Annotated in this window: 50 protein-coding genes (2 of these 50 running past the window's edge); 35 read left to right on the top strand and 15 right to left on the bottom strand. The window is 72.9% G+C overall.

What is annotated here, in order from left to right; all coding sequences use genetic code 11:
• Positions 1-1,113: the 5' portion of a pyridoxal-phosphate dependent enzyme gene (locus AB0P06_RS16125; RefSeq protein WP_363607896.1), read on the bottom strand. Its footprint begins 63 nt before the window's first position; the window shows 1,113 of its 1,176 coding nt (coding positions 1-1,113); it begins with the start codon at positions 1,111-1,113; its stop codon lies off the left edge, out of view.
• Positions 1,114-1,530: 417 nt separating this feature from the next.
• Here AB0P06_RS16125 and AB0P06_RS16120 point away from each other — a divergent pair, with 417 nt between their 5' ends.
• The 3 genes from AB0P06_RS16120 (at position 1,531) to AB0P06_RS16110 (ending at position 5,832) form a co-directional block, all read left to right on the top strand.
• Positions 1,531-2,883: a hypothetical protein gene (locus AB0P06_RS16120; protein ID WP_363607895.1), complete on the top strand. Its 1,353-nt coding sequence runs from the start codon at positions 1,531-1,533 to the stop codon at positions 2,881-2,883.
• A gap of 117 nt (positions 2,884-3,000) precedes the next feature.
• Positions 3,001-3,924, top strand: coding sequence for a DUF4231 domain-containing protein (locus AB0P06_RS16115; RefSeq protein WP_363607894.1), 924 nt, complete (start codon positions 3,001-3,003; stop codon positions 3,922-3,924).
• 195 nt (positions 3,925-4,119) lie between these two features.
• Positions 4,120-5,832: a hydrogenase maturation protein gene (locus AB0P06_RS16110; RefSeq protein WP_363607893.1), complete on the top strand. Its 1,713-nt coding sequence runs from the start codon at positions 4,120-4,122 to the stop codon at positions 5,830-5,832.
• Between the two features lie 115 nt (positions 5,833-5,947).
• Here the strand turns inward: AB0P06_RS16110 and AB0P06_RS16105 are convergent, their stop codons facing one another.
• Positions 5,948-6,343, bottom strand: a complete 396-nt coding sequence (locus tag AB0P06_RS16105) for a VOC family protein (protein ID WP_363607892.1) — start codon at positions 6,341-6,343, stop codon at positions 5,948-5,950.
• Positions 6,344-6,495: 152 nt separating this feature from the next.
• On the opposite strand from AB0P06_RS16105, the gene AB0P06_RS16100 reads away from it, so the two are divergent.
• Positions 6,496-6,930: a MarR family transcriptional regulator gene (locus tag AB0P06_RS16100; RefSeq protein ID WP_363607891.1), complete on the top strand. Its 435-nt coding sequence runs from the start codon at positions 6,496-6,498 to the stop codon at positions 6,928-6,930.
• A 122-nt stretch (positions 6,931-7,052) separates the two neighbouring features.
• Complete coding sequence (locus tag AB0P06_RS16095) at positions 7,053-8,555, top strand: MFS transporter (RefSeq protein ID WP_363607890.1); 1,503 nt, start codon at positions 7,053-7,055, stop codon at positions 8,553-8,555.
• Between the two features lie 51 nt (positions 8,556-8,606).
• Here the strand turns inward: AB0P06_RS16095 and AB0P06_RS16090 are convergent, their stop codons facing one another.
• Positions 8,607-9,143 (bottom strand): GNAT family N-acetyltransferase, encoded by a 537-nt coding sequence (locus tag AB0P06_RS16090; protein WP_363607889.1) that lies wholly within the window; start codon positions 9,141-9,143, stop codon positions 8,607-8,609.
• Positions 9,144-9,188: 45 nt separating this feature from the next.
• On the opposite strand from AB0P06_RS16090, the gene thpR reads away from it, so the two are divergent.
• Positions 9,189-9,776: an RNA 2',3'-cyclic phosphodiesterase gene (gene thpR, locus AB0P06_RS16085; RefSeq protein ID WP_363607888.1), complete on the top strand. Its 588-nt coding sequence runs from the start codon at positions 9,189-9,191 to the stop codon at positions 9,774-9,776.
• Between the two features lie 258 nt (positions 9,777-10,034).
• On the opposite strand, the gene serC is transcribed toward thpR, so the two are convergent.
• Together serC and AB0P06_RS16075 are read right to left on the bottom strand one after the other, a co-directional pair.
• Positions 10,035-11,153 carry a phosphoserine transaminase gene (serC, locus tag AB0P06_RS16080; protein WP_363607887.1) on the bottom strand — a complete coding sequence of 373 codons (1,119 nt, stop codon included), beginning with the start codon at positions 11,151-11,153 and terminating at the stop codon, positions 10,035-10,037.
• Positions 11,154-11,286: 133 nt separating this feature from the next.
• Entirely contained in the window at positions 11,287-12,387 is a 1,101-nt protein-coding gene (locus AB0P06_RS16075) for a citrate synthase 2 (RefSeq protein WP_363607886.1), read from the bottom strand.
• 417 nt (positions 12,388-12,804) lie between these two features.
• Here AB0P06_RS16075 and pdxH point away from each other — a divergent pair, with 417 nt between their 5' ends.
• The 12 genes from pdxH (at position 12,805) to AB0P06_RS16015 (ending at position 28,375) form a co-directional block, all read left to right on the top strand.
• On the top strand, positions 12,805-13,437 hold the full coding sequence (gene pdxH, locus AB0P06_RS16070) for a pyridoxamine 5'-phosphate oxidase (RefSeq protein ID WP_363607912.1): 633 nt from the start codon (positions 12,805-12,807) through the stop codon (positions 13,435-13,437).
• 199 nt (positions 13,438-13,636) lie between these two features.
• Positions 13,637-13,834: an FxSxx-COOH cyclophane-containing RiPP peptide gene (gene fxsA, locus AB0P06_RS16065; protein WP_363607885.1), complete on the top strand. Its 198-nt coding sequence runs from the start codon at positions 13,637-13,639 to the stop codon at positions 13,832-13,834.
• A 168-nt stretch (positions 13,835-14,002) separates the two neighbouring features.
• Positions 14,003-15,346: a TIR-like protein FxsC gene (locus AB0P06_RS16060; RefSeq protein ID WP_363607884.1), complete on the top strand. Its 1,344-nt coding sequence runs from the start codon at positions 14,003-14,005 to the stop codon at positions 15,344-15,346.
• Positions 15,336-19,349 carry an FxSxx-COOH system tetratricopeptide repeat protein gene (gene fxsT, locus AB0P06_RS16055; RefSeq protein ID WP_363607883.1) on the top strand — a complete coding sequence of 1,338 codons (4,014 nt, stop codon included), beginning with the start codon at positions 15,336-15,338 and terminating at the stop codon, positions 19,347-19,349. The genes AB0P06_RS16060 and fxsT (AB0P06_RS16055) overlap by 11 nt, the downstream gene beginning before the upstream one ends.
• A 144-nt stretch (positions 19,350-19,493) precedes the next feature.
• On the top strand, positions 19,494-20,684 hold the full coding sequence (locus AB0P06_RS16050) for an FxsB family cyclophane-forming radical SAM/SPASM peptide maturase (RefSeq protein WP_363607882.1): 1,191 nt from the start codon (positions 19,494-19,496) through the stop codon (positions 20,682-20,684).
• A gap of 12 nt (positions 20,685-20,696) precedes the next feature.
• Positions 20,697-21,827: an HEXXH motif-containing putative peptide modification protein gene (locus tag AB0P06_RS16045; RefSeq protein WP_363607881.1), complete on the top strand. Its 1,131-nt coding sequence runs from the start codon at positions 20,697-20,699 to the stop codon at positions 21,825-21,827.
• 303 nt (positions 21,828-22,130) lie between these two features.
• Positions 22,131-22,316 carry a hypothetical protein gene (locus AB0P06_RS16040; RefSeq protein ID WP_363607880.1) on the top strand — a complete coding sequence of 62 codons (186 nt, stop codon included), beginning with the start codon at positions 22,131-22,133 and terminating at the stop codon, positions 22,314-22,316.
• Positions 22,317-22,378: 62 nt separating this feature from the next.
• Positions 22,379-24,793: an FxsB family cyclophane-forming radical SAM/SPASM peptide maturase gene (locus AB0P06_RS16035; RefSeq protein ID WP_363607879.1), complete on the top strand. Its 2,415-nt coding sequence runs from the start codon at positions 22,379-22,381 to the stop codon at positions 24,791-24,793.
• 170 nt (positions 24,794-24,963) lie between these two features.
• On the top strand, positions 24,964-25,692 hold the full coding sequence (locus AB0P06_RS16030; protein WP_363607878.1) for an AAC(3) family N-acetyltransferase: 729 nt from the start codon (positions 24,964-24,966) through the stop codon (positions 25,690-25,692).
• A gap of 179 nt (positions 25,693-25,871) precedes the next feature.
• Entirely contained in the window at positions 25,872-26,171 is a 300-nt protein-coding gene (locus AB0P06_RS16025; RefSeq protein ID WP_363607877.1) for a hypothetical protein, read from the top strand.
• On the top strand, positions 26,168-27,811 hold the full coding sequence (locus tag AB0P06_RS16020) for an alpha/beta hydrolase (protein ID WP_363607876.1): 1,644 nt from the start codon (positions 26,168-26,170) through the stop codon (positions 27,809-27,811). The genes AB0P06_RS16025 and AB0P06_RS16020 overlap by 4 nt, the downstream gene beginning before the upstream one ends.
• A gap of 27 nt (positions 27,812-27,838) precedes the next feature.
• Positions 27,839-28,375, top strand: a complete 537-nt coding sequence (locus tag AB0P06_RS16015) for a hypothetical protein (protein ID WP_363607875.1) — start codon at positions 27,839-27,841, stop codon at positions 28,373-28,375.
• 178 nt (positions 28,376-28,553) lie between these two features.
• Here the strand turns inward: AB0P06_RS16015 and AB0P06_RS16010 are convergent, their stop codons facing one another.
• Positions 28,554-28,850, bottom strand: coding sequence for an NUDIX hydrolase (locus AB0P06_RS16010; protein WP_363607911.1), 297 nt, complete (start codon positions 28,848-28,850; stop codon positions 28,554-28,556).
• Between the two features lie 225 nt (positions 28,851-29,075).
• Here AB0P06_RS16010 and AB0P06_RS16005 point away from each other — a divergent pair, with 225 nt between their 5' ends.
• The 4 genes from AB0P06_RS16005 (at position 29,076) to AB0P06_RS15990 (ending at position 30,961) form a co-directional block, all read left to right on the top strand.
• Positions 29,076-29,438 (top strand): VOC family protein, encoded by a 363-nt coding sequence (locus tag AB0P06_RS16005; protein WP_363607874.1) that lies wholly within the window; start codon positions 29,076-29,078, stop codon positions 29,436-29,438.
• Positions 29,435-29,866, top strand: a complete 432-nt coding sequence (locus AB0P06_RS16000; RefSeq protein WP_363607910.1) for a GNAT family N-acetyltransferase — start codon at positions 29,435-29,437, stop codon at positions 29,864-29,866. Before AB0P06_RS16005 ends, AB0P06_RS16000 begins: the two co-directional genes overlap by 4 nt.
• Before the next feature lie 262 nt (positions 29,867-30,128).
• The gene (locus AB0P06_RS15995) at positions 30,129-30,518 is read left to right on the top strand and encodes a hypothetical protein (protein ID WP_363607873.1); all 390 of its coding nucleotides are present in this window, start codon (positions 30,129-30,131) and stop codon (positions 30,516-30,518) included.
• On the top strand, positions 30,515-30,961 hold the full coding sequence (locus tag AB0P06_RS15990) for an NUDIX domain-containing protein (protein ID WP_363607872.1): 447 nt from the start codon (positions 30,515-30,517) through the stop codon (positions 30,959-30,961). The genes AB0P06_RS15995 and AB0P06_RS15990 overlap by 4 nt, the downstream gene beginning before the upstream one ends.
• Positions 30,962-31,144: 183 nt before the next feature.
• Here the strand turns inward: AB0P06_RS15990 and AB0P06_RS15985 are convergent, their stop codons facing one another.
• Positions 31,145-31,339: a DUF397 domain-containing protein gene (locus AB0P06_RS15985; RefSeq protein ID WP_363607871.1), complete on the bottom strand. Its 195-nt coding sequence runs from the start codon at positions 31,337-31,339 to the stop codon at positions 31,145-31,147.
• Between the two features lie 418 nt (positions 31,340-31,757).
• Between AB0P06_RS15985 and AB0P06_RS15980 the strand changes: the two genes are divergently transcribed.
• The 3 genes from AB0P06_RS15980 (at position 31,758) to AB0P06_RS15970 (ending at position 38,177) form a co-directional block, all read left to right on the top strand.
• Positions 31,758-33,128, top strand: coding sequence for a TIR-like protein FxsC (locus tag AB0P06_RS15980; protein WP_363607870.1), 1,371 nt, complete (start codon positions 31,758-31,760; stop codon positions 33,126-33,128).
• Between the two features lie 134 nt (positions 33,129-33,262).
• Positions 33,263-37,117: an FxSxx-COOH system tetratricopeptide repeat protein gene (gene fxsT / locus AB0P06_RS15975; protein WP_363607909.1), complete on the top strand. Its 3,855-nt coding sequence runs from the start codon at positions 33,263-33,265 to the stop codon at positions 37,115-37,117.
• Positions 37,118-37,190: 73 nt separating this feature from the next.
• On the top strand, positions 37,191-38,177 hold the full coding sequence (locus AB0P06_RS15970) for a D-glycerate dehydrogenase (protein WP_363607869.1): 987 nt from the start codon (positions 37,191-37,193) through the stop codon (positions 38,175-38,177).
• A gap of 15 nt (positions 38,178-38,192) precedes the next feature.
• On the opposite strand, the gene AB0P06_RS15965 is transcribed toward AB0P06_RS15970, so the two are convergent.
• From AB0P06_RS15965 to AB0P06_RS15955, 3 genes are all read right to left on the bottom strand, one after another.
• A complete protein-coding gene (locus AB0P06_RS15965; RefSeq protein ID WP_363607908.1) occupies positions 38,193-39,047 on the bottom strand; it encodes an alpha/beta fold hydrolase in 855 nt (284 codons plus the stop codon).
• Positions 39,048-39,070: 23 nt separating this feature from the next.
• Entirely contained in the window at positions 39,071-39,970 is a 900-nt protein-coding gene (locus tag AB0P06_RS15960) for a DUF4231 domain-containing protein (protein ID WP_363607868.1), read from the bottom strand.
• A gap of 275 nt (positions 39,971-40,245) precedes the next feature.
• A complete protein-coding gene (locus AB0P06_RS15955) occupies positions 40,246-41,010 on the bottom strand; it encodes an SIS domain-containing protein (RefSeq protein WP_363607867.1) in 765 nt (254 codons plus the stop codon).
• 233 nt (positions 41,011-41,243) lie between these two features.
• Here AB0P06_RS15955 and AB0P06_RS15950 point away from each other — a divergent pair, with 233 nt between their 5' ends.
• A complete protein-coding gene (locus AB0P06_RS15950) occupies positions 41,244-41,936 on the top strand; it encodes a metal-dependent transcriptional regulator (protein WP_363607866.1) in 693 nt (230 codons plus the stop codon).
• A gap of 518 nt (positions 41,937-42,454) precedes the next feature.
• Here the strand turns inward: AB0P06_RS15950 and AB0P06_RS15945 are convergent.
• Entirely contained in the window at positions 42,455-43,162 is a 708-nt protein-coding gene (locus AB0P06_RS15945) for a bifunctional DNA primase/polymerase (protein ID WP_363607865.1), read from the bottom strand.
• 306 nt (positions 43,163-43,468) lie between these two features.
• Here AB0P06_RS15945 and AB0P06_RS15940 point away from each other — a divergent pair, with 306 nt between their 5' ends.
• Both AB0P06_RS15940 and AB0P06_RS15935 read left to right on the top strand, forming a co-directional pair.
• Positions 43,469-44,845, top strand: a complete 1,377-nt coding sequence (locus AB0P06_RS15940) for a transcriptional regulator (RefSeq protein WP_363607864.1) — start codon at positions 43,469-43,471, stop codon at positions 44,843-44,845.
• Positions 44,846-45,018: 173 nt separating this feature from the next.
• Entirely contained in the window at positions 45,019-46,221 is a 1,203-nt protein-coding gene (locus AB0P06_RS15935) for a hypothetical protein (RefSeq protein ID WP_363607863.1), read from the top strand.
• A gap of 116 nt (positions 46,222-46,337) precedes the next feature.
• On the opposite strand, the gene AB0P06_RS15930 is transcribed toward AB0P06_RS15935, so the two are convergent.
• Positions 46,338-47,636 carry an ABC transporter substrate-binding protein gene (locus AB0P06_RS15930; protein ID WP_363607862.1) on the bottom strand — a complete coding sequence of 433 codons (1,299 nt, stop codon included), beginning with the start codon at positions 47,634-47,636 and terminating at the stop codon, positions 46,338-46,340.
• Between the two features lie 195 nt (positions 47,637-47,831).
• Between AB0P06_RS15930 and AB0P06_RS15925 the strand changes: the two genes are divergently transcribed.
• Positions 47,832-48,347 (top strand): hypothetical protein, encoded by a 516-nt coding sequence (locus tag AB0P06_RS15925; RefSeq protein WP_363607861.1) that lies wholly within the window; start codon positions 47,832-47,834, stop codon positions 48,345-48,347.
• A 99-nt stretch (positions 48,348-48,446) separates the two neighbouring features.
• Positions 48,447-49,313 carry a formyltetrahydrofolate deformylase gene (gene purU / locus AB0P06_RS15920; protein WP_363607860.1) on the top strand — a complete coding sequence of 289 codons (867 nt, stop codon included), beginning with the start codon at positions 48,447-48,449 and terminating at the stop codon, positions 49,311-49,313.
• A 36-nt stretch (positions 49,314-49,349) separates the two neighbouring features.
• Here purU and AB0P06_RS15915 read toward each other — a convergent pair whose 3' ends face one another.
• Positions 49,350-50,774, bottom strand: a complete 1,425-nt coding sequence (locus tag AB0P06_RS15915) for a sigma factor (protein WP_363607859.1) — start codon at positions 50,772-50,774, stop codon at positions 49,350-49,352.
• 537 nt (positions 50,775-51,311) lie between these two features.
• On the opposite strand from AB0P06_RS15915, the gene AB0P06_RS15910 reads away from it, so the two are divergent.
• Positions 51,312-51,809 carry an ATP-binding protein gene (locus tag AB0P06_RS15910; RefSeq protein ID WP_363607858.1) on the top strand — a complete coding sequence of 166 codons (498 nt, stop codon included), beginning with the start codon at positions 51,312-51,314 and terminating at the stop codon, positions 51,807-51,809.
• A gap of 436 nt (positions 51,810-52,245) precedes the next feature.
• On the opposite strand, the gene AB0P06_RS15905 is transcribed toward AB0P06_RS15910, so the two are convergent.
• A complete protein-coding gene (locus AB0P06_RS15905; RefSeq protein ID WP_363607857.1) occupies positions 52,246-53,223 on the bottom strand; it encodes a helix-turn-helix domain-containing protein in 978 nt (325 codons plus the stop codon).
• A 235-nt stretch (positions 53,224-53,458) separates the two neighbouring features.
• On the opposite strand from AB0P06_RS15905, the gene AB0P06_RS15900 reads away from it, so the two are divergent.
• The 4 genes from AB0P06_RS15900 (at position 53,459) to AB0P06_RS15885 (ending at position 56,907) form a co-directional block, all read left to right on the top strand.
• A complete protein-coding gene (locus AB0P06_RS15900; protein ID WP_363607907.1) occupies positions 53,459-54,772 on the top strand; it encodes an MFS transporter in 1,314 nt (437 codons plus the stop codon).
• Between the two features lie 22 nt (positions 54,773-54,794).
• Complete coding sequence (locus AB0P06_RS15895) at positions 54,795-55,322, top strand: GNAT family N-acetyltransferase (RefSeq protein WP_363607856.1); 528 nt, start codon at positions 54,795-54,797, stop codon at positions 55,320-55,322.
• A 125-nt stretch (positions 55,323-55,447) separates the two neighbouring features.
• Positions 55,448-55,792, top strand: a complete 345-nt coding sequence (locus tag AB0P06_RS15890; RefSeq protein WP_363607855.1) for a DUF4229 domain-containing protein — start codon at positions 55,448-55,450, stop codon at positions 55,790-55,792.
• Positions 55,793-55,806: 14 nt separating this feature from the next.
• Positions 55,807-56,907, top strand: a complete 1,101-nt coding sequence (locus AB0P06_RS15885; protein WP_363607854.1) for a LacI family DNA-binding transcriptional regulator — start codon at positions 55,807-55,809, stop codon at positions 56,905-56,907.
• Positions 56,908-56,927: 20 nt separating this feature from the next.
• On the opposite strand, the gene AB0P06_RS15880 is transcribed toward AB0P06_RS15885, so the two are convergent.
• On the bottom strand, positions 56,928-57,362 hold the 3' portion of the coding sequence (locus tag AB0P06_RS15880) for an MFS transporter (RefSeq protein ID WP_363607853.1). Its footprint extends 780 nt past the window's final position; the window shows 435 of its 1,215 coding nt (coding positions 781-1,215); the start codon falls outside the window, past its right edge; its stop codon occupies positions 56,928-56,930.

Genomic DNA, 57,362 nt, shown 5'->3' with positions numbered 1-57,362 from the left:
GTCGCCGGTCTTGAAGAACTCCTCGATGGTGGGGACCCAGGGCTTGTAGTCGATCCCCTTCTCCTTCAGCCAGGCGTCGTCGTAGTACTCCTTCTGGTAGCGGTCGGCGGAGTCGCACATCAGGGTGGCGACCTTTCCGCTCCGGCCGCTCTCCTGCATCGTGAGCAGGATCCGGATCGCCCCGAACAGGCCGGTGCCGGTCGACGGCCCGGCCTTGATGCCCCACCCGGCGTCGGCGGCCACCCGCATGGTCGCCACGGACGCCGCGTCGTGCACCTGGATCATCCGGTTGACCATGGGGAACAGGAACGACGGCTCGACCTCCGGCCGGCCGATCCCTTCGATCCTCGAACCCTGGTCCTTCACCGTGCGGTCGTTGTCGCGCCAGCCGCGGAAGTACGCCGAGTGGTCCGGGTCCGTGACGCAGACCCGCAGCCTGGTCTGGGCGTACCTGGCGTAGCGGCCCACCGAGGTCGCCGTGCCGCCGGTGCCCGCGCCCATGACGAACCAGTCCAGTTCCGGCACCGCGCCGAGCAGTTCCGGCGCGAGGCCGTGCTCGCCGCGCCAGTCGTAGGCCCGCTCGGCATAGGTGAACTGGTCCAGGAAGTAGCCCTTCTTCGTCACCGCCAACGCCTGGGCCTGGGCGACGATGTCGCCCTTCACCGGGACCGGGGTGCCGCCGTACTGCTTGATCAGCTCCAGCTTCTCCTTCGAGGTGCTCTCCGGCACCACCGCGTAGAACTCGATGCCGAGCTGCTGGCAGTACCACGCCTCGGAGACGGCGGTCGAGCCGCTGGACGCCTCGATCGCGGGCGTCTTGGCGGTCAGCTGCCCGCTGGCGAGGGCGTTGGTGAGCAGCGCCTCGGCGAGGCGGTGCTTGTGGCTGCCGGAGGGCTGCTCGGACTCCTTCTTGATGTGCAGCTCCAGTCCCGCGAGCTTCGGTGGCAGCGGGATCCGCTGCACCGGCGTCTTCAGGGGCTGAAGCTTCTCCCGGATCAGCTGGATGCGGGTGTCGACCCACTGGCGGTCGTCCGGGTAGACGTCCGAGATGTCGTCGTCATCGTTCTGGTCCCCCGGGGTCCCGCCCGTTGTCACGCGCTGTGCCACGCTCATCTGCGTCCTCCACCGGTCCGGCATCCACCGCCCACGGGAGAGGGCGGAATGACGCCATCCCTAGCAGTCCGGGCGTCCGTCGGGTGGGACGCGCGGGGCGGAGCCGTGCGAACATCACCTGTGCGGTGGAACGCCGGCCCGGTTCGGCGGCAACCGCGTTGACGGCCAAGGCGGTTGTCCGCCAGGCGGACCTGCCCCCGGGCAGGCGCCCTGGTGGGCCGACGCGATCGGTGGCTACATTCGGCCGTGGCAGTGCCGAAGCGGATGCTTCTTGCCTGGGGAGGCCTGATGGTGCGTGGGTGGATCCGGCGGGCGCGGCGGACGGTTGCCGTCCTCGCAGTGTTGTGCGGGGTGCCGGCGGGCTCGCCGGGGGTAGGCGAGGCGGCCGAACAGGGCGTCTTGCCCGGCCAGTTGGCGGTGAGTGCAGCCCGCACCAGCCCCGGGTCGGTCGACGCGGGAGGCGTCTACAACTACGTTCCCTCGGTGATGCAGGACGGGCTGTACCGGATGTGGTGGTGCGGGTCGGACGCGGCCCACCCGGGCGACCACATCTTCTACGCCGAGTCGTCCTCGCTGGACGGCCCGTTCCACGCCCGCGGCAGCAACGCCCCCTACCAGGTGGTCTTCTCGCCCACCGGCGGGGCGACCTTCGACGGGCAGCACACCTGCGATCCGTCGGTGCTGAGGGTCAACGGCATCTACTACCTGTACTACGGCGGCCTGCGCGGGCCGGGGGCGTCCACCGGGATCGGGGTCGCCACCAGCGCCGACGGCATCAACTGGACCAGGGCCAACGGGGGTGCGCCGATCGTCACCCCGGCCTACCGGCAGGACACCGGAAACGGCTATGGCGCCGGCCAGCCGGCCGTCTCGTACCTGGACGGGCGCTTCTACCTCATGTACACCGACACCACCGGGGCGGCCTCCTCGCCGAAGAACGGCCAGGGCTTCCCCGAAGGCGCGGGCCAGTACCTCCTGCGGTCCGCCGATCCGGGCTTCCAGTCCGGGGTGGAGGAGCTGACCGCCGGCGGATTCCAGCCCCGGACGGCGGCCAACCACACGGCGTACAACGGCATCGGCAACTACTACAGCGTCGACCTGCAGTACAGCGACGCCCTGGACTCGTGGATCGTGGCGCACTCCGACGGCCCCGACTCCAGGCTGACCTTCCTCTCGCCCGACTTCTCGTCCCGGACCTTCGCCGATGTCGCCATGCCGCGGTCCGTGGTCGAAGGGCCGGGGCTGGTCTCGCGGCCGGACCGGCACGCGGTCGCTCCGGCCGGCGGCCGATGCGGCGTCGTCCCGGTCGACATCGTCAACGCGACCGCCAACCCCGTCGCTCCGACCGGCCTCGCGCATGCGGGCGTGGACGTGTCGGCGGGTCGGTCCTGCGCATCGATGGCTCCCGGCCAGGTCGCCCGGGTGTTCGAAGGCTATGGCATCCAGGTGCCCGGTCTGCCGCTGGCGTTCATCGACGGAGGCCTGCGGCTGCAGTCCGCCGGTCTCCCGCCGATCCAGGACGTGACCAGGAACTTCGTCGTCACCACCCCCGAGGTCTTCTACAGCATCCCCTACGGGGCCTCGCTGTTCGTCGGGCAGACGGTGGTGGGTGCGCCGGGCCGGCCGGCGGCCTTCCTGCTGGACAACTCCACCAAGTGGCCGATCAGCGCCCTGAAGATCATCACCGACAACGGCTCGACGATCACCATGGTCGGTACGGCGCAGTACGACGCCTACCCGAGTGGGCCCGCCCTCTACCTGGTGCAGTAGTGGTCGCCGGGCGGGTGGGCAACTGCCGGTCGACGGGGAGTGCCAAAAAGGTCCCTGTGTAGGGAAGTTGACGGCGGGCATACTGCCTGGACGGGAGACGTGGAGGGGGCGCGGCCGATGGTGCAACAGGATCCGCCCGGGGGAGACGAGGCGAAGCTGCTGCCTGAGCTGTTCTGGACGGCCGACAAGGCGTCCCTGGACGGCCAGCGCGAGACGCTGCGCTGGTACCGGGGGCTGATCGCGATGCTGGTGGTCGCGGCGGTGGTGGGCTCGCTGCCGGGGCCCGAGCACCGGGGGGACAGCGACATCACGCCGCTCTTCTCGGTGGTGGCGTTCCTCGTCGCGGGCTACTTCTGGTCCCGGCTGCGGCGCGGCAACCCGCAGGGGCGCTGGTACGAGGCCAGGGCGGCGGCCGAGTCGGTGAAGACGCTGGCCTGGAAGTACTCGATGCGGGCGCGGCCGTTCGACGGCGAGGCGGAGTCGGCGGAGGTGGACCGCGGCTATCTGCTCCAACTGGAGGACGTGCTAAGGGCCTTCGAGGACCCGGAGATCGTGCCGCCGGGCACCGTTCCGGAGATCACCGCGGAGATGCGCCGGGTCCGGTCCGACAGCCTGATCGCACGCCGAACGCTCTATCTGCGCACCCGGGTCGAGGGCCAGCGCACCTGGTACCGCTCGCGGGCCGAGGCGTGCGAGTCACAGGCGGTGTCCTGGGGGCTGGGCATCGCCACGCTGATCATCGTCGGTGCGGCGGCGGCGATCGCGCAGGCGGTCGGTGCGCTGCCGGTGCACATCTTCGGCGCCAGCTCGGCCGCGGCCGCTGCGGTGATCGCCTGGACCCAGCTGAAGCAACTGCGTCCGCTGGCCGCCGCGTACCAACTGGCCGCGCGTGAGCTGGAGAACGTCGGCAACCAGCTCTCCGATCTCGACCTGAAGGCTCCGGAAGCCGAGGCGCGCTGGGGCCGGCTGGCCGCGGAGGCGGAGGACGCGGTCTCACGCGAGCACACCACCTGGCGGGCCCGCCGCGCCTTTCCGCGCTGAGACGGGGCGCGCGGGGCGCTTTGCGGGAACAGGGGGTCGTGAGGAGTTCAAGCAGGGTTCGCGGGCTGCCGAAAACAAGGTATGCGCGGTTCGCGAAAACCGGGCCGGACAGCGCCGACCGTAGTCGTCGGGTGTTTCCGGATCCTGGTCGCATCGCCTCCGCGCACTGACATCCGTCACTGCCTGGAGGCACCCTTGCGCATTCTCCTGATCGCCGACGCGTTCAACAGCCTGACCCAGCGGATCCACACCGAGCTCCGCGAGCGGGGCCATAAGGTCGGCGTCCAACTCGCCCTCGGTGACGATCAGATGAGGGCCTCCGTCACCTGGACCGACCCCGAGCTGATCGTCTGCCCGATGCTCACCAGGGCGATCCCGGAGGACATCTGGTCCACCCGGACCGTCCTGATCGTGCACCCCGGTCCCAAGGGCGACCGCGGTCCGTCCTCGCTCGACTGGGCGATCATCGGGGGCGCGGAGCGCTGGGGCGTGACCGTCCTCCAGGCGGTGGGGGAGATGGACGCCGGGGACATCTGGGCGTCCGTCAACTTCCAGGTGCCGGAGTGCGGAAAGAGTGAGCTGTACCGGTGCGAGGTTGCCGACGCGGCCGTGGAGGCCGTGCTGCTGGCGGTGCGGCGGTTCGAGGGCGGCCTCTTCACCCCCGAGCCGCTGGACTACGACCGGCCGGACATCCGCGGCCGGCAGCGGCCCTTCCTCACGCAGGAGATCCGCCGGATCGACTGGGCCGTCGACGACACCGACACCGTGCTGCGCAAGCTGCGTGCGGGCGACTCGCAGCCGGGCGTGCTGGACGAGCTCTACGGGCGCGAGTACTTCCTGCACGGCGGCCACCCCGAGGACCAGCTGCGCGGCAGCAGGCCCGGCGCGGTGATCGCCGTCCGGGACGGCGCGATCTGCCGCGCCACCGTGGACGGCGCGGTCTGGATCCCGCAGCTGCGTCCGCGCCGCACCCCGGGCGGGCCGGCGACCTTCACGCGGCCGGCCGCGGCCGTGCTGGCCGAGAAGCTGTACGGGGTCCGGGAGGTGCCGGTCAGCCCGGTCGACGCGGGCCGCCGGGAGACCTGGTCGGAGATCCGGTACCACGAGCAGGACGAGGTCGGGTTCCTCGAATTCTCCTTCCCCGGCGGGGCGATGAGCACCGACCAGTGCCGTCGGCTGCTCGCCGCCTACCAGGCGGCGGTGGACCGGCCGACCGCGGCGCTGGTGCTCGGTGCGGCCCGGGACTTCTTCTCCAACGGCATCCACCTCAATGTGATCGAGGGGGGCTCGTACCCGGCGCTGGAGTCCTGGGAGAACATCATCGCGATGGACGACCTGGTCGAGGCCGTGCTCACCACCACCGACAAGCTGACCGTCTCGGCGCTGTCCGGGAACGCGGCCGCGGGCGGGGCGATGCTGGCCATCGCCGCCGACGAGGTCTGGTGCCGCGAGTCGGTGGTGCTCAACCCGCACTACCGGCTGCTCGGCCTGCACGGCTCCGAGTACTGGACGTACACGCTGCCACGCCGGGTCGGCGCCGAACAGGCGGAGCGGCTGACCTCGGCCGCCCTGCCGGTCGGCGCGGTGCGGGCGAGAAGGCTGGGACTGGTGGACCGGACCTTCGGCGGTGACGCGGCGGAGTTCCGCCGCTGGGTGACCCGGGAGGCGTCCCGGCTGGCCGGTGCGCCGGAACTGGCCGGCCGGCTGCTGGAGAAGAAGCGCCGCCGGACCGAGGACGAGGACGTCAAGCCGCTGGCCCAGTACCGGGCGGAGGAGCTCCGGCGGATGCACCGCAATTTCTTCCGGGACGGGGAGCCGTACCACGAGCTGCGACGCGGCTTCGTGCACAAGGTCACCCCGCTCCGGACGCCGGAGCGCCTGGTGGGGCTGTTGGGACGCGCGGACTGACCGGGCGGCGAGGGCGCCGCACCGTGGGCCGACGGTGCGGCGCCCTCACCGTCGGCGCGACACATGGCGCGGCACACGGCGCGCCACGCGGGGATGGGGCGCCCGCGTCGTGGCGTCACTCCAATGGCGCTAGGCCGAACGGGTGGCCGGCCGGATCGATCAGCACCTTCAGCGTGCGGCCGTGCTGGTACCGCGGCTCGGTCGCGCCGAGGGCGAGCGCGCGGACGGTGGCCTGCTCCAGGTCGTCGACGTAGAAGTCCAGATGGAAGTGCTTGCCGCCGTCCGGCTCGGTCCACTGCTCCGGCCGGTACCCCCGCACCCGGCCGAACCCCAGCGGACTGCCGCCCTCGGGGTTGTCCAGGATGGCGAAGTTCTCGTCCACGTGCCGGGTCTCCCACCCGAGCAGCTCGCCGTAGAACGCGGCCAGCGCGACCGGGTCGGCGCAGTCGATGGTGACCATGGCGAGGCGGGCGAAGCCGGTGTCGTTCTGCTCGGCGGCGGCGTCGGACATTTCTGGTCGGCCCTTCTGCTGAGGGGTGGTGCAGATCGGATCACGACCAGCATCGCGCTCACGGTGCCGCTCGGCGCGGTCAGGAGGTGGGGATGGTGCCGCGCGGGGGAACGTATTTTCCTTAGCGAGAGTAATGACGTAGGCTAAAGAACATGCCCGAGATGTCCGAGCAGGACCTCGCAGCGATCAGTCAGCTGCGATCGTCCACCATGCGCCTCTCCCGTCGTCTGCGTCACCAGCGTGTCGAGGAGTCGCTCAGCCCTACCGAGATGGGGGTGCTGGGCACCCTCGCGCGATGCGGCAAGGCCACGCCGGGTGAGCTCGCCCGGAAGGAGCACGTGCAGCCGCCCTCGATGACCAGGATCGTCGCGATGCTGGAGGAGAAGGGCCTGGTGCGGCGGGAGCCGCACCCCGAGGACCGCCGGCAGGTGGTCGTCAGCAGCACCGAGCAGGCCGAGGTGATCCTGGCGGAGAGCCGCCGGCGTCGCAACGCCTGGCTCGCCGAGCTCGCCGAGGGGCTCGACGAGGACGAGTGGGCCGCCCTCCGGCAGGCCGCGCCCGTGCTCTACAAGCTCGCACACCTGTAGGCATATCCGTTCCGGTCAGCCGCCGGAGGGCAAAGGAGTACCGCATCACCGCAGGACCGATCACTGACACCAGGAGCGCGACGACCACCCCACGGGTCGTCGCGCCGCGAGGGGAGACCAACGTGACACCGCCGGCCGCAGCCAGCGCCGCCGCCATCCGCACCGACGACCCGACCACCGACCCCGCCGCGGCCACCGCCGCGGCCGCCGATTCCCCGGCACCCGCCCCGACGGGGCTGCCCGGCAACGGCGACGACGACCCCGACGAACGCACCGCGGCGGCCACCCCCGCCGCTTCCGTCCCGCCCGCCGCCCGCTTCACCCGGCCCGGGGGGATGTTCTCCTCGCTGCGCGTCCGCAACTACCGCTACTACTTCGCCGGCCAGGTGGTCTCCAACACCGGGACCTGGATGCAGCGGATCGCCCAGGACTGGCTGGTCCTCAGCCTCACCGGCAGCCCGTTCGCCGTCGGTATCACCACCGCCATGCAGTTCCTGCCGATGCTGCTGCTCGGCCTCTTCGGCGGTGTGCTCGCCGACCGGATGCCCAAGCGCCGGCTGCTGATCTGCACCCAGGGCGCGATGGGCCTGCTCGCCGCGGGCCTCGCCGTCCTGACCATCGGCGGCGTGGTGACGCCGTACTACGTGTACGTGTTCGCGCTGCTGCTCGGCCTGGTCACGGTGGTGGACAACCCGACCCGGCAGGCCTTCGTCTCCGAGATGGTCGGTCCGAAGGACCTCGCCAACGCGGTCAGCCTGAACGCCGCCAACTTCCAGACCGCCCGGCTGGTCGGCCCCGCCGTCGCGGGCCTGCTGATCGCCGCGGTCGGCAGCGGCTGGGCGTTCGCGGTGAACGCGCTCTCGTTCGCCGCCGTGATCGGCGGGCTGCTCGCGATGCGGCAGAGCGAACTGCGCCCGATCGAGCCGATCGCCCGCCAGAAGGGGCAGTTGCGCGAAGGGCTGCGCTATGTGAAGGAGCGGCCCGAACTGCTCTGGCCGATGGTGCTGGCCGGGTTCATCGGCACCTTCGGGTTCAACTTCCCGACGCTGCTCTCCGGTTTCGCCTACGACACCTTCAAGGTGGGTGCCGGGCAGTACGGCCTGCTGAACACCGCGATGGCGGTCGGCTCGCTGGCCGGCGCGCTGCTGGCGGCCCGCCGGGGCGTGCCGCGGCTGCGCCGGCTGGTGGCCGCGGCGCTGGCCTTCGGGATGCTGGAGGTGGTGGCCGCCTTCGCGCCCGGCTACTGGACCTTCGCGGTGCTGCTGACCCTGATCGGGGTGTTCGGCCTGAGCTTCAACACCTCGGTCAACGCCACGCTGCAGCTGGCCACCGATCCCGAGATGCGGGGCCGGGTGATGGGTCTGCTGGTGCTGGTGTTCACCGGCGGCACCCCGATCGGCGCGCCGGTCGTCGGCTGGGTGACGGCCTCGTACGGGCCCCGGCTCGGGCTGCTGGCCTGCGGCGCGGTCTCGGCGCTGGCGGCCGTCACGGTCGGCCTGGTGCTGGCCCGCAGTGCGGACCTGAGGGTGCGGGTGGACCTGCACCCGGGACGCGGTGGCCGGGTGGTCGCCTTCGTGCCGCGGACCACCGCGCCCGCCAGGTCGGAGCTCGCCGCCGCCTGCTGATGACGCGTCAGTCGCCGGATGCGCCTCGCGCGCCCGGTGGCTGACTCGACGTCAGATCCGGATCGCCAGGATCTTGCCGTGCCAGGTCCCGTTCGGCTGGTCGACCTCGAAGGTCTCCGTCTCGGTGAAGCCGAGCGCCAGGTACTGGCCGACCAGCCGGCGGTCGCCGCCCGCGTAGCAGTCCACCCGGAGCAGCCCGATGCCCCGGGCTCGGGCCTCCTCGACGGCGTCGGCGACCAGCGCGGCGCCGATGCCCGAGCCCGAGCGGGCCCGGTCGGTCACCAGGCTGCGGACGTACAGCTCGCGCTCGCCGGCGGGGGTGGTGTACTCGGGCGCCTGTTCGGACAGGACGCAGGATCCGACGGCCCGCCCGTCGCCGTCCACCGCGAGCCGGATCAGGAACGGCTCCCGGCCGTACTGCTCGACGCGCTCGACGGCGGCCGGCCGGCTGCTCCAGGGCTGGTCGCCCCACTGGCCGGTGCGTCCGCGGGCGACGAGCCAGGCGACGGCGCCGTCGAGCAGGGCGAGGACTTCGGCGATGTCGTCGGGGCCGCCGGTGCGGATCTTCAGGTTGCTCGTGTTGTTCACGACAGCCGTTCTAGCCCAGACCGGCTCGCGCGGGAAGATGGCTTCATGAGGCTTTTTGTGGCGGTGCTGCCACCGGTCGAGGCGCTGCAGGGGCTTGCCGACGCGGTCGCCCCGGTACGCGAGCTGCCGGGGGCGGACCGGCTGCGCTGGACGGCCGTCGAGGGCTGGCACCTGACGCTGGCCTTCCTCGGCGGGGTGGCGGCCGAGCGGCTGCCGGAGCTGGAGGCGGGCCTGGCCGCCGTGGCGGAGCTGCACCCGGCGCACCGGCTGCGGCTGTCCGGCGCCGGGCGGTTCGGCGACCGGGTGCTCTGGGCCGGGGTGGAGGGGCAGACCTGGGCGCTGCGGCGGCTCGCCGAGGCGGTGAACGAGGCCACCGCGGAGCTGGTCGGCGAGGTGGACGCGTTCCGTTTCCACGCGCATCTGACCCTGGCCAGGGCCGGCTCCTCCCGGGGCCACCGGCGGGCCGTGCAGCGGGTCGCGGCGGCCGAGCTGGAGGGCATGGCCGAGGCGCTCGGCGCGTACCGGGGGCCGGAGTGGGAGGCCGCCGGGCTGCACCTGATGAAGAGCGACCTGGACGGCGGCTTCGCGCACTACGAGACCGTCCGCCGCTGGCCACTGGCCCGCTGGAGCTGAGCCGCCGCGGGCCGCTCCCGGACCTCGGCGTCCGGCCGGGGGAGGGCCGGGGGTACGCTCGTTGACCGTGGATCCCAAGACTCGTATGCGTATCGTGACCGGCGCCCTGGTGCTGCTGCTGGCCGTCGTGGTGATCAGCTCGCTGATCGGGAAGTGACGCGCCGGCCGGAGTGACGCGTCCCGGCGCCGTGCGCGGCCCCGGGCGGAACGCGAAAGGGCCACCGCCCGCAGGCGGTGGCCCTCACGTGTGCGCGGGTGTCAGAGCTGCTCGACCACGTAGTCGACGCAGGCGGTGAGCGCCTCGACGTCCGCCGGGTCGATGGCCGGGAACATCGCGATGCGCAGCTGGTTGCGGCCCAGCTTGCGGTACGGCTCGGTGTCGACGATGCCGTTGGCACGCAGTGCCTTGGCGACGGCGGCCGCGTCCACCGCGTCGTCGAAGTCGATCGTGCCGACGACCTGCGAGCGCTCGGCCGGGTTCGCCACGAAGGGGCTGGCGAAGGAGGACTTCTCGGCCCAGCCGTACAGCCGGCTCGCGGAGTCGGCCGTCCGGGCGACGGCCCAGTCGAGGCCGCCGTTGCCGTTCAGCCACTCCAGCTGGTCGGCCAGCAGGAACAGGGTGGCGATCGACGGGGTGTTGTACGTCTGGTCCTTCGACGAGTTGTCGATGGCCGTCGGCAGGTCGAAGAAGGGCGGGATGTAGCGGCCGGAGGCGGCGATCTCGGCGGCGCGCTCCAGGGCGGCCGGGGAGAAGGACGCCAGCCAGAGGCCGCCCTCGGAGGCGAAGGACTTCTGCGGGGCGAAGTAGTAGACGTCGGTCTCGGTGATGTCCACCGGCAGACCGCCGGCGCCCGAGGTGGCGTCCACCAGGACGAGCGAGCCCTCGTCGCCGCCGGCCGGGCGGTTGATCGGCATCGCGACGCCGGTGGAGGTCTCGTTGTGGGTGAGCGCGTAGACGTCCACGCCGGCCTCGGCGACCGGCAGCGGGTGGGTGCCCGGGGCGGTCTTGATCACGGTCGGCTCGGCCAGCCAGGGCGCGGCCTTGACCGAGGAGGCGAACTTGGACGAGAACTCGCCGAAGTCGAGGTGCTGGGACTTCTCCCGCACCAGGCCGAAGGCCGCGATGTCCCAGAAAGCGGTGGAACCGCCGTTGCCGAGCACCACCTGGTAACCCTCGGGGAGGGAGAAGAGGCTGCTCACGCCCTCGCGTACGCGCTTGACCAGGTTCTTGACCGGGGCCTGGCGGTGCGAGGTGCCGAGCAGGGAGGTCTCGGTGGCGGCGAGGGCACTCAGGGCCTCGGGGCGCACCTTGGACGGGCCGCAGCCGAAACGGCCGTCTGCGGGCTTGATGTCAGCGGGGATCTGGATCTGAGCCACGGGCGCAGCCTACCGGCCGCGGTTGCGCGGGTGGAACGGCAGTCCGCCCGCTGAGATGTGATCTTCACGGCCACGAGCTGCGGGAACAGCGGGTCCGGGGACGGCCGGACCCGCTGCTCAGCGGGGGTTTCGGTCAGTGCGCGATGGCGTCGTAACCCGCGATCTCGCGGGGGCTGCGCGGGCCCGGGCCGATGTAGCGCGCGGCGGGGCGCACGAGCCGGCCCGTGCGCTTCTGCTCCAGGATGTGCGCCGACCAGCCGGCCGTCCGGGCACAGGTGAACATCGAGGTGAACATGTGTGCGGGGACCTCGGCGAAGTCCAGCATGATGGCGGCCCAGAACTCGACGTTGGTGGCCAGCACGCGGTCGGGGCGGCGGTTGTGCAGCTCCTCCAGCGCGGCCTTCTCCAGCGCCTCGGCGACCTCGAAGCGCGGCGCGCCGAGCTCCTTGGCGGTGCGGCGCAGCACCCGGGCGCGCGGGTCCTCGGCGCGGTAGACGCGGTGGCCGAAGCCCATCAGCCGCTCGCCCTTGTCCAGCGCGTTCTTCACCCAGGCGGTCGCGTCGCCGGTGCGCTCGATCTCCTCGATCATGCCGAGGACGCGGGACGGCGCGCCGCCGTGCAGCGGGCCGGACATCGCGCCGACCGCGCCGGAGAGCGCGGCCGCGACGTCGGCGCCGGTGGAGGCGATGACGCGGGCGGTGAACGTGGAGGCGTTCATGCCGTGCTCGGCGGCGGAGGTCCAGTAGGCGTCGATGGCCTTGACGTGCTTCGGGTCGGGCTCGCCCCGCCAGCGGATCATGAAGCGCTCGACGACCGTCCCGGCCTTGTCGATCTCGCTCTGCGGAACCATCGGCAGGCCCTGGCCGCGGGCCGACTGTGCCACGTAGGAGAGCGCCATCACGGCGGCGCGGGCGAGGTCGTCGCGGGCCTGCTCGGCGGAGATGTCCAGCAGCGGCCTGAGCCCCCAGACCGGGGCGAGCATGGCGAGGGCGGACTGCACGTCCACCCGGATGTCGCCGGAGTGCACCGGGATCGGGAACGGCTCGGCGGCCGGCAGTCCGGGGTTGAACTCGCCGTCCACCAGCAGGCCCCAGACGTGGCCGAAGGAGACGTGGCCCACCAGGTCGTCGATGTCGACTCCGCGGTACCGCAGGGCGCCGCCTTCACGGTCGGGTTCGGCGATCTCACTCTCGAACGCGACGACTCCCTCAAGCCCGGGTACGAAGTCGGACATGCGACGGCTCCTTCAGTTCTGTGATCGGCGGGCCGCCGTGGTGGGACGGTACGCCAGTGACCGATGGGTGGTTGGCACTCGGTGCCAGAGTGACAGGCACGGGGTGCATTGCGCCATACACCACCGTGATGATGTTTTCCGTTGGCCCGGTTGACTTTGCGCCGGGGTTCCGGGCCGTCCGGGGAAATCCGTGGAACCAAACGCCAGGTTACGGACAAATCGCCATATGGCGGGCGGCCAAGCAGTGGCGAGTCACCTTATCTCCCACCGGGGTTTGTCCTGAGGTAGCGGTGCCGGTTGCTTGTCGTACGGGATGATGTTGGCGTGCAGACCCCGGAACGCGCCCAGTCGACGCCCCCGAGCCCCGCCACCCGGATCCTGGCCGACGAGGCCCGGCCCGGGCCGGACCTCACCGTGATGCGCAAGCACTACAGCCATGAGGGCCTGGTCGAGGAGCAGCTCGCCGCCGAGCCGATCGCCCAGTTCACCCGCTGGTTCCACGAGGCGGACGACGCCGGGGTGGTCGAGCCCAACGCGATGGTGCTCTCCACCGCCGACGCCGAGGGGCGGCCCAGCTCGCGCACCGTCCTGCTGAAGGGCTTCGACCCGCGCGGTTTCGTCTTCTTCACCAACTACGGCTCCCGCAAGGGCGCCGAGCTCGCCGTCAACCCGCATGCCGCGCTGCTCTTCCCGTGGATCGCGCTGGCCCGCCAGGTGATCGTCCAGGGCCGGGTGGAGAAGGTCGGCCGGGACGAGACCGCCGCCTACTTCCGCACCCGCCCGCACGGCTCCCAGCTCGGTGCCTGGGCCAGCGAGCAGTCCAGCCCGGTGGGCGGCCGCGAGGTGCTGGAGCGGCGCTACGCCGAGCTGGAGCGCCGCTACCCCGAGGGGGAGGGTGTCCCCGTCCCGCCGTTCTGGGGCGGTTACCGGGTGGTCCCGGCCAGCGTCGAGTTCTGGCAGGGCCGCGAGAACCGGCTGCACGACCGCCTCCGGTACCTCGCCGACCCGTCCGTTCCGACGGGCTGGCGGGTGGAGCGGCTCTGCCCGTGAACCCCGCCGCTCCGGTCGTGAACCCCCGCCGCTCCGGCCGTGATCCGGCCGGCCGGGCCGGTGATTCGCACGGCCGGACGGATGACAGCGGCGCGGCACGGCAGCCGTGCTGAGAAACAGTCAGGTGTAGGATGCCCGTCGCGGACCGGGTCCGATTGCGAACCGAGCCCGCTCCGCCGCGAGACCGAGTGAGGGACTGATGGGCGTCACCGATGCGGAAATCGGCTCCGGAGCCGGCTCTGTGCTCGGCTCCGATCTGGTCGATGTCACCGCGCTGCCGCCCGGTGAGCTGGAGGGGCTGCCCGACACCGTCCTCGGCGACCTGCTCCGCCGGGTGGTCGGCGACGCCCTCACCCCCGGCGCCGAACCCGTCGCCGCCTTCCAGTCCGCCCTGTAGACCCGCCCCGCGGGCCCGGCCGGGGGCGGCTCTCCGGAGCCCTCGCCGAGGCCTGCCGGCGCCCCCTCCGCGCCCCGCGAGCTTCGCCAACTCCCGCGCGCGACCGGCTCGGTTCACGACATGCTGGGTATGACAGCAGCGCAGTTGTGAACGGGTCCGGGGGGTGCAGTGCGGCCGTACTTCTTCTTCAGTTACGCGCGGCGTGACTACCAGGCGGGGGACGCCTTCGTCGACCAGTTCTTCAACGACCTCAGGGACGAACTGGGCCGGATCGAACCCGCCGCCGGCGCCGGGCAACTCGCCTACCGCGACACCGAACAGCTACGCCTGGGCGACAACTGGGAGCAGCAGCTGGCCCTGATGCTGGCCCGCTGCCGCACCATGGTCGCGCTCTACTCCCCGGCCTACTTCGCCAGCCTGTACTGCGGCAAGGAGTGGACGGCCTTCCGCGGTCGGGTCCGCCGCCACCAGGAGCTGGCCGGCGACATCGTCCCGGCGCTGATACCGGTGCTCTGGGAGACCCTGCCCGGCGGCCTCCCCGACGAGGTCAGGAAGATCCAGTACGTCCAGGAGGACATGGGCGACGCCTACGCCCGCTCGGGCCTGCGCGACCTGCTGCGCACCGACCCGCTCGGCGCCGACTACCGGCAGGTCGTCCGGGTGGTCGCCGAGCGGGTCCGGGACGCCGCCGCCCGGCGGCTCGGCGAACTTCCCGAGTTCGACCTCGGCGCCGTCCGCGGCTACTTCCCGGTGGCGCCGTCGGTGCGGCCCGCGCCCACCGCCGGAATGGTCCGGCTGTTCGTCGCGGCCGGGCGCGCCGCCGACGCGGTGCCGCCGTCCGCCGGGCCCGGCGACGTCCGCGGCGGCGGCTGGTACGGCACCAAACCCTGGCACTGGGCGCCCTACCACCCGCCGACCCAGCCCTCGCTGGTGGTCCGCGCCCAGCAGGTGATCACCTCCGCCGGGCACACCACCACGCTGGACGAGATCGGCGCGGGCCTCGGCGAGAAGCTGGACCAGGCCCGTGAGGACAACCAGGTCAGCGTGCTGCTGGTGGACCCGTGGGTGGCCGGCAGCGAGCTCTACCGGTCCGCGCTGCGCGAGTACGACGACCAGAACCACCCCGTCACCGGGGTGATGGTCCCGGCCGGCACCGACGACCCGACCACCGGGCCGGAGCGCGACGCGCTGTGGGCGGGCGTGCGCGGCGTGTTCCGCCGCAACTGGTTGCGCCGGAGCGATCCGGAGCACTTGTTCCGCGTGGCGGTACCCAGGGAGAGCTTCGACGACCAGCTCACCATCATGGTGACGGTCGCTCAGAACAAGCTGATGGACGCCAACTTCGATTGGGGGGACGATGTCGACGGTGCCGCCTTCGGCTTCGGCCCCGGTGGCGAGGAGGCCGGACCGGCGATGCCCGGTCTGGCCATTCCGGCGGGGCCGCCAGGGCCGCGCCGCAGCCCGGACGGGGCGGCAGTGCCGCTGAAGGGGGAACAGGACGATGTTCGCTGAGACCGGCGCGGAGCTGGAGCGGACCGGCCCAGGTTCGGTCGTCACCTTCTACTCCTTCAAGGGCGGCACCGGCCGGACGATGGCGCTCGCCAACGTCGGCTGGATCCTCGCCAGCCGAGGCCTGCGCGTCCTGGTGGTCGACTGGGACCTGGAGGCGCCCGGCCTGCACCGCTACTACCACCCGCTGCTGGTCGACCCCGAACTCCACGCCACCGACGGCCTGATCGACCTGCTGCGCTCCTACGTCAAGCAGGCGCTGCCCTCCGCCGCCGGGCCGTCCGGCCTCACCCCCGGCGCCTGGCTGGACGAGCCGGGGCGGCTGGACGGCTACATCTGCGGCCTGGCCCTCGACCTGCCGCCCGGCGGCCGGCTCGACTTCCTGCCCGCCGGGCGGCAGAACGCCGCCTACTCCGCCGCCGTCACCAGCTTCAACTGGCGCAGCTTCTACCACGGCCGGGACATCCGGGGCGGGGAGTTCCTGCGCGAGCTGCGCGAACGCTGGGCCCGCGGCTACGACTACGTGCTGATCGACAGCCGCACCGGCGTCAGCGACACCTCCGGCATCTGCACCGTCCTGATGCCCGACACCGTCGTCGACTGCTTCACCTTCAGCGCCCAGAACATCCGCGGCGGCGTGGACGCGGCCCGCACCATCGCCGAGGCCGAGGAGCGGGCCATCCGCGTCCTGCCGGTCCCCATGCGGGTCGAGGACGCGGAGCAGGAACGGCTGGAAGCCGGACGGGACTTCGCCCGCGAGGCGTTCGCCCCCTACCTCGGCCGCTGGCTGCCCGCCGAGCGCCGGGCCGCCTACTGGAGCGACGTCGAGGTCCCCTACAAGCCGTTCTACGCCTACGAGGAGGTGCCCGCCACCGTCGCCGACCGGCCGCAGGAGGCCCGCAGCCTGCTCAACGCCTTCGAACGGCTGGCCGGCTGGATCACCGACGGAAGGGTCCGCGCGCTGCGCCCGCTCAGCGGCGAGGCCCGCCGCCGGCTGTACGGCGCCTACCTGCGCTCGACCCGCGCGGTGCCCCGCCAGGTGTTCGTCAGCTACGCCCCCGAGGACCGGATGTGGGCCGAGTGGGCGGCCGCCACCCTCACCGGCTTCGGCTACCAGACCTCGCTGCACAACGCCGCCGATCCGTACCCCGGCGGCCGGCCGCCGGAGGCCGCCGGGCCGCTCGACGGACAGGGCCGGCTGCTGGCCCTGCTCTCGCCCGAGTACACCGCGCTGCCCCGCGCCGCCGACGCCTGGCAGCTCCTGAGCGGGCGCGAAATCGGCACCGGCGCACCGTCGTTGGTGGCCTTCCGGCTCCAGGACTCGGACGAACCGGTGCCCCGCCCGTTCGTCGGCCAGGCCGTCCCCGACCTGGTCCGCTCCTCCGCCGTGCTCGCCGAGTCGCAGCTGTACGGCGAGTTCGGCCCGCCGCCCAACAGCACCCGCCAACCGGACGGTGACAGCGGTGAGTTCGCCGCCCCGGCCCGGTTCCCCGGGATCGCCCCGCAGGTCCAGGAGGCGCCCTCGCGCAACGCCTCCTTCACCGGCCGCGGCCGGCTGCTCGAACTGCTCCGCAACCGCTTCACCGGCGGGCCCGCCGCCGTCCTCAGCCAGGTCCTCTACGGCTTCGGCGGCGCCGGCAAGTCACAGATCGCCGCCGAGTACGCGCACCGCTTCAAGGCCGCCTACGACGTGGTCTGGTGGGTACCCGCCGAGGAACCCGCCAACATCCCGCAGAAGCTCGCCGAACTCGCCCCCCGGATCGGCGTCCAGAGCAGTGACGACGTCGCGCACACCGCCGCCGCCGTGCTCGACGCGCTGCGCCGCGGCCACCCGTACCGCCGCTGGCTGCTGGTGTACGACAACGCCGGCACCCCGGACGAACTGGCGCCCTGGCTGCCGGTCGGCTCCTCCGGCGGCCATGTGCTGATCACCTCCCGCAACCAGGGCTGGTCCAAGCACGCCGGCCTGGTCGAGGTCGACGTCTTCACCCGCGAGGAGAGCATCCGGCTGCTGCGCCGCTTCAACAGCGGCCTCGGCCCCGACGACGCCCACCAGGTCGCCGCCCTGCTCGGCGACCTGCCGCTCGCCGTCGGACAGGCCGCGGTCTGGCTCCAGGAGACGTCGATGCCGATCGCCACCTATCTCGAACTGCTCGACGAGGCGCTCACCGAGATGCTGGAGCGCACCCGGCTGCGCACCGCCGACTACCCGCACTCCGCCGCCGCGACCTGGCGGATCTCGGTCGAGGAACTGCGCGGTCTCAACGCCCCCGCCGCCCAGATCCTGGAGATCTGCGCCTTCTTCGGCCCGGACGCCATCCCCATGCGGCTGCTCTACAGCCGGGCCGTCACCCACGCGCTGCGGCTGCCCCCGCGCACCCCCCGCGACAAGCTGGCGATCGGCGAATTCCTGCGCGCCATCAACCGGTTCGGCCTGGCCCGCACCGACCAGGGCAGCGAGACCATCACCGTGCACCGGCTGGTCCAGGCGGTGCTCCGGGACCAGGTCGCCGAGGCGGAGCGGCCCGCCCTGCGGGCGGTCGTGCACGCCGCGCTGGCCACCGCCAACCCGGGCGACCCCGACATCCCCGCCAACTGGCCCCAGTACGCCGAACTCCTGCCCCACCTCTGGCCGTCCGGCGCCGTGGGCAGCGCCGACGAGGACGTCCGGCAGTGGATCATCGACTCGGTCCGCTACCAGTGGAAGCGCAGCCTGCACGACGCCGGCCGGGAGCTCGCCGAACGCACCCTGGAGCACTGGCGCCAGGACGGCTACGGCGGCCCCGGCTTCGACGCCGAGAACGACGCCCTGACCCTGATGCTGCGCACCCAGCTCAGCAACATCCGCCGCTCCCAGGGCGCCCTCCAGGAGGCGTACGAGATGGACAAGGACATCCTGGAGCGCTTCACCGCCACCCTCGGCCCCGAGCACTCGCACACCCTCGCCGTCGCCAACAGCCTCGGTGCCGACCTGCGCTTCCTCGGCCGCTACGGCGAGGCCAGGGCGCTGGACCGCAGGACCCTGGACGCCGCCCGGCGCACCCTCGGCCCGGACCACCCGCGCACCCTGATGATCACCAACAACCTGGCCGTCTCCGACTACCTCGCCGGCGACCGCCGGGCCGCCCTGGAACGCCACCGCAGCAACTACCTCCAGCAGCGCGACGCGCTCGGCGCGCACAGCCTCTACGCGCTCTCCTCGGCCAGCAACTACGCCCGCGACCTGCGGGAGACCGGCCGGCTGCGGGAGGCCCTGGACCTGCTGGAGGAGACCGTCCGGATCTACCAGCAGACCATCGGCGACGGCCACACCGACACCCTGCGGGCGCGCAAGAACCTCGCCGTGGCGCTGCGCCGGGCCGGCCGGTACAACGAGGCGCTGGAGATCGACGAGGACATCTACCAGCGCTACCTGGACATCAACGGCCCGGAGCACCCCGACACGCTCGCCTCCGCCACCAACCTGGCCAGCGACCTCAACGCGCTCGGCGACACCGACCGGGCCATCCAGCTCGCCGAGCGGGCCCTCGCCCGCTACCGCGACTACCTGGGCGAGAACCACCCCGTCACGCTGGCCGGTGCCAACAACCTCTCCGTCTACCTGCGGCTGGCCGGCCGGATCGTGGAGGCCAGGGAGCTGTCCGCGCGCACCCTGAACCAGTTCCGGGCCGTCCTCGGCGACCACCACCTCTACATCCCGATCGCGATGATGAACCACGCCAACGACCTCGTCCTGGCCGGGGAGGGGGCCGCCGCCCTGGCGCTGGAGGAGGAGGCCGCGCCGCTGATGAGCGACACCCTCGGGCTCGACCACTACGACGCCATCGGCATCAACTCCAACCTCGCGCTCTCCCTCGCCGCCGACGGCCAGGCCGAACGTGCCGCCCGGCTGCGGGCCGACTGCGTCCACCGGGCCCGGCACACGCTCGGCGAGGAGCACCCGACCACGGTGGCGGTCAAGGCCGGGCTCCGGCTGGACTCCGACATCGAGCCGCCGGCGGTGTGACGGGGGCGGCCGGCGTGACGGGTGGTGTCAGGGCGACGGGTGGTGTCGGCGTGGTGGGTGGTGCGGCCGGAGTGACAGGGCCGTCCGTGTGACGGCGACCGGACGCCCCGTCAGGCCCGGTGGGGTGGCGCTAGGCTCGCGGGCATGGTGCCGTTCCGGCAGTATCTGCTGAAGATCCACAGTCGGTGCAACCTGGCCTGCGACTACTGCTACATGTACGAGTCGGCGGACCAGAGCTGGCGCCGGCGGCCCCGGCGGATGGAGCTGGCGACCGCCCGGCGGACCGCCCGGCGGATCGCCGAGCACGCGGACGAGTGCGGGCTGGACGAGGTCGGGGTGATCCTGCACGGCGGTGAACCGCTGCTCGTCGGAGCGGATCATCTGGACGCGCTGCTGGGGGAGTTGACGGCGATCGGGCCACGCGTCCGGTTCAGCCTGCAGACCAACGGGCTGCGGCTGCTGGACGAACCGGCGCTGCTGGAGGTGCTGCACCGGTACCGGGTCGCGGTCGGGGTCTCGCTGGACGGGACGGCGGCGGACCACGACCGGCACCGGCTGCTGCCGTCCGGCGCGGGCAGCTGGGCGCGGACGGCGGAGGCGGTGCGGCTGCTGGGGACGGCCGAGCACCGGGAGCTGTTCGCCGGACTGCTCTGCGTGGTCGACCTCGCCGCCGACCCGGTGGCCTGCTACGAGGCGCTGCTGGAGTTCGCCCCGCCCCGGATCGACCTGCTGCTGCCGCACGGCACCTGGGAGGCCCAGCCGCCCGGCGTACGGCGCTCCGTGCCCGTCGCGCCGCCCGGGGGCGGGGCGGCGGCGCCGTACGGGGAGTGGCTGATCGCCGTGTTCGACCGCTGGTACGACGCACCGCGCCGGGAGACCGGGGTGCGGCTCTTCGAGGAGCTGGCCGTGCTGCTGCTCGGCGGCCGGGCGGCGAGCGAGGCGGTCGGGCTGGCGCCGGTGGACCTCGTGGTGGTCGAGGCCGACGGCACCATCGAGCAGGCCGACAGCCTCAAGGCCGCGTACGACGGAGCGGCGGCGACGGGGCTGGACGTCCGGCGGCACGGCTTCGCCGAGGCCGCCGCGCACCCGGCCTTCCGGGCCCGCCAGCGCGGTCGCGCCGGGCTCGGACCGGTCTGTGCCGGCTGCCCGCTGGCGGCGGTCTGCGGCGGTGGGCTCTACGCCCACCGCTATGCGGCGGGGGGCTTCGGGCACCCCTCGGTGTACTGCGCCGATCTGGACCGGCTGATCCGCCATATCGCGGGCCGGCTGCGGGGGGACGTGGCGGGGCTGGCGGCGGGTGCGCCGGCCGTGGCAGGTGCGGGACCGACAGGGTGAGGAGCGTGGGCGATGGGTGCCAGTGCGGGCGTGGGTGCGGGGCCGGGTCCGGGCGTTGACCCGGGTGCGGGTGCGGGTGCGGGTGCGGGTGCGGGGGTGGCGGCCGGGGTGCCCGGTGCCAGGGTCGCGGCGGAGCTGCCCCGGCACGGGCTGGACCGGGCCGTCTTCATGGCGATCGCGGCCGCTCGCGGTGGGCCGGAGGCCGTACGGGCGCTCCGGGCCGGGCAGGTGAGCAAGCGGGCCCTGCTGCTGCTCGCACTGGAGCGGGCGCTGCCGGACGGGCCCGGGCGGGCGGACTTCGAGCCGGCGTACGCCGAACTCCGCGCACTGCGGGCGACGGACCCGCCGCGCTGGGAAGAGATCCTGCTGCGGCCCGAGTTGGACGCCTGGACGGCCGACTGCCTGCGTGGGCTCACGGCCGGTGAGGCGGTGGCACCGGGCGTCCTCGGGGAGTTCGTGCGGGCCGGGCGGCGGGGGGAGCCGGTGCCGCTGGAGTGCGACGGGCTGCGCTGGACGCCGGTGATCGACCATCTGGGCCCGTACCGGGCGAGCTACGGGCGGCCGACCTCAGGCCCCCTCGAAGCGGCCGAACTCGCTGCCTGGAGTGAAGCGTTGGCGCAAGCCTGGCGGATCCTGGCCACTCGCCACCACCGGCACGCACAGGCCGTCGCGGCCTGCGTGACCACCCTGGTGCCGCTGCGTCCGGCGCCCGGAGGGGAGGCGGTCAGCGCCGCCGCCCGGCGGGCGTACGGCTCGGTGGCGGCCTCCCGGCCGGACGATCCGGTGCTGCTGGCGCTGGCCCTGGTGCACGAGTTCCTGCACATCCAACTCGGCGCCCTGCTGGACCTCGTGCCCCTCCACCGGCCCAACGGCGCCGCCGTCTACCACGCCCCCTGGCGCCCCGACCCCCGCCCGGTCGGCGCGCTGCTCCAGGGTGCCTACGCCCACCTCGGCGTCGCCGGCTTCTGGCACGCCGAGCTGGTCGCCGGAGCCTCGGACCAGGACCGCGCCGAGCGTGAGTCCAGTCGGTGGCGGGCCCATACGGCCGCGGCGGTCGGTACCTTGCTGGACAGCGGTGAACTCACGACCCATGGCCGGGACTTCGTCTCCGAGCTGGGGCGTGCGGTGCGCCGCCTCGGCTGATCGGCGGCCGCGCGGCGATCGCGGTCCGGGCTGTGGGGGCGGGTCGTCGCCCGCCGGGCGGGAACACCGGCCCGTCGGTCGAACGCATGACTGGAGATGGCCGATGCGGCGCGTACGACGGCGAGTGCGCGACCGCTGAACGGGTGAAATATCGCGGCCCCGGGCCTCCATTCAGGGCCCAGGCGGCCGCGGAGGCCGGATCGGGACCGCAGGGTGCCGCGCCGGTGCGCCGCTGCCACTACATTGGTAGCCGGGTGGGATACCCACCCCCGGCAGGTCCTAACCGCGCCAAAAGGAACGAACATGACACCGGTAACCAGCACCAGGCCAGCCAGCGAACTGACGGACACTCAGGACACGCTGGACCGCCCCTCCCTCTCCGACCTGGCCGCGCTCGGCGCGGAGGAACTGGCCGCCCGACTGCACCGCGCCCTCCCCGGCTCGGAATCCGGCCTGGTGCCGGTCGCGGCGTTCAACTCCTCGATCTGACCGACCCGCCCTTTCCCCGGCCGGGGTCCGGTCCGACCGAATCCACCTGAAGCAGATCTGTGATGACGCGAATTCCGCTTCCCCTGACGCAATTCGTGGTCAAGATGCACAGCCGTTGCGATCTCGCCTGCGACCACTGCTATGTCTACGAGCACGCGGACACCAGTTGGCGCGGACGCCCGAAGGTCATCGGCGAAGAGATCCTGGCCAAGGCCGCCGAACGCATCGGCGACCATGCGGCCGCGCACCGGCTGTCCGCCGTCCGGGTCGTCCTGCACGGGGGAGAACCCCTGCTGGCCGGCCCGGAACGGCTGCGCCGCGCGGCCGAGTTCCTCCGGTCCGCGCTCCCGCCCGGCTGCGCCCTCGACCTGCGGATCCACACCAACGGAGTGCTGCTGAGCCGCGAATTCTGCGCGCTCTTCGACGAGTTGGGGATCAAGGTCGGCGTCTCGCTCGACGGCGACCGCGCCGCCAACGACCGCCACCGCCGCTACGCCGACGGGCGCAGCAGCCACCCGCAGGTCCTGCGGGCGGTGGCGCTGCTGCGCGAGCCCGCGCACCGGCACCTCTTCGCCGGCCTGCTCTGCACCATCGACGTGGAGAACGACCCGGCGGCGGTCTACCAAGCGCTGGCCGAACTCCAGCCCCCCGCCGTCGACTTCCTGCTGCCGCACGCCACCTGGGACGATCCGCCGAAACGTCCCGCCGGCCAGGGCGAGAACCCCTACGCCGACTGGCTGCTGACCGTCTACGAGCGCTGGGAGGCGGACGGGCGGCCGTTCGCCGTGCGCACCTTCGAGTCGGTGCACCGCACCCTGCGCGGGCTGTCCAGCCTCACCGAGTCGCTCGGCCTGGAACCGTCCGACCTGGTGGTGCTGGAGACCGACGGCACCTTCGAGCAGGCCGACAGCCTCAAGACCGCCTTCGACGGGGCTCCCGCCACCGGTCTCGACGTCTTCCGCCACTCCCTCGACGAGGTGGCCCGCCACCCGGGCATCGGCGTCCGGCAGGCCGGCCTGGCCGGTCTGAGCGCCGTCTGCCGCGCCTGTCCCGTCGTCCGCTCCTGCGGAGGCGGTCTGTACGCCCACCGCTACCGGGGCGACGATGAGGGTGGCGGCTTCGACAATCCCTCCGTCTACTGCGGGGACCTCATGACGCTCATCAACGGCATCGCGGACCGCGGCAACCCGGTGGGCCGCCCGGTGGTTCGCCCGGTACCCGCCCAGGCGGCCGAGCCGGTGGTGCCGACGGCCCTCACCGACCGGCAGCTCGACGAACTCGCCCGGGGCCACGGCGGCGCGGACACCGTCCGGGCGCTGGCCCGCTCCCAGCTCGCGCTGACCCGGGCCATGCTGGCCGCCGCCTGGGGGGCCTCCGGGCAGCGGCGGTCGGCGGCCTGGGACCTGCTCTCCGCCCTCGACCGCACCGCGCCCGCCGCGCTGGACGCCGTCCTCGGCCACCCGTACGCGCGGGCCTGGGCGGCCCGCCGGCTCGCCGGGGACCTCGGCGCCGGGCTGGGCCCGCTGGCCGCGCTGGCCGCTGCGGCGGCGGTCCGGGCCGGGCGGGGGGACACGCTGGCCGTCACCGTCCGGGGCGGTGTGCTGCATCTGCCGACGCTGGGGAGCCTGGCGGTGCCGGACGGGGAGACGGTGGTCACCGGGTCGGCCGGTGGATTCCGTGTGCGGACCGCCGACGGTGAACTGATCACCGGTACCGACCCGCGCTGGCAGCCGGTGCGCCGGGTCCGGCTGGCCGGCGGCTGGACGGTGGCGCTGGAGGACCTCGATCCGCAGCGCGACAGCCATGACCACCCGGTCGAGGGCCGGCTGTCCGACACCGAACTGCTCGACTGGACCGGCGCGTTGCGCGAGGCCTGGGAGCTGCTCGGGCACGACCTGCCCGGGTACGCCGAGGGCGTCCGGGCCGGTCTGACCACCGTCACCCCGCTGCGGCCCGGACCGCCGGGGCGGGATGTCAGCGCGGCGGCCCGGCAGGCCTTCGGCGCGGTCGGGATCGCCCGGCCGGCCACCGCGCCGATCCTCGGGCTGCTGCTCGCGCACGAGTTCCAGCACGTCAAACTGGGCGCCGTACTCGACCTGCTGGACCTCTACGACCCCGCCGACACCGCGCTGTACTTCGCCCCCTGGCGGCCGGATCCACGCCCCCTCGAAGGGCTGCTCCAGGGCACCTACGCGCATCTGGCGGTCACCGAGTTCTGGGGCACCAGGAGCCTGGCGTACGACGGGCTGCCGGGGGAGGCCGCCGACCGGGCGCGCACCCGGTTCGCGCTCTGGCGGCAGTACACGGCGGAGGCCGTCGACCGGCTCGCCGGGTCGGGCTCCCTGACCCCGCTCGGCCTGCGGTTCACCGACGGCATGCGTGCGACGGTGGCTCCGTGGCTCGCCGTACCGCTCCCGGCCGCCGCCGAACGGGCGGCCGGGCGGGCCCGACAGGAGAGATCACCGGTCGGCGGCTGAACCCCGCCCCGCTCCCCGCCCTCCCCCCGTCCCGCCCCGGGCGCCCTCACCCGGGGCCCTCACCCTGAGGAACCGTCATCCTCACCGAACCCCGCGCTCCCAGCCTCCTGCCGGCGCTCGACCGGACCCTTCTGGCCGGGCACTTCACCGAACTCGGCGTCCGCCCGGGCATGGTCCTGCATGTCCAGGCCTCCCTGCGCGCCCTCGGCCCGGTGGCCGGCGGCGCCGCCACCGTGGTCGAGGCGCTGCTCGACGCCCTCGGCGGCCCGCGGCGCGGCACCCTGGTCGCGTACACCGCCACACCCGAGAACTCGGCCACCTCCCGTCTCCACACCACCGCCACGGCCGGCCTCTCCCCGGAGCAGGTCGCCGCCTACCGTGCCCGGATGCCCCCCTTCGACCCGGCCACCACCCCCTGCTCCCCGACGATGGGCGCCCTCTCCGAACAGATCCGCACCCACCCCGGCGCCCTGCGCAGCCCGCACCCCCAGACCTCCTTCGCCGCCCTCGGCCCGCTCGCCCGCAAGATCACCGAACGGCACCCCCGCGAGAGCCACTTGGGCCCGGACTCCCCCCTCGGCCGCCTCTACGACCTCGACGCCCGGGTCCTGATGATCGGCGTCCCGATGTCCCGCTTCACCGCCTTCCACCTGGCGGACCTGCGCCTGCCCGACGTCCCCCTGCGCGAGTACCGCTGCCTGGGCCCGTCCGGCTGGATCTCCTTCAGCGCACCGGACTTGGACGACCTCCACTTCGACGCCCTCGGCAGGGAGGTCCTGCGCGAGGCCCGGGGCGTCACCGAACGGCACGTGGGCGGCGCGGACTGCCGCCTGGTCCCGATGCGGGAGGCGGTGGACCTGGCCGTACAGGTGCTGCGGCGCTCCCGGCAGCCGGCTTGAGGGCCCTTCCCGCGACTCCGGCGCGTGCCGAGATGAGCGAAATCGAACACGGGTGACCATGCAGGTCATACGATCTGAGTATCCGTATGGATGCGTAGCGCATTGTGGCGGGCGAACGTTCCTGCCCCGATGAGTGCGGTTCGCACACGCTTGCATGGTGTCTCCGGGGGGAGATCGCATTGGCTGACATCAAGGTCGGTCCGGAACTGCGGCAGTCGGCAGGGGTCGCGCGGGCCCTCGGGGAGGAACTGGCCGAGCCGGTGAGGGCGGCGCTCACCTCGGCGGCGACGGCCTCGGGCCAGTTGGCCGGCTGGTCGGTGGCCGGCGCGCTGGAACAACTGGGGAAGGGCTGGGCCACGCCGCTCGGCCAGCTGCGGCAGAGACTCGCCGCAACGGCCGGCAAGCTGGAGACCAACGCCGAATCGCACCAGCAGAACGAGCGGGCGATAGCCGGCGGCTGGAAAGAGGGCGTGGAGTGAGCGGCCTCTACGAGCTGCTGCTGACCTTCGACCCGCACGGGCTGCGCGACGCGGCGAAGAGCTGGAAGGCGCTCGCCCACGCCGCGGATGGCGTGGACTCCCGTCACCGCGCGCAGGTCAACGGGCCGTTGCGGCTGCACTGGCAGGGTGGCGATGCGACTGCCGCGTTCGCGTACATGGAGCGCACCGAACAGCAGTTGGACATCGTTCGCGTCGAGGCCGAGACGGTGGCACTGACGCTGAACACCGTCGCGGACCGGATGTACCAGGCGCAGACGAACCTGACCAACGCCGTCCACCGCGCGCAGGAGGCCGGGCTGACGGTGTCGGTGGAGGGCGTCGTCGATCTGCCGGCCCAGACCTGGGACGACCGCCACGACCAGGACACCCAGGACGCGCGCCGTGCTCTCGCCTCGGCCAGGAGCACCTACCAGGACCGGATCAACGCCGCCGTGAAGGCTGCCCAGGAGGCCAGCGACCAGGGCAGGACCGCCCTCGGGCGCCTGGCGGGGGACATCCTGGGCGAGAAACGGGGAAACGGCGGTATGGCGGAGACCAGGGTCGACGCCGCGGCCGTGATGAGCGACCTCGGCCTGGCCGGCGACCATCTGCCGGACGGCAAGGACCCGAAGAAGTCCGCGGACTGGTGGAAGGGGCTGACCCCGGAGCAGCAGGAGTCCTTCCTCGCGCTCCGTCCGGCCGAGCTGGGCGGCATGGACGGCCTGCCGTCGACGGTCCGGGACAAGGCCAACCGGCTCGTCCTCGACCAGAAGCTCGACGCCCTCCAAGCGGGGAGCGCCGCCGATGCCGGCCTCGATCAGGAGACGTACCAGAAGCGGCGGGACGCGCTGGAGACGATCAAGAGGAAGCTCGACGAGAAGGACGGCAGCGACGAGGCGCACCAGCTGTTCCTTCTCGCCGTCGACCCTGAGGCCTATGACTCCGACGGGCGCGCGATCGTCGCCACCGGTAATCCCGACAAGGCTCAGCACACGGCGGTGTTCGTGCCCGGTACGAACACCGACCTCAATGGCGTGCCGGGCCAGATCGACCGCGTTCAGCAGCTACAGAAGCAGGCGGAGAGTCTCACGAGAGCCGGCGAAGCCGTCTCGGTGATCTCCTACTTGGGCTACGACACTCCCGAGAGCCTTCCGGAGGCATCGAACCCCATGCGAGGGATTGACGGGGCCAAGGACATGCGGCAGTTCTCCGAAGGTCTCAGGGTGACGCACGGCGAGCCCAAGAGCCATGTCACGTACCTCGCCCACAGCTACGGAAGTTACGCCGTAGGCGTCGCGGCCTCCCAAGGAGGCGGCCTGCATGCCGACGACATCGTCGCCCTCGGCAGCCCCGGCATGGGCGTTCTCCAAGCCGACCAGTTGAACATCGACCCCGATCACGTGTGGATCGGCGAGGCCGACGACGACCCCACTCGTCTCGTCGGTGGCGCCACCCTTGGTCCCAGCCCGCATATCTGGGGATTCGGTGGAAACAACATCGAGATCGACACCGAGGGGCACGGTGGCTACTGGAATGACCGCAGCACCAGCCTGCTCAACCAGGCGAAGATCATCGCCGGACTGAAGCCGTCGACATCCCCGAAGGAGCCCCCGGTGCTGGGCCAGATTCCTCTTCTCTGAGGCCGGGCCCGGCCGAAGGACCCATCCATGGCAACCACACACACCACCATGTCCCGCATCGGCCGTCTTGTCGTTGCTGTGCTGACAGCCGTAACCCTTGGAGCCTGTATGTCCTCAACTCCCGCCCCGGGAAGTGGAAAGGACGACCCGCTGCCGGTCAAGTCCAAAGAGGAAAGCGAAGCCTGGGCCCGCCAGCTCGTCGAGCATCTGGCCCAGGTGGCCGGCATCGAGATCAACGACGAACCCGTCCGGCCTGGCTTCACCTCCTGTGTCGGCAGGAACGGTGAGTCGGCGCCCGATGACCGGTTCACCCTTACATACGGGGTGCACAGCAACGTTCCCAACGCCCGACACAACGAGGTCGTCCGCAAGGTACGGGACCGGCTGAAGGACGAAGGCCTGAAGATCGTCGGCTACCGCGAAATGCCCGACGGCTCGCCGGAGTCGACGGTGAGTGCTCGCCATCCCGTCAGCGACTATCTCGTCGACGTCTCCAGTACGGCAGGTGATGACCGCATCTCTCTCCTCGTCGTCACCCCCTGTCTCAAGCCCCCGCCGCAGTGACGGGGGAGGGCAGCGGCCCGTGCTTCGTGCAGTGCTGCTTTGCGGCACACCGCGTGGAACGGGATGCGTTCTCGTGCTCGGCACCCGTGCCCCGAGCCGAGGCCGGCCATCACCACCGTCGCCTCTTCGGCCTGCCGAAGAGGCGACGGTTCCAGGCCGGTGGCCCTTGACCGGTCGGTCAGCCGGGCGGCGCGGAATCGAGGTAGGCCTGCACCGGCTCGAAGAGTCCGTACGGCACGCACCCGGGGATCTCCGCGTGTGCGACCCAGGCCGGCGCGTCCAGCTCTTCGGCGTCCACCACCCGGGTGGTCCCGCTCACGGCCTCGCAGGCCGTGTACGACATGAGCCGCCCGGCCTTCGGGTGAACGCGCTCGCCGAGGAACTTGACCGCGGCCATGCCGAGTCCGGTCTGCTCCCCCGCGACCAGGAGCGCGAAGCGCTGCCGGGCTGCGTTCGACGTCCTCTCGTACAGCACATCCAGGAACTGCTGTATCTCGGCCCTCGGAACCACGGCGGGATCGGCGCACCACGTGGCCACCGTGTCTACAGAGAAACCGAGTTGGTCAAGGAGGGCTCACTGCGGCGAGGCGGTGTTTCGTCAACACGCGCTTGAGCTGCCCTTGTTGAACGGTAGTTTCCCTTCTGAGCCCTATGTTCCGCAAATGTGTCGCTCAGTTTGGACGAGATCCGGAGGCAAGCCGTGTTCGAGAGCGTAGTAGCCGTGATGGCGTTCGCCGACTCGCCCGATGAGGCTGCTGCCTGGTACGGCAGCCTGCTGGGGGTGCCGGTCCATCGCGAGGTGAGCGAGAGCGGGGCGGTCTTCGCGTGGGTGGAGCACGCCGGCGTCGAGATCGGGTTCCACCCGGCGGATGATGAGCGCAACCCGCGCGGTGGCAGCCCCGTGGTCTACTGGCGGGTCGCCGACGTGGATAAGGCCCTGGCGTGGTTGTTGGAGGCGGGCTGCACGCATCACCGCGGCCCGCTGCGACTGTCCCCCCAGCACCAGATTGCGCAGGTCATTGACCCCTTCGGGGTGGTGCTGGGGGTTGACGACGGCCGCTGAGCGGTGCGGCGGTCAGGCCAGGCCGTGCAGATCGTGCCGTCCTGGCGCGCACCGACGGCGGCGAGCCCGTCGGTATGGCCTATGGTTACCCGCTGCCCGCTTCCACCGGGTGGTGGGACACCCTGACCATGCCTGTACCGGATCCGGTGAGTCGCGAGGACGGCCACCGGACCTTCGGTCTGTTCGAGCTCGCAGTCCGCCCCGCCTGGCGCGGGCAGCGTGTCGCCACGGCGGTGCACCACGCTCTCGTGGACGGCCTCACGCAAGAGCGCGTCCTGCTCAACACTCGACCCGAAGCCGAAGCGGCCGGCCGAGCGTACCGGTCCTGGGGCTACGAGAAGGTCGGCGAGAACCGTCCCTGGACAGGTGCCGCGCTACATGACGTGCTGGTCCTGGTCTTGACCGGGAAGAACCCGGCAACGCGATAGCCGCCGGCGCCGCCCGCTGGCAGTGGCAGTGGCAGTGGCAGTGGCAGTGGCAGCGGCAGTGGCAGAGGTTTGGGCCAGGGTGTGCTGCGGCTCCTGCACCGTCAGCTTCCGGTTGACAGTGCGCTGGTAGGTGTTGTCGACCGGGTCGCATTCGGTGTCCCAGCTCGATCACCCGGCCGTGATCCTTGAGACAGGACCTGTCTGATCGGCAGCTATCCTCCTGAGACATTCCGGGTGGAGCTGATGCGAGCAGTTCGCGGACATGCCCGGGCTGGATGTCATCCCGATGCCCGACGGGGTGATTCCGTCCTGGTACGGGTTGACGCTCACCTGCCGGCCTGCCGAGCTGGGCGGACTGGGTGCCGAGCAGTTCCACCGCGCTCTGGTGGCGGAAGGCGCCACCGAGTTCGACCGGCCCGGCTCGACGCGCCCGATGAATCAGCTCCCCCTGTACCGGCAACCCGGCCCGTTGTTCCCCGACCACCCGAACTCTCACCGGCGGTACGTGGACGGGGACTTCCCGGTCGCCGAGCACACCTACCGGCACGCGATCAAGCTGCCTGTCTGGCATCGTGAGGAGGATCTTCCGCTGGCCGAGCAGTACGTACGCGCGGCCCGTAAGGTGATCGACCACCACAAGGAGTTGTTGTGACCTCTCTCTTTGCCACGGAACCCGACTTCGTCCCCGGCCTGTTGGCCGAAGCGGTGGGCGCAGGTGTCGGGCAGTTCGTCGTCGGCGCGCTGATCACCGACGAGGCGGGCCGCGTGCTCCTGCTGCGGCGGAAGCCCGACGACTTTCTCGGCGGCTTGTGGGAGCTGCCCGGTGGCGGAGTCGAGCCGGGCGAGCACCTGGAGGCGGCCCTGGGCCGGGAGGTCATGGAGGAGACCGGTCTCACCGTCTCCGAGGTCACCGGCTACGTCGGCACCTTCGACTACACCTCCGGCGACGGCCTGCTGACACGGCAGTTCACCTTCGCGGTCGCCGTCGGGAAGTACGGGCCGATCGTTCTCACCGAGCACGACGACTCGACCTGGGCGGACCGGGGCGAGCTGCCCGAGGTGAGCGACGAGACGCGCCTGCTCCTCACGGGCTGACATCCTGTGTGGCAGCCCGCTTCAGCCGGACTTCCGGAGTGGCTGGACCTACGTCTTTGGCGAACCCGGCCGCAGGGAAGCCGTGGGCGTGCGGCCAGGTGTGAGGGGCGCTCCTGGGCTGAACGACTGCGGCCCGTGCCCCGGGTTGTCGGGGCACGGGCCGCGAATCCAACGAAGCCCGGGTCAGGGGGTGAAGTGGTCGAACTCGCCGGCTTTCGCGCCTCGGATCCAGGCGTCGAGTTTGGCTTTGGTCGTGGTGACGACGGTGGAAGGGTTGTCCGACTCGCGAATGTGGACGAGGTCCCCGTCCGTCGCGATCTCGATGCAGTCGGCTCGGTCGCCGCTGAAGCTGGACTTCTCCCAGTTGAGCTGGGCCATGGCTGCCTTCCTCGGACCTTGTAGCGGATGTGCCGGATCAATCACCTCAAGTCCCGGGAGGCCGGCGACGGTGAGGTGGCGGCAGTGTCCAGCGGAGCGAGCGCCAGGCTGTTGAGCCGGCCGGACTTCCGCCGGTACGAGGCTACTCCTTCGGGATCGCCAGGAACGACGAACGGGTGCAGGTGACGGGCCACCGGGGGCGCCTCCCCGCGCGCCGGGACAGCGCCGGAGCAGCGCCGGAGTGCCGTTGGGGCGGAGGGCAGCGCCCGGGCGGCCCGTGTGGGGGCGATCGTTTCGGGCATGTCAATTGGTGCGGCTTGTTGTGCTATTCCATTGGGGTGTCGTTCGTTCCTACACTGAAGCCCCGCGCACGGGGGCTGCGGGATCAAGGTTGCCGACGGGCCAGGGGGAGGCGCGTGTGAACGACCGTGGCTGGGACGAGGACTCCGCCCGGCCGTACTTCTTCCTCAGCTATGCCCACACCCCGAAGTCCGGTGCCCGGGGGGCCGGTGACCCCAACCACTGGGTGCGGCAGTTGTACCGGGATCTCTGCGAGGCGGTGCTGCAGTTGACCACCGCGCCCGCCGGGGTGTCGGTGGGGTTCATGGACGAGTCCATGCACCAGGGCGAGTTGTGGGCCGAGCGGCTCTCGGAGGAGTTGGCCACCTGCCGGGTGTTCGTGCCGCTGTACTCGCCGCGGTACTTCAACAGCGTCCCGTGCGGGCAGGAGTGGTACTCGTTCACCCGGCGGCCGGTCTATCCGGCGAACATCGACTCGGAGCGGACGAGCGGTATCGTACCGGTGCTCTGGGCGCCGATGAGCCGTTACAAGCTTCCGCAGGTGGCCAGCGAACTCCAGTTCAACCACGCCAGTTTCGGCCCGGACTACGCCACCGAGGGCCTGTACGCGCTGATGAAGCTCAGCTACTTCCGGTCCGCTTACGAGCTGGCCGTGCACCGGCTGGCCCGGCGGATCGTCGAGGTGGCCGAGGAGACGGTGATTCCGGTCGGCCGCCGGCTGGAATTCCAGTCGCAGCCCAGCGCGTTCAATGTGGCCGCGCCCACCAAGCAGCTGCGGATCTCCGTACTCTCCTACCACCAGGGCGAGTTGCCGCCCGACCGGAACCCCGACTTCTACGGGCCCAAGCGCACCGACTGGCACCCGTACCGGCCGGCCGCCGGTCGGTCACTGGCCGACCACGCGGTGCGTCTGGCACGGCAGCTGGGGTTCCAGGCGACCGTGCACGAGTTCGACGACGAGGCCGAGGCGATCACCGGGGGCGGCGACCCGGCCGCGCCCGGTCTGCTGCTGCTGGACCGCTGGGCGCTGCGGGACGAGCGGCGCCGTGAGCTGGTCCGCCGCTTCGACCGCTCCGACTCGGCCTGGGTGAGTGTCCTGGAGCCGTGGAACCTGGAGGACCCGGACTGCGTCGAGCGCCACGGTGAGCTTGGCGAACTCAGTGACCAGGCACTGAAGTTCACTCATCGTTCGGCTCGTCCGAGCTTTCTCGGCGCGACCGGAGGACCGCCCGGGCTGGCCAGCCTGGAGGAGTTCGACGACGCGCTGCCCCGGGCCGCGATGAAGGCCAAGTACGCCTTCGAGGGCCGGACCAGGAACGAACCGGACGAACCGGCGGCGCCGAGGCCCAGTCTGCGGGACGCTTTCCGGTACGGGCGCGGACGGGACGGACCCGGATCCGGATCCGCACCATTCGGCCACGACCATCCAGCACGTGACGGAGGCGACCGCCCGGACGACGGGATGCCGCCCGGGGGAGGAACCCTATGAGCGACAACCGCACCAGGAACCTCCGCATCGGCGGCCTCAGCGCCGCCGACCTCGCCGCCCAGCGCGAGGCGGAGCAGGACCGGAACGGCCGGATCATCACCTTCTACTCCTACAAGGGCGGCACCGGGCGCACCATGGCGCTCGCCAACACCGCCTGGATCCTGGCGGCCAACGGCTTCCGGGTGCTCACCGTGGACTGGGACCTGGAGGCGCCTGGCCTCGCCAAGTTCTTCCACCCGTTCCTCGACCCGACGGCGCTGGCCGGCACCACCGGGATGATGGACCTGATCGCCGAGTACCGGGAGGAGGCGCTGCGGCCGGTCGAGCACGCCGAGGGCTGGCACCTCGACTTCGCCCGGGTGCACCCGCACGCCCTCTCGCTCGCCTGGCCCGGCTTCCCCGGCGGCGGCAGCCTGGACTTCCTCTCCGCCGGCCAGTTCAACCGGGACTACTCCGAGGCCGTCACCCACCTGGACTGGGACATCTTCTACGACCGCTTCGACGGCGGGCAGTTCTTCGACGCGCTCCGCGCCGACATGCGCAAGCGCTACGACTACGTGCTGATCGACTCCCGGACCGGCCTCTCCGACATCGCCGAGATCTGCACCGTGCAGATGCCCGACGACCTGGTGGTCTGCTTCACCCTGAGCGACCAGTCGATCGACGGCGCCTCCCGGATCGCCCAGCACATCCACGACCGCTACCGCGAGCGCGGCATCCGCATCCTGCCGGTGCCGATGCGCATCGACGAGGGCGAGAAGGAGAAGGCGGACGCCGGCCGGGCGCTCGCCCGGATCCGCTTCGACGGGCTGCCGGCCGGCCTGAGCGGCGATGAACTCGCGCACTACTGGGGCTCGGTGGAGATCCCGTACCGGCCGTTCTACGCCTACGAGGAGATCCTGGCGACCTTCGGCGACCAGGGCGGCACCCCGACCTCGATGCTCGCCGCCTGCGAGCGGCTGACCGGTGTGATCACCGAGGGCCGGGCCGCCTCGCTGCCGACCGTCGACGAGGAGGTCCGGCTGCGCTATGTGGACGCCTTCACCCGGCGCCGCCCGTCCGTGCCGGCCGACCTCTACCTCTCCTACGTCCCCGAGGACCGGATGTGGGCGGACTGGATCGAGTCCGTCCTGACCCGGGCCGGGTTCCGGGTACTGCCCCGCGACCTGAGCGCGGGCTCGGACCCGCGGCAGGAGACCGAGCGCGGCATCGACGCCGCCTACCGGACGGTCGCCGTGCTCTCGCCCGCCTACCAGCGCTCGCCGCAGGCCCGCGCGCTCTGGGAGTCCGTGGTCAGCTCCGACCCGTCCGGCACCCGCCGCCAGCTGGTGCCGGTCCGGGTCGGCGACGTCCGGCTCACCGCGCCGTTCAGCAACCGCAACCCGGTCGACCTGGTGGGCCGGGACGAGGTGCAGTCCGTGCAGACCCTGCTGCGCGCGCTCGGCCGGTCCGAGGTCACGCTCGCCGACACCACCGGCACCGGGCCGCGCTTCCCCGGCAGCAAGCCGCAGGTCTGGGACGTGCCGCCGCGCAACCCGTCCTTCACCGGCCGCTCCGCGGTGCTGGAGCAGCTGCGCAACCAGCTGCGCGGCGGCATGGCGGCGGTGCTGCCCACCCCGCAGACCCTGTACGGGCTCGGCGGCGTCGGAAAGACCCAGGTGGCGCTGGAGTACGCGCACCGCTTCATGTCCGACTACGACCTGGTCTGGTGGATCGACGCCGAGCAGACCGAGCTGGTCGCCCCGGCCCTGGCCGATCTGGCCCGTCGGCTGGGCCTGCGGGTCGGTGACTCGGTCACCGAGGCCGCCGAGGCGGCCCGGGAGGCCCTGCGCCGCGGGGTGCCGACCTCCCGCTGGCTGCTGATCTTCGACAACGCCGACGAGCCGGCCGAGATCCGCCGCTTCTTCCCCGGCGGCTCCGGCCACATCCTGGTCACCTCCCGCAACCAGGCCTGGTCCGGCCACGCCGAGGCGCTGGAGGTGGACGTCTTCACCCGCGGCGAGAGCGTCGAGCACCTCTGCCGGCGCGCCCGCGGGCTCTCCCGGGCCGACGCCGACCGGGTCGCGGAGGCGGTCGGCGACCTGCCGCTGGCCGTCGAGGTCGCCGCCGCCTGGCTGGACACCACCGGCACGCCGGTCGGCACCTACGTCGCCCAGCTGCACGCCGAGGCCGCCCGCGCGCTGGCCGTCGCCCGGCCGGCCGACTACCCGACGCCGGTCGGTGCCACCTGGAACGTCTCCATCGCCCGGCTGCGCACCCAGTCGCCCGCGGCGGTACGGCTGTTGCAGCTCTGCGCGTTCTTCGCGCCGGAGCCGATCTCGATGAACCTCTTCTACAGCGACCAGATGATCCGCGCGCTGGTGAAGTACGACGAGGACCTCAACGACAAGTTCATGCTGGGCAAGGTGATCCAGGCGATCGGCCGGTACGCGCTCGCCAAGGTCGACGCCGGCAGCAACAGCTTCCAGGTGCACCGGTTGGTCCAGGCGGTGATCCGGTCCGAGATGAGCGACGAGGAGCAGGAGACCGCCGTCCACGAGGTGCACCGCATCCTCACCGGCGCCCGGCCCGTCCTCGGCGACACCGACGACCCGGCCAACTGGCCCGCGTTCGACGAGATCTGGCCGCACCTGTCGCCGTCCAAGGCGCACAACTGCGACGAGGCGGACACCCGCCAGCTGCTCATCGACCGGGTCCGCTACCTGTGGAAGCGCGGCGAGCTGGACCGCGCCCGCGACCTCGGCCACGCGCTGGACGCGGAGTGGACCCGCAAGCTCGGCACGGACGACCGGCAGACCCTGCTGCTGCGCTTCCAGCTCGCCAACGTGCTGCGATCGCAGGGCAATTACGCCGACGCGCTGGCCCTGGACGAGTCCACCCTGGAGCGCCAGCGGGTGCTGCTGGGCGAGCACCACCCGTACACCCTGATGACCGCGGGATCGCTGGGGGCCGACCGCCGGGCGCTCGGCCGGTTCCAGTCCGCGCTCGACATGGATCGCGAAATCCTCGATCAGTTCAGGGAGTTGTTCGGCGAGGAGCACCCGCGCACGCTCTCCATGGCGAACAACCTGGCGATCGACTACCGGTTGGTCGGCGACAGCGAGGCCGCCCGCGACCTCGACCGGGAGACCCTGGACCGGCGCACCGCCGTGCTCGGCGCGCGCCACCCCTACACCCTCTCCACCAAGTCCAACCTCGCCCGGGACCTGCGCGAACTCGGCGACTACAAGGGCTCGGCCGACCTGCTCCAGGAGGTCACCAACGACTTCGGCGACGTGCTGGAACCCGACCTGCCGGAGAACCTGCGCAACGCCAAGTCGCTGGCCGTCTCGCTGCGCAAGGCCGGCCAGCTCGCCGAGGCCCGCCGGATCACCAAGGAGACCTACGAGCGCTACCTGGAGCGCTACGGCGCCGACGCGCCCGACGCCCTGGCCTGCGCGCTCAACCTGGCCGCCGACTACAGCGCCTCCGGTGACAAGGAGGCCGCCCGCGACCTGGCCGTCACGGTGTTCGAGGGCCACCGGCGGCTGTTCGGCGACGAGCACCCGTTCACCCTGGCCTGTGGCAACAACCTGGGCATCTACCTGCGCGGCAGCGGGGACATCCGGGAGGCGATCGACCGCGGCCAGGCCACCGTGGAGGCGCTGCTGCGGACCGTCGGGGGGCAGCACCCGTTCACCCTGAACGCGATGATCAACCTGGCCAACGCCTACGGCGACGACGGCCAGTACACCCGGGCCGAGGAGCTGGAGCGCACCGCCTACGAGGGCCTCTGCGCGCGGTACACCCCCCGGCACCCGGACGCGGTGGCCTGTCAGGCCAACCTGGCCGTCACCCTGCGCTCGGCCGGCCGGCACACCCAGGCCGCCGAGCTGCGGGCCAAGGCCGTCGCCGAGCTGATCCGCCAGTTCGGCGAGGAGCACCCCAACACGGTCTCGGCCCGGGGCTGGAAGCGGATCAACCGCGACCTCGAACCGCAGCCGGTGTGACCGGCGGCCCGGCCGGCCGGCGTACCCTGCCGCAGGCGCCCGGGGGCCCGCGGCAGGGTACGCTGCGGGCCCTATGACCCAACTGTCCTCTTTGCCCCCGGTCCTGGTCACCCGACGGCTCGCGCCCGGGGTGGCCGAACGGCTCACCGCGCACCATGCCGCCACCTGCCACGACACGGACCTCCCGATGGCCCGCGGTGACCTGCTGGCGGCCGTGCGCGGCCGGTCCGCCGTCATCACCACCCTGGACGACGTGGTGGACGGCGAGTTCCTGGACGCGGCCGGCCCGGGGCTGCGGATCGTCGCCAACCACGCGGTCGGCCACCACAACATCGACCTCGCGGCCTGCGCCGAACGCGGGGTGCAGGTCAGCAACACGCCCGGCGTGCTCACCGCCGCCACCGCCGACATGGCCTGGGCCCTGCTGCTGGCGGCCACCCGGCGGCTCGGCGAGGGCGAGCGGTGGCTGCGTTCCGGGCGGCCGTGGGCCTGGGCGCCGAACTTCCTGCTCGGCCTGGAGCTGGCCGGCACCCCGCTCGGCATCCTCGGCATGGGCCGGATCGGGCAGGCGGTGGCCCGCCGGGCCCAGGCCTTCGACATGCCGGTCGCCTACCACAACCGCCGTGAGCTGCCGCCCGGGGAGGCGGACGGTGCCACCTGGCTGCCGCTGGACGACCTGCTCGCGCGGTCCGCCGTCCTGGTGGTCACCTGCCCGCTCAGCGCCGCCACCCGGCATCTGCTGGACGCCCGCCGGCTGGACCGGCTGCCGCCCGGCGCGGTCGTGGTGAGCATGACCGCCGGAGTGGTGGACGAGCTCGCGCTGGCCGCCGCACTGGAGTCCGGGGCGCTGTTCGCGGCCGCCGTCGACAACTTCGAACGCGAGCCCGAGGTGCCGTCGGCGCTGCTCGCCCAGGAGCGGGCGGTGCTGGCCCCGCACCTGGGCAGCGCCACCGTCCGCACCCGGCAGGCGATGGGCGGCCTCGCGGTGGACAACGTGCTGGCGGTGCTGGCCGGCGGCGCCCCGGTGACGCCGGTGACGGCGGTGACGGCGGCCCGGTAGGACCGGCCGCGGCGGCTACCCGGCCGCCCAGCTGAGCGCGGTGGTCATCATCCGGAAGGCGCCGAAGTGGGCGGCGCCGGGCTCCAGGAAGAGCGCGGCGCCGGGGATGTGGTCGGCCAGCCAGCGGGAGTGCTCGACCGGGGAGAACTGGTCGTCGGCGCCGTGCCAGAGCCAGGCGGGCACGGCGATGTCCTCGACCTTGAAACCCCAGTCGGTGGTGAACGCCAGCACGTCGTCGATCCAGCCGTCGGCGCTGTGCCGGAACGCCTCCCGGTAGTTGCTCTGCAGCATCCTCCGCAACCCGGTGTCGGCGACCACCTCCCGGTCGGTGGACGGCAGTTCGGACCGCAGGCCCTGCAGGAGACTGACCGGGTCGTCCTTGATCTGCTGGGACCGGAACTGCATGGCGTCCGCGATCCGCTCGCGGCCGCGCTCGGCCTCCTGGTACGCCCGGACGTTGGACGGGGTCATCCCGGCGTACCAGTCCAGGCCGGCCGCGTTCCGCGGCGCCAGGCTGACCAGCACGGCCACCCGGCTGACCCGCTCGGGCAGCAGTGCCGCGCAGGCCAGCGCGTGCGGGGCGCCGCCGGAGCGGCCGAGCACCGCGAACCCGGCCAGCCCGAGCTCGTCGGCGATGGTCCGGACGTCCGCCGCCGCCGCGCTCACCCGGCGGCCGGGCAGCCGGGTGGAGTCGCCGTAGCCGGGCCGGTCGAAGGAGATCAGCCGGACGCCCAGCCGGTACAGCACGGTGCTGCGCGGGTGCGGGCCGACCCGGCTGCCCGGCATGCCGTGCAGCAGGAACACCGGCCGGCCGCGCGGGTCGCCCAGGGTCTCGACGGCGAGGACGCGGTTGTCCGCGGCCTTGACCATCCGTAACGACACGCGCGGCCTCCTCAGTGGTCCCGGTCGGTGGTGGCGCGGACCTCACGGCGGGCCTGCCAGGTGGTGTGCTCCCGGGAGACCGCGTCCTCGGCGTCGCGGGCCAGCCGGGCCCAGCTCTCCTCGGCGCCGGCCGCCCCGACGTCGAGCCGGGCGAGCTGGTGCCGGATCAGCTCCAGCTCGTCGGCGGCGAGGCGGTAGGCGGCGGCCAGCGGCCGGTACTGGCGCAACTGCGCCCAGGCGGTGACCGACGCGGCCACCGCCGAGACGGTGCCGAGGGCGTCGTAGCCGAACTCGCCCATCGCCCGCAGCACCGCCAGCACCAGGCCGAGCAGCGGCAGCACCACGCCCAGCACCCCGGTCCAGAAGCCCGCCCGGGCGCAGTACCGGGCCTTGGCCCGGTACCAGTCGTGCTGCACCTGGATCCGCTCCCTGAGGTACACCTCGCGGCGCACCGCCAGCGGCCGGCCGCGCAGGTCGCGCATCGCGTCGGTGATCTCCGTGCCGGTGCCCGCGCCCACCGCACGGCTGCCCCGGAAGGCGTGCAGCACCCGGCCGAGCTGGAAGCTGTACAGGCCCTCGGCGTCCGGCAGGCTGCGCGGCGGCGGCTGGTAGGCGTCGGCGCGGACGGCGTACTTCCACGCCAGCGTCTTCACCGACTCGGCGGCGGCCCGGCCCTCGTACCAGAGGCCCTGCGGGTTCTGTCGGCTGATCACCAGGGCGAGCACGATGGCGCCGAGATAGGCGAGGGCGGCCAGCCAGGCCCAGGGGTCGCCGTCGGCGGAGCCGGTCGCGGCGGCGGCGACCAGCAGGACCAGCTCCCAGGCGGAGAGCAGCACGGCCCGCCGCTGCCCCTGCTGCGAGGCCGAGTCGGCGGCCCAGAACAGCTCGGGCAGCAGCTCGTGCTCGCGCACCCACCCCATCGGACCCGCATCCGACGCCATTCTCGGCCCCCACCCGTCGCTCCGGTCGCACCGCTCTCCTGCCCCGGGCGGCGGGCCGGTACGCCTGGTGGGGCGTCCGGCCGGGCCGCAATGGCCGGGAAGCCTCCGAGGTTGTCCCATATCGCGGTGCCGGGGCGGGGACCGGCACCGGGAGCCGCGAGCGCGGCCCCGGCGCCGAATCGGAACGTGCGGACCAGAACGTGGACCGGGACGTGCGGACCAGAACGTGGACCGGAGCGTGCGGATCAGAACGTGTAGAAGATCCGCTCCGCGTTGTCGGCCATCTGCTTGGCGTTCCACTCCATGCCGCCCGGCACGTTGCCGGAGCGGAACAGCGGCGGGGTGGCGCCGGTGCCGGCGGCGGCCGCGTCGGCCAGCCGGCCGACCGCCGAGGCGACCACGGCCTGCATCAGCGCGCCGGCGACGATGGTGGAGACCGGGCCGAAGGTGGTCTCGGCGGCCGGATGGGTCAGCTCGCCGTCGCCGACCGCGATCTTGTTGTCCAGCACCACGTCGCAGTGGTCCTTGAGATAGGTGCCGGAGGGGTGCGCCGAGGCCACCTCGGCCGGGTACGCCAGCGAGGTCAGCCCGATCACCTTCAGACCGCGGGCACGGGCGTACTGGGCCAGTTCGACCGGCATGATCTGGCGGCCGGAGAGCGAGATGACGAACAGCAGGTCCCCGGCGGTGGCGGGCGTGAGGTCCAGGGTGGTGGTGGCCAGGCCGGAGACCCGCTCCAGCGCGCTGGAGAGCGGGGCCGGCATCACCGTCACCCCGGCCATCCCGGGGACGTCGAGCAGGTTCACCGGAACGAGTCCGCCGGCCCGGTAGACCACGTCCTGGGCGGCCAGCGAGGAGTGGCCGGAGCCGAAGGTGAAGACCCGGCGCCCCTCGGTGACAGCCTCGGCCAGCAGCGTGGCGGCCGCCTCGATGGACTCGGCCTCCTCGGTGCGGACCCGCTGAAGGTGGGCGATCGCGGCATCGAAGTACCGGTCGACCAGCTCGTTCATCGGTTGCCTTCGCTCTCTGCCGGTGGGGGCGCCGGCCGGGTGGGGCGGCCCGGACGATCCGGACCGCCGGTGGAGAAAGCTACGGCGAGCACCGTGCTGCCTGACCGGCGCCGCTGTCAACAGCCACGGGAACGGCGACGAAAACCGGGGCCCGTGTCCGTCGTGCGGGCCCGGTAGTCGGTGCGGTACGTCAGAATTGGCGGTGAGGACACCGAGGAACGGAGCCAGCGGCGATGTCTGGGCTGATCGACACCACTGAGATGTACCTTCGCACCATCCTGGAGCTGGAGGAGGAGGGCATCACCCCGATGCGCGCCCGGATCGCGGAGCGCCTGGAACAGAGCGGCCCGACGGTGAGCCAGACCGTCGGCCGGATGGAGCGGGACGGACTGCTCCAGGTCGCGGGGGACCGTCACCTCGAACTCACCGAGGAGGGCCGCAGGCTCGCGGTGCGGGTGATGCGCAAGCACCGCATCGCCGAGTGCCTGCTGGTCGACGTGATCGGCCTGGAGTGGGAGCAGGTGCACGAGGAGGCCTGCCGCTGGGAGCACGTGATGAGCGAGACGGTCGAGCGCAAGGTCCTGGCCATGCTCGGCCACCCCACCCAGTCCCCGTACGGGAACCCGATCCCGGGCCTGGACGAGCTGGGTGACACCAAGGCGGAGGGCGAGGGCTTCGACGCCGCGCTCGTCACGCTGGACGCGGTGCGGCCGGGGGACGGCGGCGCCAGCGTGGTGGTCCGCCGGATCGGGGAGCCGATCCAGACGGACGAGGAGCTGATGCGCACGCTGCGCCGGGCCGGCATCCGGCCGGGCTCGACGGTCCGGGTCTCGGCCGGGGTCGGCGGGGTGCTGGTGGGCACCGGCGAGGACGCGGCGGAGCTGGGCAAGGAGATCGCCCAGCACGTGTTCGTGGCCCAGGTCTGACGCCGGCGAGGCCGGCGAGGCCGACGGCGGACCGGTGGGCGCGGGTCGACGGACCCGGGCGACGAGCCGATGAGCAGGGCCCGGTGCCCCGTGCACCGGGCCCTGCTCGCCCCCAGCCCCTCCCCGTCCCCTCCTGTTTCCGCGCCACCGGACCTCCCCGAGCTCGGCCGGTGGCGCGGCCCCTCCGTCCCCTCCCAGTCCCTCCCGTTCCCCTCCGTCCCTCCCGACCGCCTCGCCCGGCTTCCCCGTCCGAGCGACCCTTCCGGCGTCCCCTCTCGGTGAAATTTCTCCCCTCGGCAGATCATGGCAATCCTTGAGCGCTGTCACTCGTACGAGGGGCTTCCGCCGTTGATCAGCGGGTACACGGAAGCCTTATCCGCACAGGCGTGTGACGGTCCCCGTCTCCGGTGGGAGACAAGGCCCGTCAGCCGTGCGCGGGGTGTCGCGCATCGCACGCCCTCACCCGATAGGCGTAGGGCGGCCGTTCACGGGACGGTGAATCAGTGGGCCGGCCGGCCTCAGCGCACCGCCGTCGGCTGGGCCGGCCGGGCGTCGGCCGCGGGGGCCTCGCGCCCGCACGCGTACGCCAGCGGGCTGATCAGCTCGGCGCCGTCCGGCAGCCAGCGGTTCGCCGCGGAGGGCGGGCGGGCCCACTGGGCGAAACCGGCGGGGCCCACCCTGGACGGCGGTGCCACCGTCCAGTCGCCCTCGCCGCGGGCCACCAGGTCCAGCCGCCCCGGCGGCCAGCCGAGCCTGCGCAGCAGCTCCGGCAGCCTGGCCGCGACTCCGGGGAGCGCCAGGAAGTGCAGCCGCCGGCCCACCCGCCCGGGCGCGGCCGGCACGGCGATGACCGGGCCGAGCTGGAGGTTCATCCGCTCCATCCGGGCCAGCGCCAGACAGCCCGCCACCTCCGGCACGTCCAGGACGTCGAAGGACCGGCCGGTGGGAAGCAGGATCGAGGCCTTCGGCCGGTCGGTCCACCAGTGCCGCACCGCGCCCGGACCGGCGCTCGCTCTGCGGGCCCAGTCCGCGTCGACCGGGTGGGCGCCGGGAAGCGCGCAGCGCGGGTCACCGCACGAGCAGTCGGCCGGTCCGTCCCCGTCAACCAGCCAGGTGCCCGGGGTGATCTCCCAGTGGCGGTTCTCGGCGTGGCCGACGGCTTCGGTGAGCAGTTGGGGCGGTCCGGCGTTCAGGCCCTGGTCGGGGGAGTCTGGGATGTCTTCCACGGGCTGATCAACTACCGTGCGTGAGGCTGGTTACGGCCCGCCGGGGGACGGCGTGTCGCACGGCGGCAATGTCACCCGAACCGGTGAGGCAACCGAGTTGGGGCGGCCCGGGACGGGCGCAGTGGGGGCGCATGGGAGCATTTACCAGGGCGCGTGGGGGGTGGGGATCGTCACCGTGGGTATCCCGCTGGCGTTGCTGATCGCTAACCTGGTGTCAGATTCCTTGGACGGTCGGACAGTCGGCAACAGATCAGCAGAATCTTCGCCCACCGGCCGGGACCGGAGGGTGTGGGGAGGCGAAGCCCAATGGCCGCGAGACCACTTGTCGCACGACAGCCCAACGAGCGTCTGCAGCAGCTGATTCAGGAGGCCAGCTGCTCCAACGCGGGCCTGGCGCGGAGAGTCAACCTCTGCGGGGCCGAGCACGGCCTGGACCTGCGGTACGACAAGACCTCCGTCGCCCGCTGGCTCCGCGGCCAGCAGCCGCGTGGGCAGGCGCCGGCGGTGATCGCCGAGGCGCTCGGCCGCAAGCTCGGGCGGAGCGTGTCGGTCGAGGAGATCGGCATGGCCGACGGCAAGAACCTCAGCTCCGGGATCGGGCTGCAGTTCGCGCCGACGCTGAACGCCGCGCTGGAGCAGGTCTGCGAGCTCTGGCGCAGTGACGTCGGCCGGCGGGACTTCCTGACCGGGGCGACGGTGGCGGCCTCCGCCCTGGTCGAGCCCAGCCGGGACTGGCTGATCACCCCGCCCGACCCGGTGGTGGCGCGGACCGGCGGGACGCGGGTCGGCCCGACCGATGTCGCCGCCATCCGGGCGACCACGGCGATGCTGGTCGACCTCGACCACCGCTTCGGCAGCGGGCACGTCCGCCCGGTGGTCGTCCACTACCTCAACAGTGTGGTCTCCGGGCTGCTCGGCGGCGCCTACCGGGAGGAGACCGGGCGGCAACTGTTCGCGGCGGTCGCCCGGTTGACGGAGCTGGCCGGCTACATGGCGGTGGACACCGGGCAGCCGGGCCTGGCCCAGCGGTACTACATCCAGGCGCTGCGGCTGGCCCAGGCCGCGGACGACCGCGGGTACGGCGGCTATGTGCTGGCCGCCTCGATGAGCCATCTGGCGGCGACGCTGGGGAACCCGCGGGAGATCGCCCAACTCGCCCGCGCCGCGCAGGAGGGCACCCGCGCGGTGGCCACCCCGACGGCGATGGCGATGTTCTACGCGGCCGAGGCGCGCGGCCACGCCCTGCTCGGGGACGCCCGCTCGTGCGAGGCGGTGGCCGCCAAGGCGCTGGAGGCGATGGAGCGGCGCCGTCCGGAGGACGACCCGGACTGGATCGTCCACTTCGACGACGCCTACCTGGCGGACGAGCTGGCCCACTGCCACCGGGACTTGGAGCAGGCCGGCCAGGCCGAGCACTACGCCCGCCGGGCGCTCGACCTGCACCCGCCGACCAGGGTCCGGCGCCGCGCGGTGGACTTGGTGCTGCTGGCCACCGCGCAGTTGCAGCAGCGGGACCTGGAGCGGGCCTGCGAGACGGGCGCGCAGGCGATGCGGCTGCTGAGCGGGCTGCGGTCCAACCGGGGCGTGGAGTACCTGGACGAGTTCCGGCGCCGGCTGGAGCCCTTCCGGGAGCAGCGGGTGGTCCGCGAGTTCCAGGCCCGGGTGGAGGCGGAGGCCGCCTGACCAGGTGTCGGTACGTCGCGTGAGGGGCCGGTGAGGGATGTCCCGCCCACGTGGTCACCTGCTTCGGTGAACCGGTAGCGTGGGCGCGACGTCCAAGGAACTGTGATGCTCCCAAGAACCGACGAGATGTGGTCCGCCGTCAGCGCGCGGTCGTGCACAGGTGAGGAATCGCGTTGAGCCAGCGCCGCTCGTATCCCAACTCGGGTGACTTCAACCTGGACGATCTGTTCCGCCCCGAGCCGGGCCGGCCGCCCGGACAGCAGCCGGGCCAGCAGCCGGGCCAGCAGCCCGGCCCGCCGCAGGGTCCGGGGCCGGGGCAGCCGGGCGTCCCGCCGGTGGGGCAGCCGTCCGGACAGCCGGAGTACCTCGGCGAGGACATGCACACGCCGCCGACCCAGGCCGTCCCGCCCCAGGGCGGCGGCTCGTGGGGCGGCGCGCCGCAGCCCGGGTACGGTGCGCCGCAGGCCGATGCCGCCCAGGCGACCCAGTACCTGCCGCCGTACCCCGGCGCGGACCCGCAGGGCGGCGGCTACCCGGTCCAGCCGGGCCACCAGCAGCCCGCGCCGGGCTACCCGCAGCAGCCGGACCACGGCTACCAGGCGTACCCGCAGGCCGCCCCGTACCACCCCGCCGCCCCGGAGTGCCCCGGGCAGGACTACGCCGGTCACGACTACCCCGCGCAGGACTACCCGACCGGCCAGGTCCCGACCGGCCAGGGCGGCAGCGGGCGTTCCTCCGGAAAGCTGATCATCGGCGGTGTGGTGGCCGGCTGCGTGGCGGCCGGGATCCTGGTCGCCGTCCTGATCAACGGGGACGACCCCAAGCCGGGCAAGGAGAAGCAGGCCGCCCCGGTGGCCACCGGCAGCAGCACCGGCGCCGCGACGCCGACCGCGAGCGGTTCGGCCGCCGCGGCCGTCAGCCCGGAGGTCAAGGCCCAGGCCCAGTCGCTCTCCGACCTGCTGGGCACCGCCAGCGACAGCCGCCAGGCGGTGGTCGGCGCGGTGGCCGCGGTGCAGAAGTGCGACAAGCTGCCCGAGTCCCAGCAGGCGCTGACCGAGGCCGCGGGCAAGCGCCGGGAGCTGCAGACCAAGCTCGCGGCGCTGAAGACGGACAAGCTGCAGGGCGGCCCGCAGCTGGTCGAGCAGCTCAACGCGGCCTGGCAGGCCTCGGCGACGGCCGACGACGAGTACGCCGCCTGGGCGGGGGACTCGCAGGCCCCGGGCGCCTGCGACCCGAAGAAGCTGGACAACCAGCACTACAAGAACGCGGTCCAGGCCAGCGGCAGCGCCACCACCGCGAAGAAGCAGGCCTCCGGTCTGTGGAACGCCATCGCGGCCCAGACCGGCCTGCCGACCCGGGGCGACGGGGACCTGTAGGCGGGGCCGACAGTCCAGGGGCCGGGCGTCCAGGGGCCGGTGGCCCCCCCGGGAACGGACGACGGAGGGCCGGACCGGTCGGCCGGTCCGGCCCTCCACCGTCGGGCCCGCGGCGATCACGCCGGCGGCTTGCTCCCGGTGAGCACCCAGCGGACGTCCACGAAGCCCGGCTGCTGGAGGGTCATCCGCCCGCCCTTGACCACCTGGTAGGTGACCCAGGTGTTCACCAGCCGCGGCGACTCGGTGCTGGGCAGCATGTTGGTGGTGCCCCAGTTGAGCGGCGGGGTGACCCCGACGTCGACCTGGTCGCCGCTGTCCAGCAGCGCGGTCACCGTCTTGGCGGTGACCGGCCGCCCGGCCGCGCCCAGCCGGTCGGCCACCTGCCGGAACACCTCGTACGCGACCCAGGTGCTCTGCACCCCGGGGTCGGCGACGTCGATCGTCCCGCCGACGGTGTCGCCGCGGACCACGGTGCGCAGCGGGTCCCAGATCTTGGCCGACTCCGGCGGGTACCAGCTGGTCACGTAGGCGCCGGCCAGCGGGCCGCTGTCGCCGCCGGTGGAGTCCACCACCGACTGCTGGACACTGCCGATCACCGAGGCGATCCGGGTGTTCTTCGGGCCCAGCCGGCGGTACGAGTCCAGCAGGCTGCCGGTCGGCTCGGCACCGAGCGCGCTGGTGATGCAGTTCCCGGCCTCGTCCTTGCCGAGTGCCTTGCGGGCCACCGCCGTGTAGTCGGTGGACTGCTCCGGCGCCTTGACGTCCAGCAGCTTGATCCCGGCCGGCTTGAGGGCGTTGGCCAGGTAACCGAGCAGGTTGTCGCCGGCCGGGGTGTCCGGGCGGACCAGGGAGACGGCCCGGCACCCGGCGTCGACCAGCTGGCGGCCGCTGCCGCCGATCAGGGCCGGCATGCCGCCGCCCACCGGGTACGACAGCGGGCTGCTGAACTCGGGCTGGGACAGGCCGTACCCGCCGATCAGCGGGATCCCGGCGCGCTCCAGGATGGGCATGAAGTTGTCGCCGTACTGGCTGTACGAGCCGATCACGGCGACCGCCTTGGCGTCCACGGCCTGCTGCGCGCAGGCCGTCACACCGTCCGCGGTGTTGTGCTCGTTGCAGGTCAGGACCCGCAGCTTGCGGTTGCCGAGACCGCCCTTGGCGTTGATGTCCCGGCCGATGGCCTCGGCCAGCGCGGTCATCCCGGGCCGGTCGGTGGAGCCGGTGCCGGACGGGGCCCAGGTCATCACAGTGAGGTCGCCACTGCCGGTCGAGGCATCGGCCGGTCCGCCGCACGCGGAGGCCGAGAAGAGGGTTGGGAGCAGGGCCACGGTGGTGACCGCTGCGGCGATCGGGCGGCGGCGACGGTGCCGCGCGATCGGGTTCTGAGCCTGGAACGAGCCCCTTCGGCTGGTCATCGGTCTTCCCTCCCTGGGCGCTGTGCTGCGCACCGGCACCAGCCAAGCCCGCACGCCGCAAGGAGAGAGGGCGGAAAAGCGAAGGGACGGCGAACGAGGGCTGAAATCAGGGCGGGGACGCGTGTAGAGGAGGCGGAGAACGGGAGGAATGTGGAAGTGGAGCCCGAACGGTCGAGGAACGTACGATCGTTCTTCATGTCCGCCAGCACAGATTCTTCGCACCGGTCTGCCCGAAACCCTTCTCGTCCGGGCCACCGCTCCAGCACGATGGGCGGCATGCCGCTCAACGACCTGCCCTGGTGGCGCTGGCGAGCCCGACTGCGCTCGGCGCTGCACATGCTGTCCGATCCCGGTTTCCAGCAGGACACCTGGCTGGCCGGCCGCGAGGGCTACGGCGACGTGACCGACGCCGTCTACCGGCTGGTCGAGGACACCTGGCTGGACCGCTGGTCGGCGGAGAAGTACGTGGGCACGATCTTCCGGGACTCGGCCGAGGCCGCCGTGGTGGACGTCGCGGTGCTGCGGGTGGTCCGGATCCTGCACCAGGTCGGCGCGGACGCCCCGGCCTCCGCCTACCTCGGTCACCACGGCTGGCCGGAGGCCGTCCGGGCGGCCCGGGAGGCGCACGTCAAGCTGGCGGTGAACGACGGCGAGGACCCGGACACCCCGCCCCGGTCGCTGGACGTGCTGCGCATCCTGACCCAGGTCTGAGCCGTCCCGCAGTGCGGGCACCGGGACGGCCGCTGTCCGGAATGTGACACGCTGGACCGTCCACACGACGCAACGACCTCAGGACGGGACAACCCCACCGTGGAACAGCAGACGGCCAGCGCCCAGTACGTCCTCACGCTGTCCTGCCCCGACAAGCAGGGCATCGTCCACGCGGTCTCCAGCTATCTCTTCATGACCGGCTGCAACATCATCGACAGCCAGCAGTTCGGGGACGGGGACAGCGGGCTGTTCTTCATGCGGGTGCACTTCTCCGCCGCCGAGCCGGTCACCGCCGACAAGCTGCGGGCCAGCTTCGCCGCGATCGGCGCCTCGTTCGGGATGGACTGGCAGATCCACCCGACCGAGGAGAGGATGCGGATCGTCCTCATGGTCAGCAAGTTCGGCCACTGCCTGAACGACCTGCTGTTCCGCACCCGGATCGGCGCGTTGCCGGTGGAGATCGCCGCGGTGGTCTCCAACCACACCGACTTCCGCGACCTGACCGAGGGCTACGGCATCCCGTTCCGGCACATCCCGGTCACCCGGGACAACAAGGCCGAGGCCGAGCAGGAGCTGCTGGACCTGGTGGCCAAGGAGAACGTCGAGCTGGTCGTGCTGGCCCGCTACATGCAGGTGCTCTCGGACGGGCTCTGCACCGCGCTCTCCGGCAAGGTGATCAACATCCACCACTCCTTCCTGCCGAGCTTCAAGGGCGCCAAGCCGTACCACCAGGCGCACACCCGGGGCGTGAAGCTGATCGGTGCCACCGCGCACTACGTCACCGCCGACCTGGACGAGGGCCCGATCATCGAGCAGGAGGTGGCCCGGGTGACCCACGACATCACGCCGGACCAGCTGGTCGCGCTCGGCCGGGACGTCGAGTGCCAGGCGCTGGCCCGTGCGGTGAAGTGGCACAGCGAGCACCGGGTGCTGCTCAACGGCACCCGGACGGTCGTCTTCGGCTGAGCCCGGCACGCTCCCCGGGCGGCGGCCGGTCGCGGATCAGGGCCGGGACAGCAGCGGCGCCGCCCGGAGCACCTCGCGGATCGCGGCCCGGTCCCCGTGCTCGCCCACCAGCAGCCGGTCCGGGTCGCGGTGCGCGGCGGCGAGCTGGCAGAACTCCAGCCCGTCCAGCACCATCGAGGCCACCGGCTCGCCGAGGGGCGGGCCGCTGTCCGGGCCGTCCAGGGGTATCAGCCACTCGCCGGCCGCCGGGCCGTCGATCACCAGCCGCAGCCGCCGGCCGGGGCGCCCGTCGTCTCCCGGCCAGTGGGCGGGAGCGGCGGCGGGCCCGGGCCGGGAGGCGCGGAGCCCGGCCAGCGCGGGCGGGAGCATCCGGACGGCCAGGTCCACCATCTGCCGCAGGTGCTGCGGTGCGGGCGGGGCGTACGGGTACGCGACCGCGCGTGCCACGTCCTCGCCGTGGACGTAGCACTCGAAGGCCCGGTCCACGAAGGCGTCGCGCAGCGGGACGACGGCGAAGCCGAAGTCGACGGGGGTGTTGCCCTGCGGGGCGAGGGCGGCGGAGCGGACCAGTTCACGGGTCTGCCGGCGCCAGCGGGCGCGCACCGACTGCGGTGGCCGGTCGGCCTGTTCGGCGGTCAGCCGGGCGGTGCGCCCGGTGATCCCGGCGAACGGCGGGCCGCCCTGCGCGGGCACCCGGGGGACCGGCGGGGCCAGGGTCTGCGGCGGCACCCGGCGGTCCGGTGGCGGCGGTGCGCCGCCCGGGACGGGGTCGGGCAGACCGAGGGCGAGGGCCAGATAGCCGTCCACGGCGGCGAGATGGCAGAGCACCTCGGCCGGGCGCAGGTGCTCGGTGCCGCCGTGCCAGGGGAGTTCGGCCACCTCCTGCCACTCCTCCGGGCCGAGGTCGCGCAGCAGGGCGTCGAGCTTGGCGGTCTCGGCGGTGTAGGGGGCGCCCCAGGCGGGGACGGGCAGGTCGGCCGGGCGCCGGGAGAGGCACCAGCCGAGCACCTGCTGGCGCAGTGAGCCGGGCTGGTCGAGGGGTTCGTCGGCGGCGAGCCAGTCGGCCGCGTCCCGCAGCCGGGCGGCCTCCCCGACGCACTCGGGGCAGGCCCGCAGGTGCTGTTCCCGGTCGGCGGCCTCGCGGGGCGGGCAGGCGCCGAGGGCCCAGGCGCCGGGCCGTGCCCGCAGCCGGTCCACCGCGCGGCGGTGGGTCAGGGCGCCGAGCCAGGAGCGCAGTGTGTCCTGGGCGGGGTCGAAGTCCTCGGGGTGCTCCCAGAGATGGGCGAACATCTCGCGGGTGAGCCGGTCCGTGGCGGTCTGGTCGGCCAGGATCCGCCCGGCCAGGCCGTGCACCATCGGTGCGAGCTGGTCGTAGAGTTCGCCCAGCGCCGTCTCCTCGCCGCGGGCGAGGCGCCGTTGGAGCTGTTCGTCCCAGCGCGGGGCGCTGCCGGGGGTGGTCATCGGTCACCACCCTCCTGCCGTGGGGTTTTCCGCCGTGGGGCCGCTGCCGTGGTCAACGGTATCCCGCGGTCTTCCGGGGACGGACGGATTCCGTGAAGAATGGAACCCCGGGCTTCGGATCGTCACATCGTGCGATCGACCGCCGATCCCGCTGTTCGAAGGCCGTTGGACATATGTCGCACGGGTGGTTCGCGAGTGGCGGGCACGGTGTCGGGGGCGTCCGGCGGTAGGTTCGCCACTGCGTGTCCGGTGGCTCGCTCCGGGCCGGACGGCAGCCGGCGCGGGGCTCGCGAGAGTGAACGGGACAGTATGCACTGCCCTGTCCCCCGATCGCTGGAATATGCCCGAAGCGCTTGCTGCGGTCCGCTCGCCGAACCATCCTGAGGCGTATTCGTGACGCAGCCAGTGCGCGACGGACGGGATGGCGCGGGCGAGTTGTACGGCGGCCCGGCCTTCGGCGGGCGTCAGGGCCGGCCGGCTGGACGATCCGGCCTCGATCGAGACGATGGCCGAACTGCGAGTGCGGGTGGTGGAGCGGTGCAGGTTCTTCAAGTACAGCTTGCGGTGCAGGCGGACCCCGCCGAGGTCGGCCGGGCCCGCCGGTGGGTGCGCTCACGGCTGCTGAACCACGGTGTGGACCCGGACGCGCCGATCGCCGAGACGGTGGTGCTGGTGGTCTCCGAGCTGGTGACCAACGCCGTGGTGCACACCGGTTGTCCGGCGGTGCTCCGGCTCTGCTTCCCCGTGGACGGGGAGAGTTGCGGCTCCGGTGCGGGCGGGGTGCGACAGTCGGCGACGGTGGGCCCGCTGCGGGTCGAGGTCGCGGACGCCAGCCAGGTGGCCCCCGCCCCCCGGCACGCCGGAGCGGACGCGGACGCCACCAACGGGCGCGGACTGGAGCTGGTCGAGCTGCTCTGCGACCGCTGGGGCTGGTACCCGGACGGTTCGGGCAAGCGGGTCTGGTGCGAGATCGGCGCGGACGCCCGGCCGGCGGATCCGTTGGCCGGTGCGGACTGGGCCGCGCTGGCGCCCTGAGGCCCGGACGGCTCCTCGGGCGGCTCCTTCTTCCCGGCCTGCGATCATCGGGCCGAAACCTGACGCAACCATTCCGAATTTCTGACAAACCATTGACGTGACGTATCCGACTGATCACTCTTGGGAGCAGCTCTCCGTCGCGAGGGGACGCCGAGGGAACACTTGAACGCCGCTGCGGTGCTGCTGTCCAGGGGGATCATGTCAGCAGGGGGGTCGCGGTCTGCCGGTCGTGTGGTGGCTCCTTGGCGAGTGCGGAGTGTCGGTGCGCGGGTTCAGGGCCCGTGCGTCGCGATTGGATGGCGGCCTGCCGTGCCGTGCTCGGGGTGCGTGCGGCCTGCCGCCATCCAAATCGCCCGTACCGGACACCGGCTTTCGGTCACTTGACCACTCGGCCCGCAGCCGCCCGGCTCGCCCGGTCCGGTCGGCCCGTCGTGGCTCAGGCCGGCTGCTCCACCGCCCGGAAGGCCTGCCGGTATCTGCTCGGCGCCACGTCCAGGCGTCCGCGCAGCTGGAGCCGGAGCGAGGCCGCGGTGCCGAAGCCGGACTCCCGCGCGATCTGGTCGATCGTCAGGTCCGTTCCCTCCAGCAGTTGCCGGGCCCGCTCGGTGCGCTGCACCGTCAGCCACTGGCCCGGGCTGCTGCCCGTCTCCTCGCGGAACCGCCGGGTGAAGGTCCGTACGCTCATGCCCGCACGGTCGGCGAGTTGGCGCAAAGCGAGCGGTCGGTCCAGGTGTTCCAGCGCCCAGGCGCGGGCGGACGCGGTGCCGGCGCCGCCCTCGTCGGCCGGGCCGGGCACCTCCACGTACTGCTTCTGGCCGCCCTCCCGCCACGGCGGCACCAGACAGGTGCGGGCGACGGCGTTGGCCACCGCGCTGCCGTGGTCGCGGCGCACCAGGTGCAGACAGAGGTCGACCCCGGCGGCCACCCCGCCGGAGGTGAGGACGTCGCCGTCGTCGGTGAACAGCACGTCGGGGTCGAGCCGGACCTTCGGGAACAGTGCGGCGAAGCGGTCGGTGTAGCGCCAGTGGGTGGTGGCCGGGCGGCCGTCCAGCAGGCCGGCGGCGGCCAGGACGAAGGAGGCGGTGCAGATCGACACCAGCCGGGTGCCGGGCCTGATCCGGGCCAGCGCGGCGGTCAGTTCGGGCCCGACCACGGCGTCCACCTGCATCGGGCCCGGGTCCATGGAGGCCGGGATCACCACGGTGTCGGCCTGCTCCAGCAGTTCGGGGCCGTGCTCGACGGCGATCCGGAAGTCGGTGCTGGTCTCGACCGGGCGGCCGTCCACGGTGCAGGTGGCCACCCGGTAGAGCGGTTCGCCGGCCGGGTCCTTGGCCGACTCGAAGATGCGGGAGGGGATGCCCAGTTCGAAGGCGACCACCTGGTCGAGGGCCAGTACCGCTACCCGGTGCGTCATTCCGGCGTCCTTTCGTCGGCTCTGAGCGTCGGTCCAGCGTACGCCCCGTCGGTGGCCCGATCCTTGCGAAAGCTGGCAGTCAGGCCACTCGTGGCGGTCGGGGCCGTTCGGGAGACTCGGCCTGGTGAACGAACGGAACGCCCCCACCGCCCCCAGCGCCCCCGCACCGCCCACCGCCCCCGCACTCCCCACCGCCGGGCCGACCACCCGTTGGCACCGGCCGCACTACGCCTGGGTGGTGACCGCCGTCGCCCTGCTGGTCCTGCTCGGCTCGGCCGGCTTCCGCTCCACGCCCAGCCTGATGATGGAAGCGCTGCACAACGAGTTCGGCTGGTCGACGGCCACGATCTCCAGCGCGACCTCCGTCAATCTCGCCCTCTACGGCCTCACCGCCCCCTTCGCCGCCGCCCTGATGGACCGTTTCGGCGTCCGGCTGGTGGTGGTCTGCGCGCTGCTGACCATCTCGGTCGGCTCCGGCCTCACCCTGCTGATGCGCGAGCCCTGGCAACTGGTGCTCTGCTGGGGCGTGCTGGTCGGCCTCGGCAGCGGTTCGATGGCCGGCGCCTTCGCCACCACCGTCACCGGCCGCTGGTTCCAGGCCCGCCAGGGGCTGGTCACCGGTGTGCTCACGGCCGCCGGCGCGGCCGGCAACCTGGTCTTCCTGCCGATCGGCGCCTGGCTGGTGGAGCAGCACGGCTGGCGCTCGGCGGTGGTCGTGGTCTCGCTGGCGGGCAGTGCGGTCGCCGTCCCGGTGCTGCTGCTGATGCGCGAGCGGCCCGCCGACCTCGGCCTCCTTCCCTACGGGGCGACCGAGGCGCCGCCCGCCCCCGCCGTCCAGGGGCGGGTGCTGACCCGCTCGCTGAGGGTGCTCCGCGACGCGGCCCGCAGCCGGGCGTTCTGGCTGCTGGCGGGTTCCTTCGCGATCTGCGGCGCGACCACCGCCGGACTGGTCGGTACCCACTTCATCCCGGCCGCCCACGACCACGGTCTGCCCGTCACCACCGCGGCGAGCCTGCTGGCCCTGATCGGCGTCTTCGACGTGATCGGCACGATAGCCAGCGGCTGGTTCACCGACCGCCTCGACTCCCGGACGCTGCTGGTCGTCTACTACGCCCTGCGCGGTTTCTCGCTGTTCCTGCTGCCGCAGCTGTTCGCGGGCTCGCTGGAGCCGCCGATCCTGGCCTTCGTGATCTTCTACGGGCTGGACTGGGTGGCCACCGTGCCGCCGACCGTCGCGCTCTGCCGCCGGCACTTCGGCGAGGACGCGCCGATCGTCTTCGGCTGGCTGCTCGCCTGCCACCAGATCGGCGCCGCCCTGGTGGCCGGGCTGGCCGGCCTCGCCCGGGACGCGCTCGGCGACTACGACCTCGCCTGGTACGGGGCCGGCGTCCTCTGCTTGGTCGCCGTGCTGCTCTGTCTGGCGCTGCGCCCGGACCGCCCGGATCGCCCGGACCGCCCGGATCGCACGGACCACCCGGATCGCACGGACCACCCGGATCGCACGGACCGCACGGACCATCCGGACCGTTCCGTTCCGGCATTGTCGTAAGGGGCGGTTAGGCTCTGCGCCCATGACGCTTTCCTTCACCCTGGACCCCAAGCTCGACCCCGACCTGCGCGCCGCCATAGTCCGGCTCTGGACGGACGTCACCAACGCCGGCGGCGCGGTCGGGTTCGTGGCACCGGTGACGGAGGGCGAGGTCCGGGACGTCGCCGAGGAGCAGTTCGCCGGGGTCGAGCCGGGGCGGCCCGACCGGCTGCTGATCGCCCACGAGGAGGGCACCGGCCGGCTCGCCGGCCTGCTGTTCTTCGAGTCCATGCGGTTCGGGCCGATGGACCACTGGCGGATGCTCAAGCGGGTCATGGTGCACCCGGACTTCCAGGGCCGCGGCTACGGCGCCGAGCTGATGGCGGAGGCCGCGCGGGTCGCCCGGGACTGGGGCCTGGACGGCCTGCGGCTCACCCTGCGCGGAGGGCTCGGCCTGGAGGCGTTCTACGCCCGCTCCGGCTATGTCGAGGTCGGCCGGGTGCCCGCGGCGATCCGGGTCGCCCCGGGGGACGACCGCGACGACGTCACCATGTGGCTCGACCTGCGCTGACACCGGGGCCGGTGGGGGGGCGGTGGAGCGAGGGGGACGGCCGACCCGTTCCCCGTGGCGCCCGTGGGGCATGCTTCACTGGGAGACCGGCCCACTCCCCGCGCAGTGAAGGATGTGTCACCCCAGTGAGCAGCAATGTGAGCACCAAGCCGCACGCCACGCTCCGCTACACCTCCCTGCGGGTCAGCATCTTCCTCGGCTGCCTGCTGGTCGCCCTGCTGCTCGGCCACTTCGGGGTGATCCCGGTCAGCGGCCAGGCCGGCGTGATCTTCCTCTTCCTGCTGGCCGCCCTGGTCTCGGCGCCGCTCAGCTACGTCCTGCTGAGCAAGCAGCGCGACGAGATGTCGGCCCAGATCTCCGACAAGGTCACCGGCATCCGCTCCCGGACGGCCGACCGGATCGCCGCCCAGAACGCCGAGGAGGACGCCGCCGACGACGCCGCCCGCGCGGCGACCGCCCTGCAGAACTGACCCCCGCCGCAACCGTGCCCGTTCCCGCCGCCGCCCCCGGGGCCGACCGTGAGCAGCCGGCCGGTCCGACCACCCGTGCCGGGAGCGTCGCCGGCACCTGGCCGGCCCCCGTCCGCCGGCCCACCGGGCGGGACGTGGCCCGGCTCGCCGGCGTCTCGCAGGCCACCGTCTCCCTGGTGTTCTCCGGCTCCGAGGCCGGCCGACGGGTCTCCGGGGCGACCCGTGAGCGCGTCCGGGAGGCCGCCCGCAGCCTCGGCTACCGCCCGCAGGCGGCCGGGCGCCAACTGCGCCTGGGCCGCAGCGGCATGATCCTGCTGGCGGTGCCGAACATCCTCGGACCGTTCTTCGGCCGGGTGCTGGAGGGCGTCCACGAGGAGGCGGGCCGGCACGGCCTGGCCGTGGTGGTCAGCTCCGGCTGGGGCAGCGCCACCCTCGCCGACGCCGCCACCACCAGCCGCTTCGACGGTCTGCTGATCTGCTCCCCGGACGACAGCCAGCTCGGTGAGCTGCCCGCCGACACCCCGGCCGTCTTCCTGGACGCCGACCCCGGCACCGACCGCGCCCGCCCCACCGTCGAGCTCGACGTGGCCGGCGGGATGCGGGCCGCCGTCGAGCACCTGGCCGGGCTCGGTCACCGCCGGATCGGACGGCTGCGCTCCACCCACGCCGCGTACACCTTCCGGGTCCGCCAGGCCGCGTTCGAACAGGCCGCCGCCGGGCTCGGCCTGGAGGTCGTCGAGCTCGGCGTCAGCCTGAACGAGGGCCAGCCCGCCGCCCGCGGTGCCGCCCGCCGGCTGCTGGAGCGGCCGGATCGCCCGCCCGCGGTGATCTGCGACGACGACGTGGTGGCCTCCGGCGTCTACCAGGCCGCCGCCGAGCTCGGGCTGCGGGTCCCCGCCGACCTCTCCGTGATCGGTATCGACAACATTCCGGTGGCCCAGCTCCTCACCCCGCCGCTCACCACCGTCGACCTGCCCGGTGAGGAGCTGGGCCGGGCCGGGGTCGAGGCGCTCGCCGGGCTGCTCCGCGGCGACCCGGTCGCGCCGGTCCCCCCGCTCACCACCTCGCTGGTGCTGCGCTCCTCCACCGCTCCGGCGGGCGGCCGTCGGGGCTGACCCGTACGGGTGAAATGCCGTCAGCCCGCGGGCACCGCCACCGGCTCGGCGGCCGGGGTGGCCGGCAGCGGCCGGAACCAGCGGCGGGCGCCGAACAGCAGCAGGGCGCCCAGCCCGATCCCGCCCGCCGCGCAGAGCGCCACCGAGCGCAGCGAGTCCTCGGCGAGGTTGCCGGAGACGGCGTAGCCGAGCGAGTTGCCGGTCGCGAACAGCGTCACCAGCCAGGCGAACGCCTCGGTCACCGTCCCGACCGGCGCCAGCTCGGCGACCAGCACGAACGCGGCCGCCAGCAGTGGCGCCAGCCCGATCCCGGAGAGGAAGGCCAGTCCGGCCGCCGGGTAGGGCCCGGGCACCAGCACCAGCGGCAGGTAGCAGAGCGCCATCCCGACCGCCATCACCCAGGTGCGGGTCGCCGTGCTGCTGCGCCACCGCACCGCGCCGTACGCCAGCGCGCC

It is taken from the genome of Kitasatospora sp. NPDC088351 (genome assembly GCF_040685575.1).
Taxonomy (GTDB): Bacteria; Actinomycetota; Actinomycetes; order Streptomycetales; family Streptomycetaceae; genus Kitasatospora.
The sequence above is the reverse complement of the archived record's forward strand: the minus strand, read 5'-3'. Positions and strand labels throughout refer to the sequence as shown.

Bases quoted from the DNA above. Each gene is read 5' to 3' on its own strand.
- AB0P06_RS16015 (WP_363607875.1), top strand. From the start codon at position 27,839: ATGGCAACCACACACACCACCATGTCCCGCATCGGCCGTCTTGTCGTT.
- AB0P06_RS16050 (WP_363607882.1), top strand. From the start codon at position 19,494: ATGGTGCCGTTCCGGCAGTATCTGCTGAAGATCCACAGTCGGTGCAAC.
- AB0P06_RS16115 (WP_363607894.1), top strand. From the start codon at position 3,001: ATGGTGCAACAGGATCCGCCCGGGGGAGACGAGGCGAAGCTGCTGCCT.
- AB0P06_RS16075 (WP_363607886.1), bottom strand. From the start codon at position 12,387: ATGTCCGACTTCGTACCCGGGCTTGAGGGAGTCGTCGCGTTCGAGAGT.
- fxsA (WP_363607885.1), top strand. From the start codon at position 13,637: ATGGGCGTCACCGATGCGGAAATCGGCTCCGGAGCCGGCTCTGTGCTC.
- AB0P06_RS15915 (WP_363607859.1), bottom strand. From the start codon at position 50,774: ATGACCACCCCCGGCAGCGCCCCGCGCTGGGACGAACAGCTCCAACGG.
- AB0P06_RS15905 (WP_363607857.1), bottom strand. From the start codon at position 53,223: ATGACGCACCGGGTAGCGGTACTGGCCCTCGACCAGGTGGTCGCCTTC.
- AB0P06_RS16040 (WP_363607880.1), top strand. From the start codon at position 22,131: ATGACACCGGTAACCAGCACCAGGCCAGCCAGCGAACTGACGGACACT.
- AB0P06_RS16100 (WP_363607891.1), top strand. From the start codon at position 6,496: ATGCCCGAGATGTCCGAGCAGGACCTCGCAGCGATCAGTCAGCTGCGA.
- thpR (WP_363607888.1), top strand. From the start codon at position 9,189: ATGAGGCTTTTTGTGGCGGTGCTGCCACCGGTCGAGGCGCTGCAGGGG.
- AB0P06_RS15940 (WP_363607864.1), top strand. From the start codon at position 43,469: ATGGCCGCGAGACCACTTGTCGCACGACAGCCCAACGAGCGTCTGCAG.
- AB0P06_RS15985 (WP_363607871.1), bottom strand. From the start codon at position 31,339: ATGGCCCAGCTCAACTGGGAGAAGTCCAGCTTCAGCGGCGACCGAGCC.
- AB0P06_RS16105 (WP_363607892.1), bottom strand. From the start codon at position 6,343: ATGTCCGACGCCGCCGCCGAGCAGAACGACACCGGCTTCGCCCGCCTC.
- AB0P06_RS16035 (WP_363607879.1), top strand. From the start codon at position 22,379: ATGACGCGAATTCCGCTTCCCCTGACGCAATTCGTGGTCAAGATGCAC.
- AB0P06_RS16045 (WP_363607881.1), top strand. From the start codon at position 20,697: ATGGGTGCCAGTGCGGGCGTGGGTGCGGGGCCGGGTCCGGGCGTTGAC.
- AB0P06_RS16030 (WP_363607878.1), top strand. From the start codon at position 24,964: ATGGTCCTGCATGTCCAGGCCTCCCTGCGCGCCCTCGGCCCGGTGGCC.
- AB0P06_RS15930 (WP_363607862.1), bottom strand. From the start codon at position 47,636: ATGACCAGCCGAAGGGGCTCGTTCCAGGCTCAGAACCCGATCGCGCGG.
- AB0P06_RS15965 (WP_363607908.1), bottom strand. From the start codon at position 39,047: ATGGTCAAGGCCGCGGACAACCGCGTCCTCGCCGTCGAGACCCTGGGC.
- AB0P06_RS15950 (WP_363607866.1), top strand. From the start codon at position 41,244: ATGTCTGGGCTGATCGACACCACTGAGATGTACCTTCGCACCATCCTG.
- pdxH (WP_363607912.1), top strand. From the start codon at position 12,805: ATGCGCAAGCACTACAGCCATGAGGGCCTGGTCGAGGAGCAGCTCGCC.
- AB0P06_RS15955 (WP_363607867.1), bottom strand. From the start codon at position 41,010: ATGAACGAGCTGGTCGACCGGTACTTCGATGCCGCGATCGCCCACCTT.
- AB0P06_RS15970 (WP_363607869.1), top strand. From the start codon at position 37,191: ATGACCCAACTGTCCTCTTTGCCCCCGGTCCTGGTCACCCGACGGCTC.
- AB0P06_RS15895 (WP_363607856.1), top strand. From the start codon at position 54,795: ATGACGCTTTCCTTCACCCTGGACCCCAAGCTCGACCCCGACCTGCGC.
- fxsT (WP_363607883.1), top strand. From the start codon at position 15,336: ATGTTCGCTGAGACCGGCGCGGAGCTGGAGCGGACCGGCCCAGGTTCG.
- AB0P06_RS15995 (WP_363607873.1), top strand. From the start codon at position 30,129: ATGCCCGGGCTGGATGTCATCCCGATGCCCGACGGGGTGATTCCGTCC.
- AB0P06_RS15925 (WP_363607861.1), top strand. From the start codon at position 47,832: ATGTCCGCCAGCACAGATTCTTCGCACCGGTCTGCCCGAAACCCTTCT.
- fxsT (WP_363607909.1), top strand. From the start codon at position 33,263: ATGGCGCTCGCCAACACCGCCTGGATCCTGGCGGCCAACGGCTTCCGG.